The organism is Paenibacillus cookii (genome assembly GCF_018333375.1).
In the GTDB taxonomy this organism is placed as follows: domain Bacteria; phylum Bacillota; class Bacilli; order Paenibacillales; family Paenibacillaceae; genus Paenibacillus_AQ; species Paenibacillus_AQ cookii.
Window position 1 is genome coordinate 57,672 of sequence record NZ_BORW01000006.1, and the last position, 57,671, is coordinate 115,342.

The window sequence follows — 57,671 nt, forward strand, 5'->3', positions numbered from 1 at the left end:
TCGGCTCGGGGAGTGAAGGTCAATGCGATCCAAGAGGACCAGACCCCTTTCAAGCCCGTATATAATCCGAGCCATCCGGACGCGGATGCAGAGGGGTATGTGTACATGCCTAACGTGGACCTCACCAAGGAAATGGTGGACCTGATTTCGGCGTCGCACGCGTACAACGCGAACGTAACGGCGTTAAACGCTTCGAAAGCGATGATTATGAAAGCTTTAGAAATCGGCCGGTAGTTCCATAGAACCATAAATGCATTAAGGAGGGACATTGATGATACAGAACACCATGTTCAACACGCTCAACGTACAACCGCTTAAACTTCAGGAAACCACACCGGGCGGAAAAGATACGCCGGCGGAATCGCTTAGCAAGTTCGGTACATATCTGGAAAATGCCATCAGCCAAATCGCAGACCAGGAAAAAACGTCCAAGGACATGAGCACGAAGTTCATGCTCGGGCAAGTGGACGTGGACCAAGTCATGATTTCCTCGGAAAAAGCGCTGCTGAGCCTGCAGCTTGCGTCCCAAGTCCGCAATAAGGTCATCGAGGCCTATCAGGAAATCATGCGTACGCAAATCTAATCGTAAATGGCTAAGATTCGGGTAGGGTGGGTGACGTTGTGAATGAAAGAATCGCCCAATATAAGGACAGAGTCGTCCAATATTGGAATCAGTTCAGCAAGAAACAGAAAACCATTTTTATTTCAACACTCGCATTAATCGTCATTGCCATCGTGGTATTGACCATTCAGCTTTCCAAAACGGAATACGAGGTCGCCTTCAAGGATTTGAACGCCAGCGATTCCGCAGGCATCATGAATTATCTGGACACGAACAACATTCCGTACAAGCTCGGTCCCGACGGAAAAACGATCTCGGTGCCTAGCGCGCAGGCTGCCCGCATCAAGGTGGATGTCGGCTCCCAAGGCATCATACAAAACGGTTCGATCGGATTCCGCGCTTTCGACAATTCCTCTTCGATCGGAACGACGGACAGCGAGTTTAACGTAAAGTATAACAACGCTTTGAACGGCGAGGTCGAACAGCTTCTCAAGCAAATGAACGGCATTTCCAACGCGAAGGTGCTCGTCACTCTGCCAAAGGAAAGCGTCTTTGCAGGAATGGACGACCAGGAAAAAGGCAACGCATCCGTCGTGTTGACCTTCAAACCGGGTTACCATCCGAACCAGGCGACGATCGACGGATATTTCAACCTCGTCAAAACGGCGGTGCCGAATCTTCCGATCGAAAACATCACGATGATGGAAGGCGAAAGCAACACGGAGCTTCTTCCGTCCGCCAGAGGCGGGCAAGGAACGCTGAGCAGCTCGGTGGAAGAAAACTTCGCGCTGCAAAAGAAATTCGAAAACGAGGTGCGCCAAAACGTCAAGCAGTTCCTGGGCCAATTTATGGGTCCGAACAAAGTCGACGTGCTGGTCGTGTCGAAGCTGAATTTCGACAAGGTTCAGAGCAAGGAAAACCTGGTCACGCCGGTCGATGCCGAAAACATGAAGGGCATTGAAATCAGCGTGCAGGAAATATCGAAAAACTATACGGGCAAAAGCAGCCCCGAGGGCGGCGTGGCCGGAACCGGCCAAACGCAGGTGCCGTCCTATCCGGGAGACGCGTCCTCAGGCGACGTCACTTCCGAAGATTTGTCCAAAACGATCAATTACGAAGTGAACCGGATTACGAAGGATATCGTCTCGAGTCCTTATACCGTTAAAGATTTAACCATTAATGTAGCCGTTGAACCGCCTACCGGACAAAAAACGGTGGATCAGCAAACGAAAGATGCCATTCAAAACATTTTGGTGAACATCGTCAGGGCATCCCTTGCGGATTCGGGCTCTACATATACAGACGCAGATCTGGCCAAAAAAGTTTCGGTTTATTCGCAACCTTTTGGCGAGGAACAGACCCCGGCGAAAGGCTTGCATCTTTCCAAAGGAGTTCTGTGGGGCATCGGTCTCGCCGCGCTTGCTCTGCTTGCGGGAGGCGCGTTCCTGATTTTCCGCCGCCGCAAACAGAACGAAGAACTGGAAGAGGATCTTCCGCTGCCGGCTCCGACAGAGTTTCCGTCCATCAGCTTGGAAAGCGTGACGAACGAAAGCCAGGTGCGGAAGCAGCTTGAAACGCTGGCAAAGAAAAAGCCGGAGGAATTTGTCAATCTGCTGCGTACATGGCTCGCTGACGAATAGAGGTGAAATGACTTGGTAAAACCAAACAGCCAGGGGCTCAGCGGGAGGCAAAAAGCGGCGATCCTGCTGATTACGCTCGGGCCGGAAGTCTCGGCTCAAATCTTCAAGCATTTAAGGGATGAAGAGATCGAGCAGCTAACTTTGGAAATTGCAAACGTACGGAAAGTGGACAGCGTGGAAAAAGACATGATCCTGTCGGAGTTCCACCAAATCTGTCTCGCTCAGGAATATATATCCCAAGGCGGCATCAACTACGCCAAGGAAATTTTGGAGAAGGCGCTCGGCCCGCAAAAAGCGATCGAGGTCATCAATCGCCTGACGGCGACGCTGCAGGTGAGACCTTTCGATTTTGCGCGCAAAGCGGATCCGAACCAGATTTTGAACTTCATTCAAAACGAAAACGCGCAGACGATCGCGCTGGTCCTGTCCTATCTGCAGTTCGAACAGGCGGCTGCCATCCTGTCGTCCCTGCCGCAAGAAAAGCAGGCCGACGTGGCAAGGCGAATCGCCGTCATGGACAGCACGTCTCCGGAAGTCATTGCGCAAGTGGAGCGGGTTTTGGAACAGAAGCTCTCGGCTACGGTCACGCAGGATTATACGAACGCCGGCGGCATCGAGTCGATCGTCCAAATTTTGAACGGCGTCGACCGCGGCACGGAACGGACCATCCTCGACTCCCTGGAAATCCAGGATCCGGAGCTGGCCGAAGAAATCAAAAAACGGATGTTCGTGTTCGAGGATATCGTCAACGTGGACAACCGTTCCATTCAGCGGATCATCCGCGACGTCGAAAACTCGGACCTGCAGCTTGCCCTCAAGGTGGCGAGCGAAGAGGTGCGCGACGTCATTTTCCGCAACATGTCCAAACGGATGGCGGAGACCTTCAAGGAAGAAATGGAATACATGGGTCCGGTGCGGCTGCGTGACGTCGAAGAAGCGCAGACCCGCATCGTAAGCACGATCCGCAGACTGGAAGAAGCCGGTGAGATCATCATAGCTCGCGGCGGAGGAGATGACATTATTGTCTAATCTAATCAAATCTTCCCAATACGTTCCGGTCGAAGCGCTGAAAAAGCTGGACCTCGGGCATCGTTACGTTCCGCAATCGGAAGCTTCTCCGATGGAAGAAAAAGCGTCCGAAGAGATCAGGAAAATCGAAGCGGACGAAGAAGCGAAGCGGCTCAGCAAGGAGATGCTCGAGGATGCCCGCGAGTTCGCCGAACGGCAGCTGCGCGAGGCTTCGGAGGAAGCGGAGCGCATGCTGGCGGAAGCAAGCGGGCAGATCGACAGCTGGTGGCAGGAGCGCAGGCTTCAGGACGAACATTTGGTCGAAGCGCTCAAATCCGAAGGTTACGACACAGGGTACCGGGAAGGCTCGGAGAAGGCGATGGCGGATCTTCGGGACCAAATCGGCCGGATGATGGACGAAGCGCAGACGGTGCTGAAGCAAGCTTATTTAATGAAAGAACAGATCATTCAGGAGGCCGAGCCGTTTCTGGTCGAACTCAGCTGCGCCATCGCCGAGAAAGTGATCGACAAACAGCTGACGCTCGAACCGGACTACGTGATCGAACTGATCAAAAACAATTTATCGCGCAAGCGGGAGCAGGGCGTCATCACGCTTTGCGTGGCGCCGAAACATTTCGCTTTCGTTCAGGCTGCAAGGGAAGAGCTTGCGGCCGCGATCGACTCCCAGGCGGAGCTTCAAATTTTGCCGGATTCGACGGTTCACGACCAGGGCTGCGTCATTCGCTCGTCCTTCGGCAGCATCGACGCGAGAATCGATACGCAGCTGACCGAAATCAAAAAGGAACTGATTCGGATCGCGCTGGATGACGAGGAGCGGAGCAACCAAGATGAAGATGCTTAGCAGCGAACGATACAAGGAACATCTGCGGAATTTGGACCCGGTCAGAATCAACGGCAAAGTCACCCAGGTGATCGGGCTGATGGTGGAATCCGAAGGACCGGACGCCAGCGTCGGCGATGTCTGCTACATTTATCCGACGAAAAGCTCTAAACCGCTGCAGGCCGAGGTCGTCGGCTTCCGGGACAACAAGGTGCTGCTGATGCCGCTGGGGGAGCTCCATTCGATCGGTCCGGGCTGCGACGTCGTGGGAACGGGCAAGCCGCTTAGCGTTCAGGTCGGCTCCGAGCTGCTTGGCAAAGTTCTTGACGGGCTCGGGCAACCGCTCGACGGATCGCTGATCCCGACCCGGATGCCGTACAGTTCGACGTACAACGAGCCGTCCAATCCTTTGACCCGCCCAAGGGTCAAGGAACCGATCAGCATCGGAGTGAGGGCCATCGACGGACTGCTGACGATCGGCAAAGGGCAGAGGGTCGGCATTTTCGCCGGCTCCGGCGTCGGCAAAAGCACGCTGATGGGCATGATTGCCCGCAACACGGACGCGGACGTCAACGTGATCGCCTTAATCGGGGAACGGGGACGCGAGGTTTTGGACTTTATCGAAAGGGACCTGGGGCCGGAGGGGCTGCAGCGTTCTGTTGTCGTCGTCGCGACGTCGGATCAGCCGGCGCTTGTCAGGATCAAAGGCGCCCTGATCGCGACGACCATCGCGGAATATTTTCGCGACCGGGGGATGAACGTCATGCTGATGATGGACTCGGTAACCCGCTATGCCATGGCGCAGCGCGAGGTGGGCCTGGCCGTCGGCGAACCGCCGGCCATGAGAGGCTACACGCCTTCCGTCTTTGCCAGTTTGCCGAAACTGCTCGAACGGGCCGGAACAGGACCGACGGGTTCAATTACGGCCTTTTATACCGTCCTGGTCGACGGCGACGACATGAACGAACCGATTGCCGATGCGGTCCGGGGGATTTTGGACGGCCATATCGTGCTGAACCGCAACATCGCCAATAAGGGGCATTTTCCCGCCATCGACGTGCTTGCGAGCATCAGCCGGGTGATGAAGGATATCGCGCCGAAAGAGCAGATCGAAGCGGCGGACAATTTAAAAAGGCTGATGGCCGTTTACAAAGACTCGGAGGATTTGATCAACATCGGCGCCTACCAACGAGGCTCCAACGAGCAAATCGACGAGTCGATCGATTATATCCAGCAGATATGGGACTTCACCAAGCAGAAGGTGGACGAGAAAGTAACGCTGGAGCAGGTGCAGGAGCGTTTGATTTCCGAATTTTCAAGGAGATGACCTTAAGGGATGAAATTTCAGTATGCGTTCCAGAAAATCGTGGATTTGAAAACCAATGAGAAAACACAAGCCGAATGGATGCTATCCAGCGCGATCGGAAGATTGCAGGAAGAAAAGAAATCTCTTGAAGAGCTGCTTGAAAGCAGGGAACGGATGGCGAAACAACTCCAGGAGGCTGCCGAACGGCGGGCGCCGGTAGCGAAAATACGCGAGTTTCAAATGTATGCCGATCATTTGCAGCAATGCATCGCCAAAAAATATTCCGACGTCGAGCGGGCGGACAGCAATGTCCAAATGAAAAAACATCAGCTGACCCGCAAAATGCTGGACGAACAGGTCTGGCTCAAAGCACGGGATAAGGCTAAAAGTTCCTTTCAGCAAACCATGCTCCTGAGGGAACAGAACGAACTGGATGAAATGGCAACAGTCAGGTTCGCCATGAGAGCGAGATAGATGGAACGAATCGAAACGATGCTGTGGCCTCGGGGGTGGATTGATTGTGGCAGATAAAGATTTTGATATAGAGAAAGAGTCTGCGGGAGGGTTTGAAAAGTTTCTGTTTTTCATGATCCCGATCATTTTTACGGTCGTGCTGATCGGCGTGCTGCTCACGCTATTTAACGTCGATGTTCGAAACAGCGTGCTGAGCGTTGCGGATAAAATTCCGGTCGTCAAAAACTGGGTTCCCGATCCCGTCAAAGACCCTGAAAAAACGAAGCTTCAAAACGCGAAAGATCAGGTCAAAAGCGCAAACGCGACGATCGACGAGCTCAAAAACAAGCTGGCGGCCAAAGAAGCGGATCTGCAAAAGGCCAAGGAAGAAAAAGCCGAGCAGGAACAGAAAGTGAAAAGCCTGCAGGACCAGCTGGAATCGGCGCAAAACGCGGAAACCGCAGCGCAGGGCGCAAATCCGGAAAACGCCGATCCCTATGAAAAGCAAATCAAGGATTTGGCCAAAATGTACGCCGACATGAGCCCGAGCAAAGCCGCGCCGATCATGCAGAACATGACGACCGAAGAAATGGTATTGCTCCTCAGCAGCATGAAAACCGACAGCCGGACAGCAATCCTGGCCAAGATGGACCCGAAGATTGCGGCGGATGTATCGATGAAACTGAAGGATGCCGTTTCTTCGAGCGATTTGGCGATCGCGGCGCTGCAATCCCGGATCAGCAAGGATGCGGCGGAGGAAAAAACCGGCTCGTCGAGCGGACTCGACAAAACGCAAATCAGCCAAACCTTTGCGAGCATGCCTGCCAAAAGCGCGGCGGAGCTCCTCCTTGCGACCTATAAAATATCGCCAGACAAAGTATTGAAAATTTTGAACGAGGTGGCTGACTCGACCCGTTCCGGAATCCTGGACGCGATGAACGCCAAGGATCCCAAAACGGCGGCCGTCATCTTGAACAAATTGATGATCAAGTAAGATCAGCCCTTTTCGGTTCGTGAAAGGAGGTGAAATCATATGAGTCTCGTTTTTCAAAACGTGGCCGCCGGAAACTCCCCAAGCGGAAAAACAGCGGCTGCCGGCGGCAAGCAGGCGGCGGGAACGGGGGCCGTCGCGGGCGTATTCAATCAATCGCTGGCGCAAATGATGTCGGGGGATGCCTCGCAGCCAAGCGCCGCGATCGTAAATGCAGGCACGCTGCTCGAAGGCCTCCTCCAACTGGCGGGGATGGGCGCAACCGGCGAAGAAGCCGGAGGCGATGAGCAAGGCGTCCTGGACCTGCTGCAAAGCCTGACCGCCGACATGGACAAGCTGGACGAGGCGGTTGCGGCCGATCCCGAGCTGCTTGCGGCGCTTCAGGGCTGGCTGCAGCAAGTTCAAAACCTGCTGAACCAGGCCAATTCGGCGGGGAATGCGGCGCAGGCGGAAAACGCGGATGCGCTGACGGGCCCTCTTTCCGAAAGTCCGGCGACGATTCGATTTGTCGTGCAGGACGGGATGGAACAGCTCGCCTCCCTGCTGCAAAAACGGCAAGGGGCGCCAGGCAAGACGCAGCATCAGGCGCTTCAGCTTCTCCAGTCGTTCCAGGAGCTGATCAACAACGGGCAGGCGGCGCCATCGAAGCCGCTAGAGACACAGACGTTTGCGGCCCAGAGCAAAAATGCCGTGTTCGAACCCCGTATCAGCGTTTTGTCTAAAGGCGTACAGCCCGCAGGCACCGAGCAGACGGCTGCCGGGGACCGCCACGAGCAGCCTGACGACCCGTTTGCTACCCAGCATACGGTAACGGCCGGCCAGCTGGCATTGCGACACGGCATCAACGCTTCGGCGAAAGCCGCGGCACCGGTACCGGTCGAGAAATTTTCGGAAGAGATGAGCGGATTTGTCGTCAAAAATCTGGAATTCGTGAAGCAGCAAGGAATTTCGGAGGCAAGAATCACGCTTTATCCGGAGCGCCTGGGCCAAGTGGACGTCAAGCTGACGATGCAAAACGGCCAGCTGATCGCGCAATTTTCGACCGAGCATGCGGCCACAAAGGACCTGCTGGAACAACAGATGAGCCAGCTTCGTTCGACGCTGCAAACGCAAGGCGTGCAGGTTGAAAAGCTGGTCGTAACCCAGAACCCGTCGCCGCAATCGCAAATGTATCAGGACGGCGGACGCCAGCCGGGAGCAGGTCAGCAGCAGTCCAACCGCCGCTCCAAGGAGAAGGAGACGCCTACCGACGACGCGATCACAGTCGCGGAACTGGGGGAAGAGCTTAGCGAGTGGCTGGCAGCCCGGGAACAAGCGGACGGCGGCAACATGTTTACGGCAAAAGCTTAGCCAGACGGAGGTGAAAACAAATGGCTTCGGAAATTTTTTCTACACCGAATGTATGGCCTAATTATTCGGCCGAAAACGTCGCAAGAGCGAGCAACAAAAAGCAGGAGCTGGGAAAGGACCAGTTTTTGAGCATTTTGATCAAGCAGCTGCAAAACCAGGATCCGATGCAGCCGATGGAGGACAAAGAGTTCATCGCGCAGATGGCCCAGTTTACTTCGGTAGAGCAGCTGATCAACATTTCCAAACAGCTGAATGCGATGAGCCAGTCCCTGGGCAACGTCTCCGGCCTGATCGGCAAGGAGATCAGCTGGATCGACGACGCGAACAAGGACCAGGGCGGCGAAAGCAAAAGCGAGATGAAATCGGGCGTCGTGGACTCCATCATCGTGAAAGACGGCGTTCAGTACGCGTCCGTTGGTTCGCTGGCGATTCCGTTGGACAAGGTCATTGAAATCAAAGAAGCGTCCAAAACCGAAGAACATCCGGCGCCGGATCAAACGCCTCCTGGAGATGATCCGAAAGGTGCGGAGCCTGCTGGCGCTGATTCGAATACCGACGCACCCGGAAGCGGTGAATCGGCATGAATGAACGCATAACCATCGGGCAGCTGTATCCTTCCAAGATGTATCCCGCAGTCAAGAACGCCGCTCAGCGAAGCTTGCAGCGGGAAACGCCAGCAACCTCGTTTGACCGGTTATTCCGACATGAGCTGCTGAAATTCAGCAACCATGCGGCCAAGCGGCTGGAGCAAAGAGGCATTGAACTGCAGGGGGACCAGTTGGCCAAAATTCAAGATGCCGTTGACAAAGCGGCGGCGAAAGGAAGCAAGGAATCGCTCATCTTGCTGCAAGACATGGCGCTGATCGTCAATGTGGCAAACCGGACGGTCGTGACGGCGATCGACGGAAATTCGATGAAGGACAACGTGTTTACGCAGATCGACAGCGCGATCGTTATATCTTAATCTGGCTGGCCCGACAGGAAGCCAGTGGACCGCTGACCGACAGACGCGGTCCTTACACGACGAGGGAGGAATAAAACTATGATGAGATCCATGTATTCCGGCGTATCAGGCATGCGGGGGTTCCAGACCAAGCTTGACGTCATCGGCAACAACATCGCAAACGTGAATACGATCGGCTTCAAATCCGGACGGGTCATGTTTAAAGATGTCATAAGCCAGACCGTGGCAGGTATTACGGCCCCGGAAGACTCTGTTCATGGCGGCGTGAATGCCAAGCAAATCGGCCTTGGCGTATCCGTTGGTTCCATCGATACGATGCATCTGGGCGGCAGTGCCATGATGACGAATAATCCAACGGACCTGCGCATCGATGGGGACGGATTTTTTCTTGTGAAGCTGGATCCGGCGCAGGACCCGCCTTTTTTGACCCGGGCTGGCGATTTCCATATTGATGCTTTGCAGCAGCTCGTTACTTCGGATGGCCTGTTTGTATGCGATACCGACGGAGCGCCGATCAAGCTGCAAAGCAACACGGTCTCTTTTTCAATCTCTCAGGATGGAACGATCATCCAGAAGCTCGATGACGGGACGACGGACAACGGAACGAAGATCGGCGTAGGCAAAGTGCCCAACCCGGAAGGCCTGGAGAAAATCGGCGGGAACCTGTTCCGGATGACGCTCAACGCCAAGGAAGACGGACTGGTCGACTTCCCGGCCGACGCCAATGACGCCACGAAGGGCACGGGCGCGGTCATCGCCGGGCAGCTTGAGATGTCCAACGTGGACCTGACGAGCGAGTTCACGGAAATGATCGTGGCTCAGCGTGGCTTCCAGGCCAACTCGCGGATTATTACAACGTCCGACGAGGTTCTTCAAGAGGTCGTCAATCTGAAACGTTAGTAAATGATCGTAGCGGGAGAGGGACCGCCTCTCCCGAATTTCCATAGGAGGCTCTGCTATGATTTCTGTTACCCGGTTAAACGGCTCACCAATATGGCTGAACGCTTTGCTTATCGAAACAGTGGAAGAAACGCCAGACACCTATATTACGTTGGTCACAGGCAAACGCATGATCGTTTTGGAAAAAGCAGCTGAGGTCATTTCCTTGGTGAAACAATACAATCAGGAAATCGGCGTTCACAATGCCACAATCAAAGTGCAACAAATGGAGGAAAACTCATGAAAAAAATGCTGCCCTGGCTGATTACTATACTTCTGGCGATAACACTGATCGTGGTTGCTGCTGTTTTGCTAGCGCCTCAATTCGGAAAAGACTCCACTTCGAATGCTGCGGCTCCGGCGGCCGAGGGGAAAAAATTATCAGCGGATGAACTCGTGGAAATGACGTCTGAAATCAAAGATATCAAAACCAATCTTGCAGATCAGGATTATATCGTATTGATGAATTTTGCGTTCCAATTGAACGATAAGAAATCCAAAGAAGCATTCGACAAGATCAAGGAGTTTAAAATCAAACCGATTATTATCAAAACCCTTGCAGACACCAAGCCGGAAGAATTAAAGGGCTCGGAAGGCAAGGACCAATTAAGCGCAAAATTGATCAATCTGATCAATAAGACCCTGACTGAAGGGAAATTGAATCAGATCGAAATCACAGAGTACCTGGTAACGCCGATCTAAACGAAGGATTCTCCCTAACATGCTGTAGAGAACCCAAGACAATCCTTTAAGGGGGTGAGATGATTGGTTGACGTATTATCGCAAAATGAGATCGACGCCCTGCTTGCCGCGCTTTCGTCCGGCGAAATGGATGCGGAGGAGCTGAAAAAAGAGGATACCCAGAAAAAAGTCCGGTCTTATGACTTCAAACGGGCGGTCCGCTTTTCCAAAGACCATATCCGGAGCCTCACGCGCATCCATGAGAACTTTGCCCGTTACCTGACGACGTATTTCTCGGCACAGCTGCGCACTTTCGTGCAAATCAGCGTCGTACAGGTCGAGCAGCTTCCTTATGACGAATTTATCCGGTCGATTCCCAAAATGACGATTTTGAACATTTTTGAAGCCGAGCCGTTGGAAGGAAGAATGGTGCTCGAGGTTCACCCCAACGTTGCGTACGCGATGCTGGATCGTTTGCTGGGCGGAGTAGGCAATGCGCCCACGAAGATCAATACCTTGACGGAGATTGAGACAACCATCATGGAGAAGATTTTCAGCCGGGCTTTCGACAGCCTCGCCGAGGCCTGGAAGACCGTGCTGGATATCTCGCCCCGGATGGAAGCGATGGAAACGAATCCGCAATTCATGCAAATCGTGTCTCCGAACGAAACGATCGCGCTCATATCGCTGAGCACCAAAATCGGGGATACGACGGGAATGATCAACCTCTGCATACCGCATGTCGTGCTTGAGCCGATCATGTCCAAGCTTTCGGCGCACCAATGGTTCGTCTCGGAGAAAAAATCAAGCATCCCTGAAGAAGCCGAATCGCTCAAGTACCGGATCAGTCAGGCGAAGCTGAATATCGTGGCCGAACTCGGCACGAGCCATATTTCCGTATCCGAATTCCTGAGCCTCAGCGTCGGGGATGTCATCAGCCTCAACAAAGCGGTGGGCACCGGCCTGTCGATCCGGGTAGGAGACCGCCTGAAATTCATCGGAAGCCCGGGAACGCTGAAGGATCGGGTAGCGGTTCAAATCGACGAAATTGTCAGCGAAGGAGTTGAGGAATTTGACGAGTAACGAATATTTGTCGCAAGAAGAGATAGACGCTTTGCTTAAGCAGTCCGAATCGGATTATTCCAAAGGAGCGGGCACGATGACGGTGGACGATTATTTGACGCCGCTGGAACAGGACGCGCTCGGCGAGATCGGAAACATTACGTTCGGCAGCGCCGCGACGGCTCTTTCCACGCTTCTCGGCAAAAAAGTGGATATCACGACGCCGAAAGTGTCCATCATCACGCGCGAGCAGTTTGAATCCGAATTTCCCAAACCGCATGTCGCCGTTCACGTGACGTATGTCGACGGATTCGAAGGGATCAATTCGCTGGTCATCAAAACGCGCGACGCCCAGGTCATTGCCGACCTGATGCTTGGCGGCGAAGGGAACCCCGAAGATCAAGAGCTGAACGAAATACATATCAGCGCGGTTCAGGAAGCGATGAACCAGATGATGGGCTCGTCCGCAACCTCGATGTCCACGATTTTCAACCGTTTCGTGAACATCTCGCCGCCGGGGATCGATATTTTGGACGTGGCCAGCGGGGATGGCGTCAGCAGCCTTCCCGCGGACGAGACGCTCATCAAAATTTCGTTCCGGCTGACGATCGGGGACTTGATCGATTCGACCATCATGCAGCTTCTGCCGGTGCAATTCGCCAAGGATATGGTCAACATTTTGATTCACGGCGCCGATTCCGTCGAGCAGCTGATTGAGGAAACGGCCGCAGCGGCCCAGGCTCCCGAAAAGCCGGCTCCGAGCCCGCAGCCGACGCCGGCCCAGCCGCCGCAGCAGCAATCGGTGCCGCAGCAGCCGCAGGCCCCAAGCCAGCAGCCAACGGGCTATCCGGGAGAATATCCGGCCGCAGGCCAGCCGATGCCCGGCTATGAGCAGAACCCGCAGATGCCGCCGTACGGAATGCCTCAGCATTACGGCACGCCGTATAACCGGAACGTGAACGTGCAGCCCGTGCAGTTTTCGAATTTGCAATCCCCGGCCTATGGTCCGGTCGATCAAAATAATTTGAACTTATTGATGGACATTCCTCTGAAGGTCACCGTAGAATTAGGAAGGACCCAGAAGCAAATTAAGGATATCTTGGAAATGTCCCAAGGTTCCATCATCGAACTGGACAAGCTTGCGGGCGAGCCGGTGGATATTCTCGTAAACAACAAGCTGATCGCCAAAGGCGAAGTCGTTGTCATCGATGAGAACTTTGGCGTACGCGTCACAGACATTCTCAGCCAATGGGACCGAATACAAAAATTACAATAGCAAAATTTAGGGAGGATTTTTAATCAATGGCAAACCGTATTCTTATCGTGGATGATGCAGCATTTATGAGAATGATGATCCGTGATATTTTGACTAAAAATGGTTTCGAGGTCGTCGGAGAAGCGCAGGACGGGGCGCAAGCGATCGAAAAATTCAAGGAACTCCGCCCGGACCTGATTACGATGGATATCACCATGCCTGAGATGGACGGCATCGCCGCCCTGAAGGAAATCAAGAAGCTGGATCCGAGCGCGAAGGTCATCATGTGTTCCGCCATGGGCCAACAGGCGATGGTCATCGACGCGATCCAGGCCGGGGCCAAGGACTTCATCGTGAAGCCGTTCCAAACGGACCGCGTCATCGAAGCGATCAATAAAACGTTGGGCGTTTAATCTTCCATGTTCAGCGCCGATATGCAAACGCCCCAAAACCCGGGAAATTATGCGCTTAATCTGGTGTACGTCATCGTTGTTCTCGCGGTCATCGTCGCACTCATCGTGCTGTTGATCCGTTTTCTCGGAAGAAAAAACAAAACATGGTTCACCAGCCGAGCGGTTCGGACCTTGGGAGCCGTCGGACTTGGACCGAACAAATCCCTTCAGATCATTGAAATCGGCAGCAACCTGTATCTGGTCGGCGTAGGCGAGGACATTCGCCTGGTCGACAAGATTACGGATCCGGAAGAAGTGAAGCTGATCATGGAGGCCTTCGAGCAGGAAGCGGGCGCCCGGTCGGGCGCGTTTTCCCCGGTGCTTGAAAAGCTGGCCTCCAGGTTCCGCAAGCAAGGGACGTTGTCGGAAGAGATTACACTCGAGGATTCATCCTCTTTTCACGAAGTCTTCGACGAGAAGCTGCGAAAAATGTCCAGCCGAAAAGAAAAGATGGAGGAGCTTCTTCGCGAAGACAATACTACAGATCGGTTGAGGGATCCATGAAAAAGAAGGTTTTGCTAGCTTTCATCGTTTTATCGGTTATCAGTTTGCTGGCCTTGACGGCGGCATTTGCCGATCCCATTCCCAACATCGATATCCAGGTAGGCGATTCAGGAGGAAAACCGAGCACCAGCTCATTGTCGGTTTTGCTTCTGATCACTGTCATCAGCATCGCGCCGGCGCTGCTGGTGCTGATGACAAGCTTTACCCGGATCGTGGTTGTGCTGGGGTTCGTGAGAACGTCGCTTGGCACGCAGCAAATGCCGCCCAATCAGGTGCTTGTCGGCCTGGCGCTGTTTTTGACGCTGTTTGTGATGACACCAACGTTTTCATCGATCAACGACGTTGCCCTGCAGCCGTATCTGAAAGGCGAAATTACCCAAACGCAGGCGCTGGAAAAAGCGGCGGAGCCGATGAAAAAGTTTATGTTTTCGCAAACGAGGGAAAAAGATTTGCTGTTGTTCATGAAATACACCAAAACGGAAAAACCCAAAACGTACAAGGATATCCCGCTCACCGTCATGGTGCCCGCCTTTGCGATCAGCGAGCTGAAAACGGCGTTTCAAATGGGATTCATGATATTCATTCCGTTTTTGATCATCGATATCGTCGTGTCAAGCACCTTAATGGCCATGGGGATGATGATGCTCCCGCCGGTCATGATTTCGCTGCCGTTCAAAATATTGCTGTTCGTGCTGGTGGACGGATGGTACCTGGTCGTCAAGTCGCTGCTGTTGAGTTTTAATACATGATGGATGAGAAAGGCGAAGGAGGCCGGCCATGAATTCTGATTTTATTATCGGCCTTGCGGGACAAGCGGTATATACCGTGCTGAAGGTAAGCGCGCCGATGCTGCTGCTGGGGCTGATCGTCGGCCTGATCGTGAGCATATTCCAGGCGACGACCCAAATCCAGGAGCAGACCCTCGCGTTCATTCCTAAAATCGTGGCGGTGCTGCTGGCGCTCCTGCTGTTCGGGCCTTGGATTTTAACGACGCTTGTCGATTTCACCTATAACATCTTCGACAACTTATATAAGTATATCGGTTAGGCGGTAGCGATCGATGAACATGCTGCTGAATAGCTTGCCGGTTTTCATGCTTATTTTTTGTCGAATCACCTCTTTTTTTGTTGTAGCGCCTGTGCTGTCTTCCAGGGGAGTCCCTAACGTTTTCAAAATTGGCATGTCCTTTTTCCTGTCCGTTCTCGTATTTCTCACGTACGGCGTCCATCATGAGCTGCCGGCCGACCTGACTTACGTGCTGCTCATCATCCGCGAAATCCTTATCGGCTTGGTGCTGGGGTTCGTCGCGTATCTGCTGTTCGTCGTCATTCAGACCGCCGGCGCGTTTATCGACATACAGATCGGATTCGGCATCGCCAACGTCATCGACCCGATGACCGGGGCATCGGCACCGGTTCTCGGAAACTTTAAATACATGTTCGCCCTTTTATTGTTTCTTGCGATGAACGGGCATCATTACTTGATCGACGGGATCATACGGAGTTACGACTGGGTTCCGCTGTCCAACGATTTTTTTATGAAGCTTTACAACGGAAGCATATCCGACTTTTTGGTTAAAACCTTCGGCCAATCGTTTGTGCTGGCCTTTCAGATGTCGGCGCCGATCGTTACCGCGTTGTTTTTGACGGACGTGGGACTCGGTTTTTTGGCCCGGACCGCTCCGCAGTTTAACGTATTCGTGATCGGGATGCAGCTTAAAGTGATTGTCGGCTTGATTGTGCTGCTGCTGATCGTGCCCAGCTTTTCGTATTTGTTCGGCGATTTGTTCGGGATCATGTTCGAATCGATGCAAAATCTGCTGGGGCTGATGGGGCGCAAGCCGGCCTAAGCAGGAATAAAGGAGCGACTGGAGTGTCCTACAGATATCGGCTCGATTTGCAGTTGTTCGCCGGCGAAAAAACCGAAAAAGCAACGCCTAAAAAACGCCAGGATACCCGTAAAAAGGGCCAAGTCGCCAAAAGCCAGGAAATTTCCGGCTCGGTGGTGCTGCTTGCCTCCTTTTTAAGCTTGTTGATGTTCGGCGGATTTTATAAGGAACGGCTGGTAGGGCTGTTCAAGGACGTGTTTTTGCACCGTCTCCAAACCGGCATTTCGATCGGAAACGTGATGAACCTGGCGATGGAGTACTCCATTCAGATTCTCATCTTGATGGCGCCGATGTTTATCATCACGATCGTGCTGGCTCTCGTCGCCAATGTGGCCCAAGTCGGATTCATGTTGACGGGCGAGATGCTCAAACCCAAATTCAGCAAGCTGGATCCGATCAAAGGGTTTAAAAATATTTTTTCGGTCAGGTCGCTTGTGGAATGCTTGAAATCGATTTTTAAAGTTACCGTGATCGGGCTGCTCGTTTACCAGACATTGTCCGGCGCCTTGCCGAAGATCGGCAGGTTGTCGGAGACGAACATCGAGCAAACCTTTCATTTTGTCGCCAGCCTGACGATGAATCTGGGGCTGAAAATCGGCGCCGTCTTGTTTGCGATGTCGATACTGGACTATTTGTATCAACGTTACGAATTCGAAAAAAGCATCCGCATGTCCAAGCAGGACATCAAGGACGAATACAAAAAAATGGAGGGAGACCCGCTGATCAAAGGGAAGATCAGGGAGCGTCAGCGCCGGATGGCGATGCAGCGCATGATGCAGGAGGTCCCCAAGGCGGATGTCGTCATTACCAACCCGACGCATTTCGCCGTCGCCCTGAAATACGAGGGTTCCAAAATGGAAGCTCCGCAAATCATCGCCAAAGGCCAGGATTACGTGGCTTTGCGGATGAAGGAAATAGCCAAAGAACACGGCGTCATAACCATGGAAAACAAACCTCTCGCCCGGGCCCTGTTCCACAGAGCGGAGATCGGGGATTCCATTCCCGCCGATTTGTTTCAGGCCGTGGCTGAAGTTTTGGCATATGTATACAAACTTAAAGGCAAGGTTAAATAATCTCAGGGATCGGAGGCAGTGAAGCCATTGAAAGCAAAGGAAATTACGGTATTACTAGGTGTCATCGGCATCGTTCTCATGATGATTCTTCCGATCCCGACATGGCTTTTGGACGTTCTGCTCGTCATCAACATCTCGCTTGCCCTGCTCATTTTGCTGGTAGCGATGAACACGAAGGAAGCGTTGCAATTTTCGATATTTCCTTCCCTTTTGCTGATCACGACGTTGTTCAGGCTTGCGCTGAACATCTCGACGACGAAACTGATCCTGTCCGAAGGGTTTGCCGGAACCGTGGTATCCACGTTCGGCAGCTGGATCGCCAATGGACAAATCGCCGTCGGGTTCATCGTTTTCCTGATCCTCGTCGTCGTTCAATTTATCGTCATTACGAAAGGTTCGGAACGGGTTGCCGAGGTGGCCGCGCGTTTTACGCTTGATGCGATGCCCGGCAAGCAGATGAGCATCGATGCCGATCTGAACGCGGGGCTCATCAACGAGCAGCAGGCGCGGGAGCGCCGTCAAAAAGTCGAACGCGAAGCCGACTACTACGGAGCGATGGACGGTGCCACCAAATTCGTCAAGGGCGATGCCATCGCCAGCATTATCATTCTCATCATCAACCTGGTCGGCGGTTTCATCATCGGGATGTCGATAAACGGAATGGATTTCAAAGATGCTTTGTCTACCTATTCGGTATTGACCATCGGCGACGGCCTGGTCTCCCAAATTCCGGCGCTGCTCATTTCGACGGCATCCGGTTTGATCGTGACCCGTTCCTCATCGGAGGGCAATCTTGCCAGCGATCTGACGCAGCAGCTGATGTCTTATCCGAAACTGCTGTACATCGTAGGCGGCACGGTTGCCATGCTCGGCTTTTTCACGCCTATACATATCATTACGACATTGCCGCTGGCGGCCATCCTGCTGTATGCAGCCTACCGGATGCAGAAAAACATGGAGCGCAAGCAAATCGAAGTGGAGCAGCAGGAGGAGGAGCAGCAAATCGAAGAGGTCCGAAGCCCCGAAAGTGTCATCAATTTGCTGCAGGTCGACCCGATCGAATTCGAATTCGGTTACGGCCTGATCCCGCTTGCGGACGTCCAGCAGGGCGGCGACCTGCTCGACCGGATCATCATGATCCGCAGGCAGTGCGCTTTGGAGTTAGGACTTGTCGTGCCGGTCATCCGCATTCGCGACAATATTCAACTAAAACCGAATGAATATGTCATCAAAATTAAAGGGAATAGCGTCGGCGGCGGTGAACTATTACTTAATCACTATTTGGCCATGAGTCCCGGGTATGAAGACGAAAGCATATCGGGTATTGAGACGCAGGAACCGGCTTTCGGCCTTCCGGCCCTTTGGATCGACGAGGCGACGAAAGAAAGGGCGGAATTGTCGGGTTATACCGTGGTGGATCCGCCTTCCGTCGTGGCCACGCATTTGACCGAGCTCATCAAGAAACATGCGCATGAGCTGCTTGGACGCCAGGAAACCAAAACGCTGGTCGACAATTTGCGCGAAAACTATCCGGTGCTGGTCGACGAGCTGATTCCGAACGTGCTGGCGATCGGGGATGTCCAGAAGGTGCTGGCGAAGCTGCTTCGCGAAAAAGTTTCCATCCGCGATCTCGTCACCATTTTCGAAACATTGGCCGATTACGGGCAATACACCAAAGACCCGGACGTGCTTACGGAATACGTAAGGCAAGCCCTCTCCAGGCAGATTACCCAGCAGTTCTCCCAGGAAGGGGAGACGCTCAAGGTCATTACGGTCGGTCCGACGCTGGAGAAAAAAATCGCCGAAAGCGTGCAGCAATCCGATCAGGGGAGCTATTTGGCGCTGGATCCGGTATCGACCCAGACGGTATTCCAAAAGCTCAGCGAGCAGGTCAACCGCCTGCTGCAATCCGGGCAGCAGCCCATTCTCCTGACGTCGCCCACGATCCGCATGTATTTGCGGCAAGTGATCGAGCGGACCATGCAGGATATTCCGGTACTATCTTACAGCGAGCTGGAGCCAAATGTTGAAATTCAAAGTGTCGGAGTGGTGAATTTATGAGAGTGAAGCGTTATCTGGTCGATACGATGCCCGAAGCGATGCTCCAGATCCGCCATGACCTCGGCAGCGACGCCGTGATCCTGAGCACGAAGGAAACGAAAATCGGCGGCTTTCTAGGCATGTTCAAACAAAAGAAAATCGAAGTCGTCGCGGCCGTCGAAGAGGAGGCGCAGAAACCTTCCAAAGCCCAGCCTTCCCCGGCCGCACCTTCCCTCGCCGTTCCGAAACAAGCGGTGCCCAAAGCTTACCAAAAAACGGCGGAAATGACTTCGGGCGCAGGGACGTCGCAGAGCCAAACGGCTGCGTTGAAAGCAACGGATGCGGGGCATCCGGAGACGTTCGCGGAACAAGCCGCGGCAAACGAAAGCATCGCGCCGCCTGCGGCTAATCCCGCGGAAACGGGCAAAGACGGGCGCTCGCAGGCCGTTGGCATCATGCCATCGCCGCAGCCGGAAGCGCCGCCCATTGCTCCGCCCCGCATGCAGCCTGCCCTGATGCCGGAACGCGCCTTGGATGAAAAGGGAAGATCCTCGGCCGAAGACAAGCTTTTGGAGGAGCTGCGCGAAATGAAGGCCTGGATGGCCAAAATCTCGCGCCAGTCCGCCATGCAGCGCACGCTTCCGGACGTGCTGGAAAAACTCCAGGACCGGTTGTTCCGGCAGGATATCGAAGCCTCGCTTATCCAGGAATGGATCGGCGAAGCTTTTGAGCATTGGGAGGAGAAGGGCCGGAGCTTAAGCGACGCGGACATGGAGTCGTTTATCCGCGACCGCATCAAGGGGTTTTTGGCGGAACGTTTCGGCGGAGGCATCGCACCCAGAACCAAAATGGTCTATGTCGCCGGCCCGACGGGGGTCGGGAAAACGACGACGATCGCCAAACTCGCTGCCGAACAACTCTTCCGCTACCATCGCAAGGTCGGATTCATTACGTCCGATACGTACCGCATTTCCGCGGTCGAGCAGCTGCGGACCTATGCATCGATCCTGAACGTTCCGCTGGAGGTGGTGCAGTCTCCGGGGGACATGCAGCGGGCCATGGAGCGTCTGGACTACTGCGATCTTATTCTGATGGATACGGCCGGGCGCAACTACCGCAACGAGCTGCTCGTTTCCGAACTGCAAAGCCTCCTGCCACCGGTGGAACGCAGCGAGACGTACCTTGTCCTCAGCTTGACTTCCAAAAGCCAAGACATGAAAAAGATCGCCGAGCATTTCAGCAAATACGGCTTGGACAAGGTGATTTTCACCAAATTGGACGAGACCGGAAGCTACGGCCCCATCTTGAATTTGCTGAAGGAATTTCCTTTCCGCCTATCCTACATGACCAACGGACAAAACGTTCCGGATGACCTGCTCCTGCCGGGGGAAAAGCTGCTTAGCGATCTGCTGTTGGGAGAAGAAGGCGCATGACGGATCAGGCACAAACGCTAAGAAATTTGGTCATGATGCGCGAACGCGAACGCGCTGCCCTGGGGAGCGGCGAGCAGCCGCGGCAGGGAGCCAGGCTGATCACCGTGACAAGCGGAAAAGGAGGCGTCGGAAAGTCCAACTTTACGCTTAATTTCGCCTTGGCGCTGCAGTCCATGGGCAAGCGGGTGCTGGTGTTCGACGCCGATATCGGTATGGCTAACATCGACGTGCTGATGGGGATGTCCGCCAAATATAACCTGTATCATTTGCTGCGGCGCGAGAAACGGATCGACGAAATCATCGAACGAGGTCCGGGCTCCCTGTCGCTGATTGCGGGGGGTTCAGGTTTGAGCGATTTGTTCTCCTTGTCGCAAAGCGATCTGAATTACTTCATGCAGCAGATCGAAACGGTTGCGGACGGGATGGATTTCGTCATTTTCGATACCGGCGCCGGTTTGTCCCAGGAAAACTTCAACTTTATCCAATCGGCGGACGAATGCATCGTCGTAACGACGCCGGAGCCGACATCGATCACGGATGCCTACGCGCTGATCAAGGTAGTCAGCTCCAGGGAGCGCGGCACGATGTTCAAGCTGATCGTCAACCGTGCAAGCGATGAAAAAGAAGCCGCTCAGACGGCGGACAAAATCAGGGTAGCGGCGCAAAAGTTTTTGAACGTGGACGTTCCGCTGCTTGGATACATAAGCGATGACTCCCATGTCGTGCAGGCAGTAAAAAAGCAAGTTCCTTTTTCCATGGCTTTTCCGGGCTGCGCAGCGGCGCGCGAAATACAGCGGATCGCCAGGCTGTATGCGTCAGTCCCTGCTTCCCCGGAACCGGGCGCCTTGACAGGAATCAAAGGATTTATGCAAAAGTGGCTTCGTCGAACAAAATGATTCTTCTGTAAAAAGGAACAAGGGGTGGAAATGGCATGGCGCCATATAAAGTCCTAGTTGTTGATGACTCGGCATTTATGCGTAAAATTTTTTCGGATCTGATCGAAAAGGATCCCGCGTTTCAGGTCGTGGACACGGCCGTAAACGGGCGTGAAGCCGTGGAGAAAGCCGTCGGGCTGAAGCCGGACATCGTGACGATGGATGTGGAAATGCCCGAAATGAACGGCCTCGAAGCCTTGAAGCTGATCATGGCCAAGCAACCGATGCCCGTCATCATGCTGTCGGGCATCAATGAAGAAGGCATGAAGGAAACGATTAAGGCGCTCGAATCCGGAGCGTTTGATTTTATACGCAAACCTTCCCTGACGTATTCCCAGGACATCGGGCAGGTCGGGGATGCGCTTCTGGTGCAGTTGAAGGCGGCCATGGCCGCCAAGGAAAGAAGGGCTGCCTTTGAAGCCGAGGAGGGGAAGCGGCGCCTGCAGAAGGAAACGCTGCGGCCGTACACCCCTCCGGGAGGAGCCGTCGTCGAGTCGAAAAAGGCTGCATCCGAGCCGCTCAAGCGGCCGCTTCCTCCTCCTGCCGTGAAACAAGAGACCCCGCTTGAAAAAACCGGGCGGAGGATGAAGGAGCCGAAAAAAGCCAAGCCCGAAGCGCCGCCTCCCGTCATAGTGGCCGAGACCGCGGCAGCGCGGGAATATAACGCGGCTTCGGCCCCGCTCGAGGAACGCCGCGAAAAGCGTAACGAAAAGCGTCACGAACAGCGCAACGAAAAACGCAGCGGAGTGCGGCATGCCTTTAACGACATCGTCGCCATCGGATGTTCCACCGGCGGCCCGAGAGCTCTGAAAGAGGTGCTGGAGCATATCCCGGCCGATCTACCCGCTCCGGTCGTCATCGTCCAGCACATGCCGCCTAATTTTACCCGCTCCCTTGCGCAGCGGTTGAATTCCTTCAGCCCGCTCGAGGTCATGGAGGCGGAGGACGGCATGAAGCTGCAAGCGGGTTCGGCCTACATTGCTCCCGGCGGGAAGCATTTGAGAATCGTCAGGGACGCCGACGGCAGCTTGATAACGTCGTTGTCCGACGACAAGCCGCTGAACGGCCACAAGCCGTCTGTGGACGTTCTTTTCGAATCGCTGCTGCCACTGGATTCCTTGGAGCGCCATGTGGTGCTGATGACGGGAATGGGCAGCGACGGGGCGAAAATGATGAAACGGCTCTATGATGCGGGCGTCAAAAGCACGTTTGCCGAAAGCGAAGAAACGTGCGTCGTCTACGGCATGCCGCGTTCGGCCTTCGAGCTTGATTGCGTGAGCCACGTGTTGCCCCTGCAGGACATTGCGGCCGGCGTGGTCCGTGCCGTAGGCCACGGGAAGTGAACTTATAAAGGAGGTGTCTCGCAATGGACATGAACCAATACTTATCCATGTTTATTGATGAGTCCAATGATCATCTGCAATCACTGAACGAAAATATGCTGCTTCTCGAAAGCAGCCCAAGCGATCTCTCGATCGTGCAAGTGATTTTCCGTTCGGCGCACACCTTGAAAGGGATGGCCGCGACGATGGGATTCGAGGATCTCGCCGCGCTGACCCACCAGATGGAAAACGTGCTCGATCTGGTCCGCAACGAAAAGCTGGCCATGCAGGATTTTATTTTCGATACGCTGTTCAAAGGCTTGGACGCTTTGGAATCGATGGTGCAGGACATTACCGAAGGCGGGGACGGAAAAGCCGACGTATCCGCGATCGTGTCCGCGCTGCAGGCGATCGTCAGAGGGGAAGATCCGTCCGCCAAGCCGCAAGGGGCAAACGCGCAGGGCGAAGCCCGCGCCTCCGACGTCAATACGGCCCTTAAGCTGGACGAATTCCAGTATGCCGTGCTGAACCAATCCATCGAAGCGGGGCACCGCGTGCTTTACATCGACGTCCATATCCGCGAGAACTGCCAGCTGAAAGCGGTCAGGGCTTACATGGTGTTCGAATTGCTGGAGAGATCGGGCGAGGTCGTCAAGTCCTTTCCGTCCACCCAGGACATCGAGCAGGAAAAGTTTGATTTCAGCTTCTCCCTTTATTACATAACGACCAAAGATCCCGCCGAGCTTCAGCGGCAAATTATCGGCATTTCGGAGATCGAAAAAGCCGACGTGACGGAGCTTGACGCGGAAACGTTGCAGCAAATGAGCGAGATCGGCGCCGCTTCGCAGGAAGTTGCAGCCGCCGTCGCTGCGCCCCCGGCCGCCGAGAAGGGGCAGGAAGCTCCCCCGGCCAAACCGGAGCAGGCTCCCGAGAAGGCGGCCCCGGCAGCCAAAACCCCGGCCAAAACGGGAGGCGCCGTGCCGACCCGTACCATCCGCGTCGACATCGAGCGGCTGGATGTGCTTATGAATTTATTCAGCGAATTATTGATAGACCGCGTTCGCCTGGAACAGCTTTCCAGCGAGATCCAGAACCATGCGCTGACGGAAACGGTAGAGCATATGACCCGCGTCAGCTCCGATCTGCAGGATATCGTCATGAAGCTGCGCATGGTCCCGGTCGACACGGTCTTCAACCGCTTCCCGCGCATGGTTCGCGATTTGGCCAAATCGCTCGACAAAAAGGTCGATTTGATCATCACAGGCGCCGACACGGAGCTTGACCGGACGGTCATCGACGAGATCGGCGATCCGCTGGTGCATCTGCTGCGCAATGCCGTCGACCACGGAATTGAGCCGGTGGCCGACCGGATCAGCGCGGGCAAGCCGGAAACGGGCACCGTGCACCTGCGGGCTTTTCACAGCGGCAACCATGTTTTTATCGAAATCGAAGAAGACGGACGCGGCATTTATCGCGACAAGGTGCTGAAGACGGCCCTCAAGAAAGGCGTCGTGACGGAGGAGCAGGCGGCGGGCATGTCCGATGAGGAAGTGCATCAGCTTTTGTTCGCTCCGGGCTTCAGCACGGCCGAAAAAATTTCGGACGTTTCCGGACGCGGGGTCGGGCTTGACGTCGTCAAGGCCAAAATAACGTCGCTCGGCGGACAGGTCACGATCTATTCCACGCCGGGCAAAGGCACCAATTTCTCGGTACAGCTCCCGCTGACCTTGTCGATCATCGCGGCGATGCTGGTGAAAATGGGTTCGGAGAAATACGCGATCCCGCTGTCGTCGATCGTCGAAACCGGCATCGTCAAAAAAGGGCAGATCCGCGCCGTGCACGGCAATAAAATGGTAGAGTTCCGCGGATCGCTCATTCCGTTAATATCGCTAAGCCGCATTTTCAATATCAAAGATTTTGACGAAACCGAAGAGGAAGAAACGGAAATCATCGTGATCCATAAAGGGGAGCGCTTGGCCGCGCTGGCCATCGACCAATTTATCGGGCAAAACGAAATCGTCCTGAAAAGCCTCGGCAAATATTTGCCGCCGATCAAAGGCATTTCGGGCGCCACGATCCTGGGCGACGGGCAGGTCGCGCTCATTCTCGATCCGAACGTGTTCATCAAGTAATTCCCGGCAACGTATAAAAGGAGGTTTTTTTCATGGGAGAAGAAATCAAGGTCATCGTCTTTAAACTCGGCAGCGAAGAATACGGCATCGAAGTGGACAAGGTCCAAACGATCGAGCGCATGCTTCCGATCACCCGGGTTCCCAAAACGTACGCGTTTGTCAGAGGCGTCATCAATCTTCGCGGCGTGGTCATCCCGGTCATCGATCTTCGCGGGCGTTTCGGCCTGGAAGAAACCGAATATACCGACCAGACCCGGATCATCATCGTGGCCGTAAACGAGATGGAGGTCGGCTTTATCGTCGATTCCGCCAACGACGTCATCGATCTGCACAAGGACAAGATCGAAACCCCGCCTGAGGTCGTCGGCGGCATCAAAGCGAAATATTTGGACGGCGTGGCCAAAATCGGCGACGACCGCCTGCTCATCATGCTGAATCTGTCCGAAGTGCTGAACAAAAACGAAATCATCCAATTGGAAAGTTTAGAGGAATAGTCCCGTGGAGGTCTTTAAGCATTTCAAGGAGTTTAAAATGGATGTCCTGCGGGAGGTCGGGAACATCGGCGCGGGGAACGCCGCCACCGCTTTGTCCCGCCTCCTGAACAAACCCGTCGATATGGCCGTGCCCAAGGTGCAGCTGCTTCCTTTCGAAGAAATTTCGGAGAAGGTCGGAGGGGCCGAGCAGGTCGTCGTCGCCATTTTCCTCCGCGTCGAAGGGGAGGCACCGGGGAATCTGTTTTTCATATTAAGCCCCGAGGCCGCCAAAAGCCTGCTGAATCGGCTGGTCGGCTTACCTCCCGAAACGGACGGCATGTTTAACGAGATGGAGCAGTCCGCTCTCTGCGAAATCGGCAACATTTTGGCAGGCTCTTATTTGTCGTCGCTGGCGGATTTCACGAAACTCAGCATGTACCCTACCGTTCCGGCGCTGGCGATGGATATGGCGGGCGCCATCCTCAGCTTCGGCCTGCTGCAGTTCGGGCATATGGGGGACGATGCCCTGTTGATCGATACGACGTTCCTGGAAGGCGACCACGAGGTGGAGGGCCAGTTTTTCCTGATTCCCGATCCGGATTCATTCGCCAAGATCTTTAAATCCCTGGGAGTACCAATGGATCATGATTGAAGAGCAAAGCATTGTGAAAGTAGGCATGGCCGACCTGAACGTGGTGCAGCAATCGGGAATCATCCGGACGGTCGGCCTGGGCTCATGCGTCGGCCTTACGATGTATGATCCCGAGCTCAAATTGGCGGGCATGGCGCACGTGATGCTGCCCTCTTCGGACATCGCCCGAGAGGGGCAGCTGAACGTCGCGAAATACGCGGACACGGCGCTGCCCGCGCTGTTGGCCAAGCTCCGGGAGCTTGGCGCTTCTCCTTCGCGGATCGTCGCCAAAATGGCCGGGGGGTCGCAGATGTTCGCATTTGCGGGCGCCGGGGACACCATGAGGATCGGACCGAGGAACGTGGAGTCCTGCAAAGCCAAATTGGCGGAGCTTCGCATTCCGCTTATAGCAGAAGACACTGGCGGCAATTACGGGCGCACCATCGAAATGGACGCCGGCACGGGCATATTGCTTATCCGCAGTGTACAAACAGGTGTAAAGGAAATGTAGCCATGAAAGGAAATCTGCGATTTAATCTGGTATTCGGCGTTATAGGATTGGTTTTGACCCTGTTGTTTTCCCTGATGAACAATAATTTGTTCATGACAAGCTTGATTCGCGCGGTGGTGTCGTTTGCCGCATGGTTTGCGCTTGCGTTCGTGCTCCGGTGGGCATGGACGATCGCCAGCGCCCCGCAGGCTGAATCGGAGTTCAATGACTGGAAGGCTGAAGACGCGCAGACCGGTACGCGTTTGGACTTGACGACTCCCGACGAGAGTGACGAGCTGAATGAGCTGTTGAAGCCAAAAACCGACCCGCCCCAAGGAGGGGATGCCGGTTTTACTCCACTCAATCCGCCAAAATTGGTCTCGAAAAAGGATCCTGAAGAATTGGCCAAGGCAGTTCGTCACCTGACAGAAAATTAAGGAGGGTGAGGGTAGTTGAGCGAGCGAAAAACTTCACATCTGAACCATGCCGGACTTTGGGAAGAGTGGAAAGAAAGAGGGAACCTGGAAGCTAAAAAAAGGTTGATCGAAAACTATCTGCATATCGTGGATTACGTGTCCAGCAGGCTGGCGATCGGGCTCCCGAAAAACGTTTCCAAGGATGATCTGGCCAGCAACGGCGTGATGGGCCTCATCGACGCGGTCGACAAGTTCGATTACAAGCGCGGGCTTCAGTTCGAAACGTACGCATCCTTCCGCGTCAGGGGGGCGATTCTCGATTCGCTCCGCCAGGGCGACTGGGTTCCCCGTTCCGTCCGCGAAAAGGCGAAAAAAATCGAAGATGCGTACCAGCAGCTGGAACAGAAGCATCTCCGGTCCGTAACGGATGCTGAAATGAGCGATTACCTGAACGTCTCGGAAAAAGAGTTCCAACATATGCTTCAGGAAGTGGCGGTGATGTCACTTTGCTCACTTGAGGATCCGATCAGGGAGGAAGAATCCGAAACGAGATTATCCGTCATGGTGGACGACAAAGCCAAAAACCCTGATTACAAGGTCAACGAATTTTTTTTGAAGGAATCGCTCATCAAAGGGTTGGAAAAGCTTACCGAAAAAGAGCGAACCGTTGTATCATTGTTGTATTACGAAGATTTGTCCCTCAGCGAGATTGCCGAGGTGATGTCGCTTTCGCCTTCGAGAATTTCTCAACTGCATTCCAAAGCCATTTTAAGGCTGCGCGGAACGCTGGAAAAACATCGGGAATTGCTGATGCAAAACGATTAACCGCTGTAGAAATGGAAGGGAGGAAAAGGATTGACAGCTCAATTAGGGTTGGACAGCTATCTAAACGTCACGTTTTCCGATGACAAAAGCGTCGCCTACATCCAATTCTCGAAACGTGATGAAAACTTCAAATGCACCGAAGACGATTTGATGCTGTTTTTGCGCAGCCACCAGGTTCAGTTCGGGATTGAAAAAGGGGTCATCAGCCGGATCGCGAGCCATCCCGAAGAGTATATGTTCAACCGCACGCCCGTGGCGATGGGGGAGCAGCCGGTCAGCGGCAAGGACGGATATATCGATTATGCGTTCAAGCTTAAGGACGAGCATCAGCTTCGGCCGCTGGAAACCGAGGACGGCAAGGTGGATTTCAAAGAGCTGCTGAGCCTGAACAACGTCATCAAAGGACAGCTCATTGCCAGGAGGATCCCGCCGGAGCCGGGAAAACCCGGCACTGCGGTCACCGGGGAACCGATCCCGTTCAAGCCCGGGAAGGAAGCCTATTTTAAAGTAGGCAAAAACGTGGTTCTCGATCCTGAAGGAACTTCGATGTATGCAGCCATCGACGGACTCGTCACGACGACGGACAAAGGCAAGATCAACGTGTTCCCGGTGTATGAGGTCAACGGCGACGTGGACTACAGCGTAGGCAACATCGATTTTGTCGGCACCGTCGTCGTTCGGGGCAACGTGCTGACGGGGTTTCGGGTAAAAGCCGCCGGCGATATCCGCGTCGTGGGCGGGGTCGAAGGCGCCGAGCTGGAGGCGGAAGGATCGATCGAAATTACGAGCGGAATTATCGGATACAACAAAGGCTGCGTCCGGGCGGGCAAAAACGTCAAAAGCTCGTTCATCCAGGACGGCAACGTCATTGCGGGCGAAGACGTCATCGTCTCCCAAAGCATCATGCATTCGAATATCCGGGCCGGCAAAAACATCATCTGCAACGGAACGAAAGGCCTGATCGTCGGCGGAAGCATCCAGGCGGGGGAACGGGTAACCGCCCGGACCATCGGCAACAGCATGTCGACGACAACCTCGATCGAAGTCGGGGTGCAGCCCGAGCTCCGAAACGAACTTGCGGAACTTCGCCAGCGTTCGAGGCAGCTCATGGAAGCGCTCGACAAGGCGGACAAGGCGCTCCACCTTCTTAACCAGCTGGCATCGACGGGACAGTTGTCTTCGGACAAAATGGCGCTCCGGGTGAAGCTAAGCGCGACCAAAAAGTCGACGCAGCGGGAGCAGGAGGAAGTCAAGGGGCGGATTTTGGAGATCGAAAAAACGCTGGAAGAAACCGTCAGAGCCCGGGTGGATATCGTCAAAAGAATTTACGGCGGTTCCAAAATCGTGATCGGAAGGTATACGAGATTTATCAAGGACCCAGTCGAAAGGGTATCCTTTTATTTCCACGAGGGCGACATCACGATGGTCCCTTACCTATGACGGAGATGACGGCTTGCGGGATGCATAACAAATAGCGATTGTTGCAGGCAGGTGAATGTTCGTGAGTATGAAATCGGTAGAGATGCAAATTGCCATCCCCCGAACGACGGAAGCGGGCAGAATACAAAACGATATTCATCATCGGACCTCGCAGGAGCAAGAATTTTTGGCGGGGCAGCAGCAAAAGGAAGCCCAGGAGCTCCGGCAGAAAAGCGCGGGAGTGGACGAAACGGCGAATGCCGCGGTGCGGGACGAAGGCAAGCGCCACCCTTCGCGCCAGAAAGATCCTTCACGCCGGGCGTCCAAGCCGGAGGAGACGGGTGGGCACAAGGATGCGGAACATCCTTATAAAGGGCACCGCCTGGATGTGTCCCTTTGAACGAAGAAATCGGACCCGGCGGCGGGGCCGTGGCGAAAAACGTATTTAAAGGAGAAAAAAAGCTTTGGAACCGTGGATGATTGTCGTTATTTTAGGCGCTGCCGCCATTGTCTATGCTCTCATGCTGCCTAAACGGCAAGTCGGGAAATCGGCGGACAAGGAGCAAATGGTCCGGGAAGTGGAAGCAACCCTGGAGCAGTACATGGCGGATATCGAAAGAGAAAACGAAGAGCTGGTGGAATTGATCGGCCAAATGAAGCAGGACATCGCCTCCAAGCAGCTTGCGCACCAGGAACAGCTGAACGAGATGAGGCAGCGGTTGCTGCAGCTCGAGCAGCAAAACGCGTCGCATGAAGCGCGCCTCTCCGACATCGAGCAAAGTGACCGCCAAGCGGCGTCGGCGCTGCTTGCTGAACGGGAGGGGGCGGCCGCCGCGGAGACGCGGATCCCCGGGGACCAATCCGTGCAGGAGACGGCTACCGAAGAAGAGACGAAGGAGCCGTCCATCCGGGAACGTTACCCCGAGCTGTTCGAGCTTCACGCCCAAGGCAAATCGATCGAAGCCATCGCGAAGTTCACGGGCATGCAAAAAGGCGAAGTGACGCTGATACTGCAGCTGGCGAAACGGGAGGGATCGCTGTGATCAAAAATCGTTCCTTTATGATCGGACTCGGCAGCGGGCTGCTGGCCGGCGCTCTTCTTTTGCAGCTTATGAACGCAGGAACCGGGGCGAACGTCGTGCCGCAGGCTTCGGAGGTTGTCAAACCGACAAAAGAGCAGTTGCAGGAACAAGCCGAAGCGTTGGGGCTCAAATTGGTTGAAGCGGACGACAAGCGGATGACCGAAGAAGAATGGAAGCGGCAGATGATGGACAAAAGCGCGAAACCGCAAGGAAGTCCCGCAAAAGCGCCCGAAGCCGGCAAAAAGGCCGAAGCGCCCAAGACGCCCGAAAAACCGGCAGCCCCGGATTCGAAGGCATCCGGCCAGCCTGCCGCCAATGCAGCCGCAGACGGCATAAACAAGCCGAAAACGCCCGAGGCTCCGCTTATTTCCGTCAAAATCGCCAGCGGAAGCAATTTAACCGATGTCGCCGACAAGCTGAAAAAATCAGGGGTGATTTCGGATGCGGCCGCGTTCGTCGAAACGGGCAGGGGACTGAAAATGAGCACGAAAATCCGCTCAGGCACGTACGAATTTGCTAAAGGCGAGGATTTTGACAGCATCATCGCCAAAATTACGACAAAACCGCCACGCTGACGTGTAAGGCGCAGCCTGACGGTTTTTTGCTGTATCCGGGGGCTAGCGAGCTTGCCGCACCTAACGGTAACCTGCTTTGAAAGGTCGTTCAAGCGGGGGCTCATAATACGCTAACGGCGCGGCTTTGCAGCACGATTCCCTCCGCGGCGAAAATCCCGCGAATAGGCGTTGCATCGGGCATTCACTTATGGTATATTAATTGACGGTGTTAAAACACACGCTGTCGGATTTCGTAAAGGGTGCTTTCCTGATGGAAAGTCTTGACGGAAAATGAAAACAGCGGAGGACACAAAAAAACCAAATTTAGGAGGTGTGTGAAGATGGCAGTTATTTCCATGAAACAGCTTCTTGAAGCTGGCGTTCACTTCGGTCACCAAACTCGTCGTTGGAACCCGAAAATGGATAAATATATCTTCACCGAAAGAAACGGTATTTACATTATCGACCTGCAGAAAACTGTGAAAAAGGTCGAGGAAGCTTTTAACTTCGTTAAGAGCGTCGCTGAAGAGAACGGAACGATTCTGTTCGTCGGCACGAAAAAACAAGCTCAAGACTCCGTGAAAGAAGAAGCGGAACGTTGCGGCATGTACTACATCAACCAACGTTGGCTCGGCGGAACTTTGACTAACTTCGAAACGATCCAAAAACGTATCAACCGTTTGAAAGAGCTCGAGAAGTGGGAAGAAGACGGTACTTTTGCCGTTCTGCCTAAAAAAGAAGTCATCATTCTCCGCAAAGAGAAAGATCGTCTTGAAAAATTCCTGGGCGGGATCAAGAACATGAAAGGCCTTCCTAGCGCCCTGTTCATCATCGATCCTCGCAAAGAGCGCATCGCTGTTGCCGAAGCCCGCAAATTGGGTATCCCAATCGTTGGCATCGTCGACACGAACTGCGATCCGGACGAAATCGACTACGTCATTCCTGGTAATGACGACGCGATCCGTGCCGTTAAACTGTTGACTGGCAAAATGGCCGACGCCGTGGTGGAAGCTCATCAAGGCGAAGAAACAACTGCCTAAGATCAGCAGAAGCAAGCAATTGACATGAATTAAATGAAAAGGGTGGTTGGTAGGTGTATAACCTCTCACTGCCCTTTTTTTAAGATATAAGGAAGATGGCTTCGGAGAATACTCTTCTTATATCGCCCAAAAAACAACGAATTAACTTTTGGAGGGAAAAATCCTATGGCAGTAAGTGCTAGTGCGGTAAAAGAGCTTCGTGAAAAAACAGGCGCAGGTATGCTGGATTGCAAAAAAGCGCTGGAAGAAGCAAACGGTGACATTACGAAAGCGGTCGAACTCCTTCGCGAAAAAGGCCTCGCAGCGGCAGCGAACAAAGCGGGCCGCGTAGCGACGGAAGGCGTCGTTGAATCTTACATCCACGGCGGCGGCCGTATCGGCGTCCTCGTCGAAATCAACTGCGAAACCGACTTCGTCGGCAAAACGGATCAATTCAAAGAGTTTGCGCGCGACATCGCTATGCACATCGCGGCTTCCAGCCCGCGTTACGTAGCTCGCGAAGAAGTGCCGGCCGAAGAGATCGAAAAGGAAAAAGAGATCCTGAAAGCCCAAGCCCTGAATGAAGGCAAACCAGAAAAAATCGTTGAAAAAATGGTTGAAGGCCGCATCGGCAAATACTTCGAAGAGTTCTGCCTGTTGGAACAGCCGTTCATTAAAGATCCGGACAAAACCGTCGCTACGCTGCTGAAAGAAAAAATCAGCACGATCGGCGAAAACATCTCGATCCGCCGCTTCGTTCGTTACGAGCTGGGTGAAGGCATGGAGAAAAAAGTGGATAACTTCGTTGAAGAAGTTATGGCGCAAGTTAAAAACTAAGCAAGTAACATGCGCGGTTGACGCGCCTTTGATGAATATTGCGGGATGAAGAGCGGAACACGCCAGTGTTCCCTCTTTTTTCAGAGATCAGAAAAACAACAGCTTTGCGTGGAATGCCGCCTGATCTCGTAAGAAAAACATCCGCTGTCAGGCCGCTACAGCCGGCATCGGAAGTTTTTCTTTTGAGTATGAGCATGACATCAGTTCTGGTAGCTCCGCCCCGCGGAGCGGGAAGCAAAGTCGGTTTTCTAAACGGGCACCAGACAGGTGCTGTCTTAAAGTGGAGGGTAAACATTTTGAAAGAGCCAATTTTTAAACGAGTTGTCTTGAAAGTCAGCGGGGAATCCCTCGCGGGCCAAAACGGATATGGTATCGATGCGGCGACGATCGCATCCATCGCTGAACAAGTGAAGGAAGTTGTGGAGCTGGGCGTTCAAGTCGCGATCGTTTGCGGCGGCGGGAACATTTGGCGCGGAATCGCCGGCAGTTCCAGCGGCATCGACCGTGCAACGGCGGACTACATGGGCATGCTGGCCACGGTGATGAACTCGCTGGCGCTGCAGGACGCCTTGGAACAGATCGACGTTCCGACGCGCGTGCAAACTTCGATCGCCATGCAGCAGATCGCCGAGCCGTACATTCGCCGCAGAGCGATCCGCCATCTGGAAAAAGGACGCGTCGTCATTTTTGCGGCGGGCACAGGCAACCCGTTCTTCTCGACGGATACGACAGCCGCGCTTCGTGCAGCTGAAATTGAAGCCGAGGTCATTCTGATGGCCAAAAACAAAGTGGACGGCGTCTATTCCGCTGATCCTTTCAAAGACAGCACGGCAGAGAAGTATGAGCAGCTGACGTATTTGGACGTACTGAACAAAAACTTGGGCGTGATGGATTCCACGGCATCTTCCCTCTGCATGGACAACAACATTCCGCTTATCGTATTTGCGATTACCGAGCAAGGAAACATTAAACGGGTCGTTCAAGGCGAAAAAATCGGAACGATCGTTAAAGGGAGTGTAGATTAATGCCTCAAACAGTAAAAAAACATGCGGAAGACCGCATGGAAAAGGCGATCTCCGCTTTGAAAAGAGATTTGGCGACGCTGCGCGCGGGACGCGCCGCTCCGGCCCTTCTGGACCGGGTACAGGTTGAATACTACGGAACGATGACTCCGCTGAACCAGTTGGCCAACATCAACACGCCGGATTCCCGGACGTTGTTGATCCAGCCGTGGGATAAGTCCTCGCTGGCCGACATCGAAAGAGCCATCCTGAAATCCGATCTCGGGCTGACGCCTGCGAACGACGGGAACACGATTCGTTTGGTCATTCCTCCGCTGACGGAAGAACGCCGCATGGAACTGGTGAAAATGACCAAAAAATTCGGCGAAGAAGCGAAGGTGGCCATCCGCAATATCCGCCGCGATGCGAACGACGACATCAAAAAAATGGAAAAAACCGATATATCTGAAGATGAATCCCGCCGTCACCAGGATGACATCCAGAAAACGACGGATAAATTTATCGCGGAAGTCGACAAAGTGCTCGTAGCTAAAGAAAAAGAGATCATGGAAGTATAAGAGACTTTCGGCCCCTCCTTTTATGGTGGGGTTTATGTCTTTTTTTGCAGAAACCCGCATGGAGGAACTAGAATGATCAAACGAGTTCGATCGTGGTGGACACGGGAATCCAAAGTACAGTCGTCGGAACGATCAATAGACAATGTTCCTGAACATGTCGCCATCATCATGGACGGTAACGGACGCTGGGCGAAACGCCAAGGGCTTCCGCGTATCATCGGGCATCAAAACGGGATGAAAGCCGTCAAACGGACGACGATTGCAGCGGATAAGCTGGGGATCAAATATTTGACGCTGTATGCCTTTTCGACGGAAAATTGGAAACGTCCGAAGGACGAGGTTGATTTTCTGATGCGCTTGCCGCAGGAATTCCTGGCACTCGAGCTGGATGAATTGGTGGAAAAAAACGTGCAGGTCCGGATGATGGGCGACCGCGAAGGACTGCCGTCCTACACCATCAGCGCCATGGAAGAAGCCGTCCGCCGCACCGAAGGCAATGACGGGCTGGTGCTGAACTTCGCGCTCAATTACGGCAGCCGGAAGGAAATTACCGACTGCATGCGCGAATTGGCGCGGAAAATCGAAGCTGGTGCGCTGAATCCGGAAGACATTACGCCGGAATTGGTGGATCGGCATTTGCTTTCCAGCGGGCTGCCCGATCCGGATTTAATCATCCGTACCAGCGGGGAGATGCGGATCAGCAACTTTATGCTCTGGCAAATGGCATATAGCGAAATGTGGTTCACCGATATCTATTGGCCTGATTTCAATGAACATTATTTATACGAAGCTGTTGCCGAGTATTCGCGCAGAACGCGGAGATACGGCGGCTTGACTTAAGCCATATGGAGGGTGGATTATCGTTGAAACAACGACTGATTACCGGAATCATTGCTGGAGTTGTCTTTTTGGGATTATGCCTGATCGGGGGGCTGCCGTACCATCTGATCGTGCTGGCGATGGCCATGATCGGATATTATGAATTCGTGCGCATGACCAAGGTTTCTCCTTTTGGCGGTACGGCATGGCTGGGATATCTGGGCGTGCTTTTGTTCGTTTTTCCGTGGAAACCGCTTGGCATCGATTTTCCGCTGTCATGGGATCACTTCATTTGGCTGCTTTTGTTCCTGTTCATGCTGGTCACGGTCATAACGAAAAATAAAATCGCAATACAACAGGCGGCCATGCTGTTTCTGGGCGCGGTATACATCGGGGTCGGATTTTCCTATATCGCCGGCTCCCGGGGCGCGCCGGACGGGCATGGACTGTTTTGGACGTTCCTGCTGCTCGTTTCGATTTGGGCGAGCGATGCAGGAGCTTATTTCGTCGGGAAATGGATCGGCAAAAACAAGCTTTGGCCGGCCATCAGCCCGAACAAAACGATTGAAGGAGCTCTCGGCGGCGTCGTCATTTCCATGATCGCGGCTGCGGCGTTTTCCCTCTTTTCCGGGGGGATCCTGACGTTCGGACGCGCCGTGGCGATCGGACTGGCCTGCGCCGTGACGGGACAACTGGGCGATCTGATTCAATCCGCTTATAAGCGCGTATACGGCATCAAAGATTCCGGCACTCTGCTGCCGGGGCACGGAGGCATTTTGGACCGCTGCGACAGCTGGATTATCGTCTTTCCGTTCGTACATATCGTGATGCTGATGCCTTATTAAAACGAGAGAAGGTTTCGATATGAAAAAAATTAGCGTGCTCGGCTCCACGGGCTCGATTGGAACGCAGACGCTGGATGTGGCGGCAAAGCATTCGGAGCATTTTCAAATCGAAGGTTTGGCCGCGGGAGGGAACATCGCCCTTCTGCTGGAGCAGGCGCGGCGATTCAAACCGCGGAAAGTTTCGGTGGCTACGCGCGAGCTTGCCGAACAAATCAAAGCCGAGGTTCCGGCCGGCACGGAAGTGTTTTACGGGGACCACGGGCTGATCGAAATCGCCGCCGGGACCGATGCCGATATCGTGGTCACGGCCGTCATGGGGAGCCTGGGGCTCCCTTCGACGCTTGCGGCGATCGAAGCCGGAAAAACGATCGGGCTGGCCAATAAGGAAACGCTGGTGACGGCCGGCCATATCGTGACGGCGCGCGCACGGGAAAAAGGCGTGAAGCTGCTCCCGATCGACAGCGAGCATTCCGCCATTTTCCAATGCTTGAACGGGGAAAACCTCAAGGATTTGGCATCCATTACGCTGACGGCTTCCGGCGGTTCTTTCCGGGACCGGACGCGCGATGAGCTGAAACACGTGACGGTGGAGGATGCGCTTAAGCATCCGAATTGGTCGATGGGGGCCAAAATTACGATCGATTCGGCGACGATGGTCAACAAAGGGCTGGAAGTGATCGAGGCGCACTGGCTGTTTGGCTTGCCCTACGAGCAAATCAACGTGCTTCTGCATCCCGAAAGCATCATCCATTCCTTTGTGGAGTTTCGCGATACCAGCATCATTGCCCAGCTCGGCAATCCGGACATGAGGGTTCCGATCCAGTATGCCCTTACGTACCCGGAGCGGTGGGAATCGCCGTCGCGCCCGCTCTCGCTGGCCGAGGTCGGCAAACTTCAATTCCGCGAAATGGACTTTGAACGCTTCCCTTGTTTAAGACTGGCATATGAATGTGGTAAAATGGGTGGTACAGCCACAACCGCATTTAATGCCGCCAACGAGGTGGCGGTTGCGCGGTTTTTGCGCAAAGAGATTTCATTTTTGCAAATTGAGGATATCATCGAAAGAGTGCTTGATCGGCATCACAACATTCCAGAACCAGAGCTTGCGGAAATCGAAGCGTGCGACAAGCGTACCCGGGAGGCTGCAGCCAAGCTCTGACATTTGGGGAACGCGGGCAAAAACCGCAAGAATCCACTCTTCTCCCTTATCTAAAAAATGGCTCAAAAGTGATTCTCTTGTGCGGGTCCGGAGAATAATGATAATCTATATAGACTGAATCGAGACGAGCCTTAGCGGCGAGGCTGCAGGGCAGAAAGGCCGGAACGGCCGGTTACGGACCATCATTCATTCTATGGGGGGCGGCATGGCTTGCCGGTCCGCGGATTATGAAGCTTCGGTCTCAGACAATAAAGGGGGATGCGACGAATTGGAAATGGTGCAGGTAGTTTTTTTGACGGTGCTCATGTTTTTCGTCATTGTCACCGTGCACGAGTGGGGGCATTATTATTTCGCCAAACGTGCAGGCATACTGGTTCGGGAGTTTGCGATCGGTTTCGGTCCGAAACTGTTTTCTTATAAACGGGGGGAAACCCAATTTACGCTTCGTTTGCTTCCGTTCGGCGGATATGCCCGGATGGCGGGCGAAGATCCGGAGCTCGTGGAGATCCACCCGGGACAAACGGTTGCCGTGCGGGTCAAGGACGGGGAAGTGAAAAAGATTTATCTGGATCAGCTGGATAACCGCAAAAACGTCATCCGCGGCGAAGTGGAGTTCATCGACTTGACCGACAGCCTGAAAATCCGCCTGAACGTGGATGGAGAAATCCAGCAATTTCCGGTCCATCCGCAGACGATGCTCGTCGCCAAGTCCCAGGAAACGCAAATCGCCCCAAGGGACCGGCAGTTCGCGAGCAAAACGGTCGGGCAGCGGGCGATGTCCATCTTTGCCGGACCGCTGATGAACTTTATCCTGGCTTTTATCTTGTTCGGAGTCCATCTTCAAATGGCGGGCATTCCGGTCGAAAATCCGACGTACATCGTGATCGGGGACGTTTCGAAGGGAATGCCGGCGGATGAAGCCCATTTGAAAAAAGGCGACATCGTCGAAACGATCGACGGCGTCAGCATCGGCACGGATTATGAGAAGATGATCGATATGACGGCCAAGTCCGAGGGCAAGCCGATGAAGTGGACCATCCGCCGCGGCGACGAGGTGTTCAATGTGACGCTGACCCCTCGGGCGATGGAAGGGCAAGAGGGCGGAAAAATCGGCATCACGCCCGCACTCCCTACGCGCAAGGCCGGCATCGGAGAGACCTTTACCGGAGCAGGTTCCGCCATGGTTAATGGGACCAAAATCATTTTCCAGGGTTTCGGCAAGTTGATCAAACAGTTCAATATGAACGATATCAGCGGACCGGTAGGGACCTTTGAGATAACGGGCCAGATTGCCAAGCAAGGAATCGCCCAGCTCACGCAATGGGCTGCGATATTGAGTTTGTATCTGGGGATTTTCAACCTGCTGCCGATTCCGGCCATGGACGGAAGCCGTCTCGTGTTTCTTGGCGTGGAAGCCGTCCGCGGGAAGCCGATCGATCCGAGCCGGGAAGGCATGGTGCATTTCGTCGGATTTGCGATGCTGTTCCTGTTAATGATTGTTGTAACTTATAATGACATCTTGCGTTTAATCAACGGATAATTGACGATACATTGGGAGGAAGTCCATTTTTATGTCAAACGATAAACAATTTGTGACCGAGATAACGCCGCAGGGGGAAGACTTCTCGCGCTGGTACATCGACGTGATTAAAAAAGCGGATCTTATGGATTACTCGCCTGTGCGCGGATGCATCGTGTTCCGCCCGGACGGTTACGAAATTTGGGAGCATATCCAACAAGAGATGGACCGGCGTTTCAAAGAAACGGGCCACCGCAACGCCTATTTCCCGCTGTTCATTCCGGAGAGCTTTTTCCAAAAAGAAAAAGAGCATGTCGAGGGTTTTAACCCGGAACTGCCTTGGGTAACCGAAGCCGGCGGCGACAAGCTCGAGGAGCGGCTGGCGATCCGCCCGACCTCCGAAACGATGTTTGGCCACATGTATTCGAAATGGATTCAATCCTATCGCGACCTGCCCGTGCTGATCAACCAGTGGGCCAACGTGGTCAGATGGGAAAAACGCACGCTGCCTTTCTTGCGCACGAGCGAGTTTTTGTGGCAGGAAGGCCATACCGCCCATGAGACGGAAGAAGAAGCGCGCGAGGAAACGATGAAAATGCTCGAAGTATACCGCAGCTTCGTGGAGGAATTTTTGGCGATTCCGGTCATCACCGGCCAAAAAACGCCGTCCGAGAAATTTGCGGGCGCGGTCGATACGTTCTCCATCGAAGCGATGATGAAGGACGGACGCGCCGTGCAGGCGGGAACGTCGCATTATCTTGGAACGAACTTCGCGGTTGCTTTCGATATTCAATATTTGAGCCGCGAAAACAAACAGGAATACGTGCACACCACCTCTTGGGGGACGAGCACGCGCCTGATCGGTTCGATGATCATGGTGCACGGGGATGACCGGGGACTTGCGCTGCCGCCGAAAGTGGCTCCGACCCAGGTCATCATGATTCCGATCGGCCCGCCGAAGACGTGGGAAGCCGTCGTGGGACGCACGGACGAGCTGTTCGCCGAGTTGAAGAAAGCCGGCATTCGCGTGCGCGTCGATGACCGCAACGACGTTCGCCCGGGCTGGAAATTCAACGAGTATGAAATGCGCGGGGTGCCGGTGCGGCTCGAAATCGGTCCGCGCGACATGGAAAACGGCGTCTGCGTGCTTGTGTCGCGGATTAGCGGCGAGAAAAAAGTGGTTCAGCAGGCCAACCTCGTGGAAGAGGTTCAAGCGATGCTGGATCAGGTGCAGCGCGAAATGTTCGAACGAGCCAAGCAGTTCATGGACGACCATTTTTATTCCGTGAACACGCTGGATGAAATGAAGGCGAGCATGGAAGAAAAACGCGGGTTTACGCTGGCCGGCTGGTGCGGATCGGAAGCATGCGAAAGCAAGGTGAAGGAAGAAACCGGCGCGACAAGCCGGAACATTCCTTTTAACCCTTCCGAAGAAAAGCATGCCTGCCTCGTTTGCGGACAACCGGCCAAACATACGGTCGTTTTTGCCAGAGCTTATTAAGCCGGTGTCATGTGCTTTGCCGCCCGAGCCGGCGGCGGAGCGGTTGTTTCAGGAATAGACGTTGAGGAGCTTCTGCCCAGAAATCGGTCCGGTGTTCGCGAACCCGGTTGATATGACTGGATTCAGAAGCTTTTCATTTTTAGCAGTGGAGCAAGGGGGAAGAGAGCATTGGACAAGACTGGCGAAAAAAGAAAACGGTTCGAGCTTCTGATGAAGCAGGGCGAAATCCCCCCCGGATTGGTCGACCCTTATTTTTTGGACGGTTATATCGAGCAGGTCGAAACGAGCCGAAGCAATAAGGAATGGATCATCACGATCGTCAAGGAAACGCTTGTGCCTGCGGAGGTATACCGCAACTTTTGCCTGAAGCTTAGGGAAAAAATGCAGCATATCGCCAAAATCACGTTTATCTTCAAATACGGTCCTGCAGTTGGTCACGGGGAAATCGTCGATACGTATTGGAATCTGTTCTTGGAATGGGTTCACAGGGAAATTCCGTCGGTCAACGGATGGATGGCGAGAGCCGGGCATGAGCTGGACGGGGACATGCTCCTCGTAACGATGTCGGATTCCACTTCGCTTGAACTGGCGCGCAAAAAACAGATCGACCAGGCCATCATCCGTTTTTATCAGCAATATTTTGCGCTCCCGCTCAGGGTAAAGGTTCAGGTCGGGGAAACGAACCGGGAGGCGTACGAAGAATTCGAGCAGAAAAAGCGGGCCGAAGAGCTTGAAGTCATTCAGAAGATGATCACGAGCATGGAAGCCGAAGCGCGCGAGATCGAAGACGACGGAGAAGAAGTCCGCCTGCAGGTCGGTTACGACATCAAGGAGCAGCCTGTGCCGATCCAGGAGATTCAGGACGAGGAGAAGAAGATTACGATCCAGGGAACCATCTTCGGCCTGGACAGCAAGGAGCTCCGCAACGGCAGCACGCTGTTTATGTTCAACCTGACGGACTTTACCGATTCGCTGCAGATGAAAATGTTTGCGAAAACCAAAGAGGACTTGAAGGTTTTGAGCCTGTTGGCCAACGGCAAATGGGTGAAAGCGCGCGGACGGGTGGAATACGACCGGTTCATGCAGGTGCCCGAGCTGGTGATGATCCCTTCCGATTTGGTCGAGGTCCAAGCACCACCTGCACGGAAGGATACCGCTTCCGAAAAACGCGTAGAGTTTCACCTGCATTCGACCATGAGCACGATGGATGCCGTGACGCCCGTCGACCAATATATCAAAACGGCGGCCAAATGGGGGCATAAGGCGATCGCGATTACCGACCATGGCGGCGTGCAAAGCTTTCCGGACGCGGCCAAGGCGGCGAAAAAGAACGGCATCAAAATGATTTACGGCGTCGAAGCCAACGTGGTCAACGATTCCGTTCCCGTCGTCATGCAGCCGAAACCGATCGAGCTGAAGTCCGCGACGTACGTCGTATTCGATATCGAGACCACCGGTTTGTCGATCACGAACAGCAAGATTACCGAGCTTGCCGCGGTCAAAATGCATGAAGGCAAAGAAATCGGCCGGTACGCGACGTTCGTCAACCCGCACGAAAAAATTCCGTACCATATCCAGCAGCTCACGAACATTACGGATGAAATGGTTAAAGATGCGCCCGACCTGGAGCCCGTCCTGAAGGAATTCGTCGAATTCGTCGGCGACGCGGTCCTGGTTGCGCATAATGCCCGATTCGACGTGGGTTTCATCCAGGCTTCGTTAAAAGAATACGGCATGCCGCCGCTGGACAATCCGGCGCTCGATACGCTGGAGCTTGCCCGCTTGCTGCATCCGGGAATGAAAAACCACCGGTTGAACACGCTCGCGGATAAATACAAGGTACTCCTCGAAAGCCATCACCGGGCGATTGACGATACGGTGGCGCTGGCCGGCATTTTGAACGGATTGTTGGCCGATGCGGAAAAAATCAAAGGACTGACGATGCTCGACCGGCTGAACGATTACGTCGGCAAGGATCTGTCCAATACCCGTCCGTTCCACTGCGGCATTTATGCGCTGAACCCGACCGGCAAAAAAAATCTGTTTAAGCTGATTTCGTTGTCGCATACCGAATATTTCATGCGGGTTCCATGCATTCCGAGATCCAAGCTCGTCGAGCTGCGGGAAGGGCTGCTTGTCATCTCCGGCTGCGAAAAAGGCGAATTTTTCGAGACGGTGCTGAACAAGACGGTCGAAGAAGCGATGGAAGTGGCGGAATTTTACGACGTGCTGGAAATTCAGCCGCTGACGATGTACATGCACCTGGTCGACAAAGGGCTGGTCGGAAGTCCGGCCGAGCTGAAGGCGGCGATCAAGACGATTTGCGATATCGGCGAAAAACTGAACAAACCGGTTATCGCCACAGGCAACGTGCATTATCTCGATCCGCGCGACAAGCTGTTCCGCGACATTACGATCCACGGCATCACGGGGTTCAGTCCGCTGAAGGATATCCGCAAGCCGGACGCGCACCTGCGCACGACGGATGAAATGCTGGAAGAATTCGAGTTTCTGGGCAAAGACAAGGCCTTTGAGGTCGTCGTAAAAAACACCAACGAATTGGCCGACCGGTTCGAAGAAATCGAGCTGTTCCCGGACAAGCTCTTTACGCCGATCATCGAAGGCGCGGACGAGGAGATCCGGAATACCTGCTACGAAACGGCCCGGTCGATTTACGGGGACGACCTGCCGGAAGTCGTCGTGGCCCGGCTGGAGAAAGAGCTCGAGCCGATCATCAAATACGGCTTTTCCGCCAACTACTTGATCTCCGAACGGCTCGTGAAAAAATCGAACCGAGACGGATATCTGGTCGGCTCGCGGGGTTCCGTCGGTTCCTCCGTCGTCGCCACGTTCCTCGGCATTTCGGAGGTAAATCCGCTCCCTGCCCATTATATTTGCCGGAACGAAGCCTGCAAATACAGCGAATGGTTCCTGGACGGCAGCGTGCCGAGCGGCTTCGACCTTCCGGACAAGGAATGCCCGAAATGCGGGCAGATGCTGAAGGGCGAAGGGCAGGACATTCCGTTCGAAACCTTCCTTGGCTTCAAAGGCGACAAGGTTCCCGATATCGACTTGAACTTTTCCGGCGAATACCAGCCGCATGCGCATAACTACACGAAGGAAATTTTCGGCGAAAAATGCGTGTTTCGGGCAGGAACGATCGGTACCGTCGCGGAGAAAACGGCGTTCGGCTACGCGAAAAAATACGAGGAAGACCATCATAAAAGCTGGCGCGGCGCCGAGCTGAGCCGCCTTGCGGCCGGCTGTACCGGCGTGAAGCGCAGCACCGGCCAGCACCCCGGCGGGATCGTCGTCGTTCCGGATTACATGGAAGTTGAGGATATAACTCCGGTCCAATATCCGGCGGACGATACGAGCGCGGAATGGAAAACGACCCACTTCGATTACCACGCTTTTGACGCGAACCTGCTGAAGCTCGATATTCTGGGGCACGACGATCCGACCATGATGAGGATGCTGCAGGATTTGACGGGGGTCGATCCGACCACCATCCCGATGAATGATCCGAAGGTCATGAGCATGTTCAACTCGACCGAAGCGCTCGGCGTCACGCCGGAACAGATCCGGACGCCGGTGGCCACGTACGGCGTGCCTGAAATGGGTACGAAGTTCGTCCGCCAGATGCTGATCGAATCGAAGCCTTCGTCGTTTGCGGACTTGCTGCAAATTTCGGGTCTGTCCCACGGGACGGGCGTATGGCTCGGAAACGCCCAGGAGCTGATCAAAAACGGCACCTGCAACATCAAAACGGTAATCGGCTGCCGCGACGATATCATGCTCTACTTGATCTACAAAGCCGGCATGGACGCCAGCCTCGCCTTTAAAATTACGGAAAGCGTCCGTAAGGGCAAAGGGTTGACGCCGGAATGGATCGAGGAAATGAAACGGTGCAAAGTGCCGCAATGGTACATCGATTCATGCCTCAAAATCCAGTACATGTTCCCGAAGGCACACGCGGCCGCATATGTTATTTCAGCGGTCCGGACCGCGTATTTCAAACTGTATTATCCGATCGAATATTACGCCACGTATTTTTCGGTCCGTGCCGAGGATTTCGACATCGAGCTTTGCTGCCAAGGTTACGAGGCGATTTACCGCCAAATCGAAGAAATCGAGCAAAAAGGCTTCCAGGCTACGACCAAAGAGAAAAGCATGCTTCCGGTGCTTGAAATGGCGCTCGAGATGACCGCGCGCGGATTCACCTTCAAAAACCTGGATCTGTACCGCTCGGAAGCCACGCGGTTTATCGTGGACGGAGATTCCTTGATCCCGCCGTTTTCGGCGATGCAGGGGATCGGGGAAAACGCGGCGCGAAACATCGCCGCCGCCCGCGAGCAGGGCGAGTTTCTGTCGATCGAAGACTTCCAGCAGAAGTCGAAGGCAAGTAAATCCATTATCGAGCTGCTGACCCAGATGGGCTGCTTCCGCGGCCTGCCGGAAAGCAACCAGCTCTCGTTGTTCTAAAGCCTCAAACCGATATATCCGTTTTTTTATCCGCCCTTGACAAGACTTGACGAGGACGCGCACCCCTTGCTGCGACTGGAAGCAGTCAAGGAGCGATACTTGTCAGTGTTGCCAGACTATGTTATAATTTTTTTGGCAATCATGGAGATAAAACCGTTGTTTAAAGAGTGGGGCGACCCACTCTTTACTCTTTGGTATATAGGATATTGAAAGTCTTGGAGGTAATAATCTTTGAGCACACCGAAGATCAAGGGAATTGTAGAAGAAATGGTCCAGCCTTACCTGGATGAGCATAACTTTGAGCTTGTTGACGTGGAATACGTGAAGGAAGGCAGCAATTACTTCCTGCGCGTCTATGTCGACAAGGAAGGCGGCATTGACATCGATGACTGCGGCATGATCAGCGAATACCTGAGCCAGAAGCTGGATGAGAACGATCCGATTCCCACCGCGTATTTTCTGGAGGTATCCTCCCCTGGCGCCGAGCGTCCGCTGAAAAAAAGCGAAGACGTGGCTAAAGCCGTCGGCAAAGATGTTTTTGTGACCGTGTACGAGGCGGTGGACGGCCAGAAGGAATTCGAAGGCCGGCTTCTTTCGTTCGAGAACGACGAGCTTGTCATCTCCGCGGGAAAGAAGCAGCACACCATCCCGTACGCAAAAGTTGCCAGCGCCAGACTGGCCATTATTTTTTAAAGTCCAGGAATGGACACCGCTTACTCGAACGCGGATTCCTGGGTTTTACGTCGCGAAACGCAAACTTCACCTGTCATAGACGGCGTAGCCGTTTACGCTTGGGTGCATGTAATGAAAGGGGGAACTGATTTCCAATGAGTATGGATTTTATCGAAGCAATGAATGAACTGGAAAGAGAAAAGGGAATCAGCAAGGATATTCTGTTTGAAGCGATTGAAGCCGCGCTGATCTCCAGCTACAAACGCAATTTTAACACCGCGCAGAACGTGCGCGTGGATATGAACCGCAATTCGGGCGTCATCAAGGTGTATGCCCGCAAGCTCGTCGTGGAAGAGGTGCTGGATCCGCGCACCGAAATTTCCCTGCCGGCGGCTAGGGAGATCAACCCGCATTTCCAAATCGACGATATCGCGGAAATCGAGGTTACGCCTCGCGATTTCGGCCGCATCGCCGCGCAAACGGCGAAGCAGGTCGTCACCCAGCGCATCCGCGAAGCGGAGCGCGGCTTGATTTACAACGCGTTTGTGGATAAAGAAGAGGATATCGTGACCGGTACGGTGCAGCGCCAGGATCTCCGCAACTTCTATGTGGATTTGGGCAAAATCGAAGCGGTGCTTCCGCTCAGCGAGTTGATGCCGAACGAAAAGTTCAAGCACGGCGACCGGATCAAGGCATACATCACCAAAGTGGAAAACACGACCAAGGGGCCGCAAATCATGTTGTCCCGTACGCATCCGGGTCTCCTCAAGCGCTTGTTCGAGCTCGAAGTGCCCGAAATTTTCGACGGCGTGGTCGAAATCCGCTCCGTGGCCCGGGAAGCCGGCTTCCGTTCCAAGATCGCGGTCTACTCCCGCAACCCGGAAGTTGATCCGGTCGGCTCCTGCGTCGGGCCTAAAGGCCTCCGCGTGCAGACCATTGTCAATGAGCTGCGCGGGGAGAAAATCGACATCGTTCGCTATTCCGAACAGGTTGAGGAATATGTGGCTAACGCGCTTAGCCCATCGAAGGTTCTGGAAGTGATCGTGTTCGAGGAAGAGAAGATGGCACGCGTCATCGTGCCTGACTACCAGCTTTCCCTGGCGATCGGCATCAAGGGCCAAAACGCCCGTTTGGCCGCCAAGCTGACAGGCTGGAAAATCGACATCAAGAGCGAAAGTCAGGCGGAACAGGAATTCGGCAGACCGAAAACTTCTTCGGTGGAAATGCATCAGGATTCCGTCTCCGTCGATTGACCGCAGAACGACATTGACGGGGGGCTGCGCCATGATCAAGCAAAGAAAAGTGCCGCTGCGCAAATGCGTGGCGTGCCAGGAAATGATGCCGAAAAAAGAACTGATCCGCATTGTGAAGACTCCCGACGACGAGGTGCTGATCGACCTGACCGGCAAGAAGTCGGGGCGAGGGGCCTACCTTTGCGGTAAAGTTTCCTGCTTCAAGCTGGCACAAAAAAACAAGTCGCTGGACCGTGCCCTGAAGCACCACGTCAAGCCGGAAATATACGAGCAGCTTGCCGAAGATTTCATTTCGGTGGAGGACGAGTTTCTGGCGGTCAAGGAAAGCACGGCCGATGAATAAATTTTTCTCCCGACTCGGTCTTGCCATGCGTGCGGGGAAGATGCTGACAGGCGACGAGATTGTGCTGAAAGCGATACGTTCTTCGGAAGCAAAGCTAGTTATCCTTGCGGGAGACGCCTCAGCAAATACACAGAAAAAGTTCCGCGACAAATGCGGAACGTACAACATCCCTCTGGTGATCGGATTTGACCGCGAAAGTTTGGGCGCAAGCATCGGGAAACCCGAAAGAGTTGTGCTCGCAATTACGGATCAAGGATTCGCAGAAATGATCTCCAAAAGCTTGGAGATAATGTCGGAGGTGGAGTATATTGAGTAAACAAGACAGTAAAGACAAACTGCGTGTATACGAATATGCAAAATCATTAAATATGAGCAGCAAAGAAATTATAACCATTTTAAAGCGGCTGAACATTCCCGTTAACAACCATATGAGCGTGATGGAGAATGATTCGGTCGCAAAAGTGGAACAATTTTTTCGAGATATCAAATCGAATGCCGCTGCGAAAAGAGAAAGCGGGGAAACTCTTACGACAGTTAATACTTCTTCCATAAAAAACGACAATCGGGCAGAGAAAAATCAGGGGGGCCGGCCGGCAGGCCAGGGCCAATCCCAAAAACAACAGGAAAAGCAGGTAAGTATGAATAATAAATCAAATCAAACCACTCAAAACGGTTCCCAGCGAACCCAAGGCGGGCAGGATTCCCGTCAAGGCCACTCGAATCAGGGAGGCCAGAATAACGGCAGAACGCAAGGACAACATAACGGAGGCGGACGCAGCCAGGGTACAGGCAACCGCAGTCAAGGTTCTTCCCAAGCCGGCCGCAATCAAAGCGCAGGCCAGGGAGGCAACCGGAGCCAAGGCGGCGGCCAGCAATCCGGCGGCCAACGCCAGAACCAAAACCAAAACCGTCCGCAGCAAACGAACCCGCGCCCAACCCAAGAGCGTGGAAATACGGATGACAACTTCTCGAAAAACGACAACCGCGGAGCGGGCCGTACCCAGAATCGCGGCAAAGGCGGAAACAAACGGTTTGAAGACGGAAAATCCGGCTTTAACCGGGGCAACAACCGCGGCGGAAAGAACAACAAGGGAAGATATCAGAACCAGCCGCCGCGCGAGAAAATCGACAACACGCCGAAAAAAATCATCGTCCGCGGCACGATGACGGTTGGGGAAACGGCCAAACTGCTTCATAAGGACGCGTCCGAGGTCATCAAAAAGCTGATGCTTATGGGCGTCATGGCGGCCATTAACCAAGAACTCGACATCGACACGATTCTACTGCTCGCCGGCGAGTTCGGCGTAGAGGTTGAAGTGAAGATCGTCGTCGAGGATGACCGTTTCGAGACGATTGAGGAGAATGACGATCCTGCGGATCTGAGAACCCGTCCGCCGGTCGTGACGATCATGGGTCACGTTGACCACGGTAAAACGACGTTGCTCGACGCCATCCGTTCCACGAACGTTACCGGCGGCGAAGCAGGGGGCATCACGCAGCATATCGGTGCCTACCAGGTGGAGATCAACAACAAAAAAATCACGTTCCTGGATACCCCGGGCCACGAAGCCTTTACGGCCATGCGGGCACGCGGCGCCCAAATCACGGATATCACGATTATCGTGGTGGCAGCCGACGACGGCGTCATGCCGCAAACCGTCGAAGCCATCAACCACGCCAAAGCGGCCGAACTGCCGATTATCGTAGCCGTGAACAAAATCGACAAACCGTCGGCAAACCCGGACAAAGTGAAACAAGAGCTGACCGAATACGGTCTTGTGCCGGAAGAATGGGGCGGAGACACGATTTTCGTCAACGTTTCGGCGAAGCAAAAAATCGGCCTGGAAGATCTTCTCGAAATGATCCTCCTGGTAGCCGAAGTCAACGAATACAAAGCGAATCCGGACAAACGCGCGCGCGGTGCCGTCATCGAGGCCGAGCTGGATAAAGGCCGCGGTCCCGTAGCCCGCATCTTGGTTCAGCACGGCACGCTGAAGATCGGGGACGCTTTCGTAGCGGGCAACTGCTTCGGACGCGTTCGGGCGATGGTGAACGACAAAGGCCGCCGTCTGAAGGAAGCCGGTCCATCCACGCCGGTCGAAATTACCGGCCTGACCGAAGTTCCGCAAGCCGGCGATCCGTTCATGGTCTTCGAGGACGAGCGGAAAGCACGCTCCATCGCCGAAAAACGCGCGATCACCCAGCGCCAGTCGGATCTCGGCAGCAACGTGCGCGTGACGCTCGACGATTTGTTCCAGCACATTAAAGACGGCGAAATCAAAGACCTGAACGTCATCATCAAGGGCGACGTGCAGGGTTCGGTCGAGGCTCTGAAAGGCTCCTTGGCCAAAATCGAAGTGGAAGGCGTACGCGTGAAAATCATTCACAGCGGCGTGGGCGCCATAACCGAATCGGACATTATTCTGGCGGCAGCCTCGAACGCGATCGTGATCGGCTTCAACGTTCGTCCGGATCCTCAAGCGGGCGCGACGGCAGAGCAGGAGAAGGTCGACATTCGTCTGCACCGCGTCATCTACAACGTCATCGAAGAAATCGAGCAAGCCATGAAGGGCATGCTTGATCCGGAATATAAAGAAGTGGTCGTCGGCCATGCCGAGGTCCGCAACCTGTTTAAAATCAGCAAAGTCGGCACGATCGCCGGCTGCATGGTTACCCAGGGCAAAATCGTACGCAACGCGGAAGTGCGCCTGATCCGCGAAGGCATCGTCGTTCACGAAGGCAAGATCGATACGCTCAAGCGCTTCAAGGACGATGCCAAGGAAGTAAATCAGGGGTATGAATGCGGAATTACCCTTCAGGGCTATAATGACCTTAAAGAAGGAGACGTCATCGAAGCATTCGTCATGGAGGCTGTCGAGCGCAAGTAGGTAAAGAGGTGAACAGCTATGGCCAAAATACGTGTAGGACGGGTTGGAGAACAGATCAAAAAGGAACTGAGCCAGCTCATCCAAAGTGAATTGAAAGACCCCCGCATCGGTTTCCTGACCGTGACCGGCGTGGACGTAACCAATGATTTATCCCAAGCGAAGGTTTACCTCAGCGTGCTGGGAGACGAAGAGCAGAAAGAAAACTCGCTGAAAGCTCTGGAGAAAGCCAACGGTTTTCTCCGCTCCGAGCTCGGCAAGCGGATTCGCCTTCGTCACATTCCCGAGCTTATTTTCAAGTTCGATGAATCCATTGCTTACGGCAGCCATATCGAAAAGCTGCTGGGAGAGATCAGCAAAAACGATTCGAACTAATACAGTTTAAAGGAGAAGGCTATGCAGACCTATGAACAGTCGCTTGAGCAGGCAAAGCGGTTTCTGCTGGAGCATGATGATTATTTAGTAGTGTCGCATATTCAGCCAGATGGAGATGCAGTCAGTTCCACCGTAGCCGTGGGCTGGCTTCTCTCATGTCTGGGCAAAAAATTCACTCTGATCAATGAGGGCCCGATCCCGGAGCGGATGCGTTTCTTGCTGCTGGCAGACCAAATCGTGAACATGGAGGAGCAGCCGCTTGACCGTACCTTCAAGCATGTCGTTTGCGTGGACTGCGCCGATTTTGCCAGGGTGGGACAGACGGCCCGATATTTTGAAGAAGATGCTTTGATCCTGAACATTGACCACCATCCGACCAACAACGGTTACGGGAGCGCGGCTCTCGTGAAACCGGATGCTGCCGCGACTGCCGAGATATTGCATGACCTCATCGACGCTTTCGGATTCAAGTGGACGACCGATATCGCATCCGCCATCTATACCGGACTTTTGACGGATACGGGCGGATTTCGTTACTCCAATACGTCGCCGCGGGTGATGAGCATTGCTTCGGAACTGCTCGGCTACGGCGTAAACGGGCCCGAATTATGCGAAACCTTGTTGGAATCGATGACGCTGCCGCAAATGAAAGTGCTTGTGAAGGCGCTCAGCACGATGGAGATGACGCCCGACGGGAAAATTTGCTGGGTTTACGTTACTCCGGAACATATGAAGGAAGCGGGAGCGGCAAACGAAGATTTGGAAGGGATCGTCAACTATCCGCGGAACATCCAGGGGGTCGAAGTCGGCATTTTATTTAAAGTGATCCATGACCAGGCCGTGAAAGTCAGTCTTCGTTCGGCAGGAAAAGTCGACGTTGCCGCGCTGGCCCAAAGCTTCGGGGGCGGAGGCCATGTTCGCGCCGCAGGCTGCAGGCTAGAAGCTTCCCTGGAGAGCTCCATTGAACAGGTAATAGAACGGGTGAAATCATTGTTATGAATCTTGAAGGCATATTGGCCGTTCACAAGCCGGCAGGGATGACTTCCCATGATGTCGTAGCGAAGACGCGGCGCATTTTGAAGATGAAGCGGATCGGCCATACCGGCACGCTCGATCCGGAAGTGACGGGCGTACTCCCGCTCTGCCTCGGCAGGGCGACAAGAGTGGTCGAATACATGCAGGAGCTTCCGAAGGAATACGAAGCGACGTTAAGGCTGGGACTGGCCACAGACAGCGAAGACCTGACCGGCAACGTGACGGAAAAGGTCGACCGGGTCACGGTCACGCCGGAGGAGGCGGAGAACGTGCTGCGGTCGTTTCGGGGCACCATCTCCCAGGTTCCGCCCATGTATTCCGCCGTTAAAGTCGACGGCAAAAGGCTTTACGAACTGGCGCGCGAAGGCAAAACGGTGGAGCGCAAAAGCCGGGAAGTGACCATTTACGAAATTGAAATGAAAGGCCATGAATGGCAGGGGCCGTATCTCGATATTTCCTTCAGGGCGCTTTGCTCCAAAGGAACGTATATCCGTACGCTTTGCGTGGATATCGGCAAGGCGCTTGGTTTGCCTGCGACGATGGTTCGGCTGACGAGAACGATGTCCGCGGGAATTCCAGCCTCGGCATGCTTGACGCTGGAAGAGGTGGAGCGCCTGATGCAGGAGGGAAGTCTGCAGGAACATCTGATTCAGATCGACCATGCCGTCAGACATTTGCCGGCGCACACCGTAGCGGACGACAAGGCTGCCGCGGCGCTGCAGGGCCAGAGGCTCTCCGGCAGGGCCGTTTCCCCGGAAGTGCGGACTTCCGGCTGCATTCGTCTGTACGACAGCGCAGGCGTTTTTCTCGGGATCTTTGAAAAGCAGGAAGAATCAGGCGCCATTGCCCCGGTAAAGGTGTTTTTGCCGGAGGCATAAGCGGCTGTAACGGATATTTCTAATCGAATTGCAGGTGAGAACGCTGTGAAGACTATACATTTAACCTATCCCTTGTCCGCCGGCATCCTCCGGGAGCATGCGGGCCCGCAAATCGTGGCGATCGGACAGTTCGACGGCGTGCACCAGGGGCATGCAAGCGTGATCGGTTCCGCCGTCCGGCTGGCACGGCAGGAGGGCGTTCCGAGCGCGGTCATGACTTTTCATCCCCATCCAAAGGACGTCATGAAAAAAGGCAACTACGAGGGCAGTTTGACGCCGCTGCCGGAAAAGCAGGAACTGCTCGCAGGGCTGGGCGTGGATGTCTTGTACGTCGTGGAGTTCAGCGAAGCCTTCTCCAAGCTGAGCCCGCAGGAATTCGCCGTGGGCATGTTGTTGTCGCTCGGGGTGCGGACGGCGATCGTCGGCTTCGATTTCCGGTTCGGCCACAAAGGAGCGGGGGACGCGAAAATGCTGCGCGAGCTCGGGCAAGGAAAAATGAGCGTCGAGATCATTCCGCCTTTCGAGCAAGGAGGCGGGAAGGTGAGCAGCTCGGAGATCCGTAAAGCGCTGCACGGCGGAGATCTGGAACAAGCGAACCGGCTGCTCGGGAGGCCGTACCGGCTGCGGGGCGTCGTCATCGACGGGGACAAGCGGGGCCGGACGATCGGATTTCCGACGGCCAATTTGCGCCTGCTCGACCAATACGTCGTGCCGGCCAAAGGCGTGTACGCGGTCCGTTCGTTCATTGAAGGCGAGTGGATCCCCGGCGTGATGAATTTGGGAGTCAAACCGACGTTCCAAGAGAACGTTGCCGCGCCAAGCTTTGAGGTTCATCTCCTGGATTTTGACCGGGACATCTACGGCGAGCAGATGATCGTAGATCTGGTGTCCTATATCCGGCCGGAACGGAAATTCCCTTCCATCCAGGAGCTGATCGCTCAAATCCGGTCCGACGCCGAAACGGCCGGAAAGATTTTGAGCCTGTCCAAATAATCGGACATGGAGAACATTTACTTTTGCCGCCCATGTATGTTATACTGATAAACGTCGCTGGGAACAGCGGCAATAACCTTGGCTTGGTTACACGATCTCACCGACGGTAACGAGGCTAACGGCGATTATTTACTTAAGGAGGTGAACAGGATGGCATTGACTCAAGAACGCAAACAACAACTGATCGAAGAGCACAAAACTCATGAATCCGACACAGGATCCCCAGAGGTGCAAATTGCTATCCTTACGGAGAACATTACGAACCTGACTGATCACTTGCGCACGCACAAGAAAGATCATCATTCCCGCCGCGGACTGCTGAAAATGGTCGGTCAACGCCGTAAGCTGTTGGCATACTTGAAAAACAAAGATGTTAAACGTTACAGCGCGCTGATTGAAAAACTCGGATTGCGTCGTTAATATCCGTATGGTCTACTTAAAGCAGCCTGGTTGTTCACCGTTGTCCTTTTCGGAGTGACAGCGGAGCAACCGGGTTGCTTTTTATGCAGGCCTTATATGAATTGACCCAAACCTGGGAATAATGTGTATTGAAAAGGAGGGATTTCATGGAAAGTCGTGTCGAAATGCAGTTGGGCGGAAGACCCCTCGTTTTGGAAACCGGTCGACTCGCCAAACAGGCCAATGCAGCAGTGATGGTCCGTTATGGGGAAACCGCCGTGCTTTGTACTGTGACTGCTTCCAGTGAACCTAAAGATTTGGATTTTTTTCCGCTGACCGTAAACTATGAGGAAAGATTGTATGCCGTCGGCAAAATTCCGGGAGGTTTTATCAAACGCGAAGGGCGTCCGAGCGAAAAGGCGATTCTTGCCAGCCGTCTTACGGACCGTCCGATCCGTCCGCTGTTCCCTGAAGGATTCCGTAATGATGTACAAGTCCTTAATCTCGTCATGAGCGTCGATCAGGACTGCTCTCCGGAAATCGCCGCGATGATCGGTACCTCGGCCGCGCTGAGCATTTCCGACGTTCCGTTTAACGGACCGATCGGCGGAGTTATCGTTGGCCGCGTGGACGGGGAGTTCATTATCAACCCGACGATCGCCCAGCAGGAAATCAGCGATATTTACGTGGTCGTGTCGGGCACCAAAGACGCCATTATGATGGTGGAAGCCGAAGCCAACGAAGTGCCTGAAGAAGTCATGCTCGAAGCGATCATGTTCGGTCATGAGGAAATCAAAAAAATCGTCGAGGTCATCGAGGAACTGGTGGCCAAGGCCGGCAAGCCGAAGATGGAAGTCAAACTGCACACGGTGGACGCCGAAGTCAACAAGCAGGTCCGCGAATATGCGGCAGCCCGTTTGGTCGAAGCCGTTCGCATTGCCGAGAAGCATGCCCGCCAAGATGCGATTGACGCCATTAACGATGAAACGGTGGCTTACTTTGAACAGCAATACATAGAGACGCCTGAGCTTTTGAGCGACGTCAAAGAAGTGTTGCACGATATCGTCAAGGAAGAAGTCAGACGCCTGATCACGCATGATAAGGTTCGTCCTGACGGCCGCAAGCTGGATGAAATCCGTCCGATTGAATGCGATACGGGCATTTTGCCTCGCACGCACGGAACGGGCCTGTTTACCCGGGGTCAAACGCAGGCGCTTAGCGTATGTACGCTTGGTGCGCTCGGCGACGTGCAAATCCTGGACGGCATCGACCTGCAGGAATCGAAACGTTTTATGCACCATTACAACTTCCCGCCGTTCAGCGTAGGCGAAGCCCGCCCGCTCCGCGCTCCGGGACGCCGTGAAATCGGCCATGGCGCGCTTGGCGAAAGAGCGCTGTCGAAGGTCATTCCTTCCGAAACCGAGTTTCCGTACACGATCCGTCTTGTGTCCGAGGTGCTGGAATCCAACGGCTCCACTTCCCAGGCAAGCATTTGCGCAAGCACGCTGGCCATGATGGACGCGGGCGTGCCGATTAAAGCGCCGGTTGCCGGGGTGGCCATGGGTCTGATCAAAGACGGGGAACATGTCTCCATTTTGACCGATATCCAGGGCATGGAAGACCATCTGGGCGATATGGACTTCAAAGTGGCCGGAACCGCGGAAGGCGTTACAGCCATCCAAATGGACATTAAAATCGACGGCATCGACCGCCAGATTTTGCAGGACGCTTTGAAGCAAGCAAGAGAAGGCCGGATGTTCATCCTGAGCAAAATGATGGAAGCGATCCAGAAGCCAAGGGAAACGCTGTCCCCATATGCGCCTAAAATTATCGTCATGAACATCAATCCGGACAAAATCCGCGACGTCATCGGCGCAGGCGGCAAAATCATCAACAAAATCATCGAAGAAACCGGCGTGAAAATCGATATCGAGCAGGATGGCCGCGTATTCATCGCTTCGTCGAACGAAGAAATGAACCAAAAAGCGCGTTCCATCATCGAAGGCATCGTCCGCGAGGTACAGGTCGGCGAAATTTACGTCGGCACCGTCAAACGGATCGAGAAATTCGGGGCATTCGTGGAAATTTTGCCGAACAAGGAAGGTCTCGTTCACATTTCCCAATTGTCCACCGAACGCGTAGCGAAGGTTGAAGACGTCGTGGCGATCGGGGATTCGATTACCGTGAAAGTGACGGAGATCGACCAGCAGGGCCGGATTAACCTGTCCCGCAAGGCAGTTTTGACTGCGGAATCCAAGCCGCAAAAAGCTTAACAATCTAAAAGAGACCTGGAAGGTCTTGCGAAAGAGGCAGAACGTAACCACTTCTGGCTCTTTTTTTTTCCGGGATGGAAGGGCCCGGGTCTTCTTTTCCTCCATTCATAATCCGCTGGACTTGCTCATATGATGGGACAAAGCGGGTAAGGGAGATGAGCGGGGGAATGAATGGAAGAAAGGGCGCGGTATTGATGGCCTGTTTTGCCGTCGTCGTAGGGGTCGCGCAGACCGGCGTCGTCGGCGAATATATCAGGGAAGCCAGGCATCAGGCGGCGGAGGTTCGTGCGACGGGGGTCCCGGCGGCAGATCAGGCGCAGGATCCGCTCTACAAAGAGCTTCTGGAAAAGCGGGAGCAGACGAGGATCCAGCCCGTCGACGCGGTTGTGGACCGTGTATGGAAGGCGATTCCCGGTTATAATGGAATAGAAATCGATGTGGATGCAACCTATAAGCAGGCAAAGGCGGCGGGGGCGTCCAAGCCGTTTACATACGTGTATCGCCAAATCCCTCCGAAGGTCAGCCTGGACGATTTGGGGGCGGAGCCGATTTACCGGGGAAATCCGAACAAGCCGATGGTCGCGCTTATGATCAATGTGGCTTGGGGGAATGAATTTATCGTGCCGATGCTGGATATTTTAGACGAGGAGAAGGTAAAGGCTACCTTCTTTTTTGATGGAAGCTGGCTGAAAAAAAATCCCGAGCTGGCCAAGGAAATCCAAAAACGCGGACACGAGCTTGAAAACCATGCGTACACCCATCCGAACATGAGCCAGCTGAGCGAATACCGGGCCACGATGGAGATCAGCAAAACGCAAAAGCTCCTGAAGGAAACCCTGGGCGTCGACAATAAATGGTTTGCCCCGCCGTCGGGGGATTTTAATCAGCAAACGGTGCGTATCGCCGCAGGCCTCGGCCTGAAGACCGTCCTATGGACGCTCGATACGGTCGACTGGAGAAATCCTTCCCCGGAATCGGTCGTAAGCAAAATATCGAAGAAAGCGGAGGCAGGATCCCTTATTTTGATGCATCCGACGTCTTCGTCGTCCAAGGCGCTCCGGGGGATGATCCGGGGCATCAAAGCCAAGGGGCTGATCCCGGGAACGGTGAGCCAGACGCTTTCGCCCGAACGCATTGTTCCGCAAAGCGGTTGAGCGGGGCGTTGTTTTTTGGTAGGATAGGGGATGCGTTGAAGGCAGTGATTGATATTATTTTAGGAGGGCCTAGCCGCGTGAAAAAAATAAAGCTTACCAACGGCCTCAGAGTAGTCATGGAGAAAATCCCGACCTGTCGGTCGGTTTCTTTCGGGATCTGGGTAAAAACGGGTTCGCGTCATGAAACACCCGATAATAACGGCGTATCGCATTTTATCGAGCATATGCTCTTTAAAGGGACGGAGCGTTTCGACGCCAAAGACATAGCGGAGCAATTCGATGCCATCGGCGGCAACGTTAACGCGTTTACGTCGAAGGAGTATACATGTTATTACGCCAAAGTGCTGGATGAGCATTTGCCGATCGCCGTGGACGTCCTTTCGGACATGTTTTTCCGGTCGGTTTTGGATGAAGGCGAACTGGCCAAGGAGAAAAACGTCATTCTTGAGGAAATTTCGATGTACGAAGACACGCCGGACGATCTGGTGCATGATTTGATGGCAAAAGCCGTTTACGGGGAACATCCGCTGGCTTATCCGATTTTGGGCACGAAGCAGCAGCTTGACCCGATGGGACCGGCGGAGCTGCGGGCGTACATGGAGGAGCATTACACGGTCGAAAATACGGTCATCAGCGTGGCCGGCAACATCGATGACGGCGTCGTGGAGCTGCTGGAGCGCCATTTTGGCCATTTCGGGAACAAACGCCGGGTGAAGGAAATTGCGTCACCGGGGTTCCACAGCGATGTTTTGTTCCATAAAAAGAAAACCGAGCAGAACCACATCTGCCTGTCGCTGCCGGGATGTTCGATCCATGACCCGCTGCAGTACGCGATGATTTTGCTGAACAATACGATCGGCGGGGGCATGAGCTCGAGGCTGTTCCAGGAAATCCGCGAAAAGCGGGGCCTGGCTTATTCCGTTTATT

The 57,671-nt window shown here is 54.2% G+C and carries 59 protein-coding genes (2 of these 59 cut by a window edge); all 59 read left to right on the plus strand.

The window, feature by feature from the left end; genetic code table 11:
• On the plus strand, nucleotides 1-234 hold the 3' portion of the coding sequence (flgC, locus tag KI367_RS08145) for a flagellar basal body rod protein FlgC (RefSeq protein ID WP_036706895.1). It extends 219 nt beyond the left edge of the window; only the last 234 of its 453 coding nucleotides appear in the window; its start codon lies off the left edge, out of view; the stop codon is at nucleotides 232-234.
• A 37-nt stretch (nucleotides 235-271) separates the two neighbouring features.
• Nucleotides 272-583, plus strand: coding sequence for a flagellar hook-basal body complex protein FliE (gene fliE / locus KI367_RS08150; protein WP_036706897.1), 312 nt, complete (start codon nucleotides 272-274; stop codon nucleotides 581-583).
• Nucleotides 584-621: 38 nt separating this feature from the next.
• Nucleotides 622-2,202 (plus strand): flagellar basal-body MS-ring/collar protein FliF, encoded by a 1,581-nt coding sequence (gene fliF / locus KI367_RS08155; RefSeq protein WP_036706898.1) that lies wholly within the window; start codon nucleotides 622-624, stop codon nucleotides 2,200-2,202.
• Nucleotides 2,203-2,214: 12 nt separating this feature from the next.
• Complete coding sequence (gene fliG, locus KI367_RS08160; RefSeq protein WP_036706899.1) at nucleotides 2,215-3,231, plus strand: flagellar motor switch protein FliG; 1,017 nt, start codon at nucleotides 2,215-2,217, stop codon at nucleotides 3,229-3,231.
• Nucleotides 3,224-4,072, plus strand: coding sequence for a FliH/SctL family protein (locus tag KI367_RS08165; RefSeq protein WP_036706905.1), 849 nt, complete (start codon nucleotides 3,224-3,226; stop codon nucleotides 4,070-4,072). The genes fliG and KI367_RS08165 overlap by 8 nt, the downstream gene beginning before the upstream one ends.
• Nucleotides 4,059-5,378 carry a flagellar protein export ATPase FliI gene (fliI, locus tag KI367_RS08170; RefSeq protein ID WP_212948921.1) on the plus strand — a complete coding sequence of 440 codons (1,320 nt, stop codon included), beginning with the start codon at nucleotides 4,059-4,061 and terminating at the stop codon, nucleotides 5,376-5,378. Before KI367_RS08165 ends, fliI begins: the two co-directional genes overlap by 14 nt.
• A 9-nt stretch (nucleotides 5,379-5,387) precedes the next feature.
• Complete coding sequence (fliJ, locus tag KI367_RS08175) at nucleotides 5,388-5,831, plus strand: flagellar export protein FliJ (protein ID WP_036706910.1); 444 nt, start codon at nucleotides 5,388-5,390, stop codon at nucleotides 5,829-5,831.
• A 46-nt stretch (nucleotides 5,832-5,877) separates the two neighbouring features.
• The gene (locus tag KI367_RS08180; RefSeq protein ID WP_036706911.1) at nucleotides 5,878-6,804 is read left to right on the plus strand and encodes a MotE family protein; all 927 of its coding nucleotides are present in this window, start codon (nucleotides 5,878-5,880) and stop codon (nucleotides 6,802-6,804) included.
• A gap of 39 nt (nucleotides 6,805-6,843) precedes the next feature.
• Entirely contained in the window at nucleotides 6,844-8,151 is a 1,308-nt protein-coding gene (locus KI367_RS08185) for a flagellar hook-length control protein FliK (RefSeq protein ID WP_212948923.1), read from the plus strand.
• 20 nt (nucleotides 8,152-8,171) lie between these two features.
• Nucleotides 8,172-8,735 (plus strand): flagellar hook capping FlgD N-terminal domain-containing protein, encoded by a 564-nt coding sequence (locus KI367_RS08190; protein ID WP_036706915.1) that lies wholly within the window; start codon nucleotides 8,172-8,174, stop codon nucleotides 8,733-8,735.
• A complete protein-coding gene (locus KI367_RS08195) occupies nucleotides 8,732-9,115 on the plus strand; it encodes a TIGR02530 family flagellar biosynthesis protein (RefSeq protein WP_036706920.1) in 384 nt (127 codons plus the stop codon). Before KI367_RS08190 ends, KI367_RS08195 begins: the two co-directional genes overlap by 4 nt.
• A 78-nt stretch (nucleotides 9,116-9,193) precedes the next feature.
• Entirely contained in the window at nucleotides 9,194-10,015 is an 822-nt protein-coding gene (locus tag KI367_RS08200) for a flagellar hook-basal body complex protein (RefSeq protein WP_212948925.1), read from the plus strand.
• A gap of 58 nt (nucleotides 10,016-10,073) precedes the next feature.
• On the plus strand, nucleotides 10,074-10,298 hold the full coding sequence (locus tag KI367_RS08205; protein ID WP_036706922.1) for a flagellar FlbD family protein: 225 nt from the start codon (nucleotides 10,074-10,076) through the stop codon (nucleotides 10,296-10,298).
• Nucleotides 10,295-10,756: a flagellar basal body-associated FliL family protein gene (locus KI367_RS08210; protein ID WP_212948927.1), complete on the plus strand. Its 462-nt coding sequence runs from the start codon at nucleotides 10,295-10,297 to the stop codon at nucleotides 10,754-10,756. The genes KI367_RS08205 and KI367_RS08210 overlap by 4 nt, the downstream gene beginning before the upstream one ends.
• Before the next feature lie 63 nt (nucleotides 10,757-10,819).
• Nucleotides 10,820-11,818, plus strand: a complete 999-nt coding sequence (gene fliM / locus KI367_RS08215; RefSeq protein ID WP_036706926.1) for a flagellar motor switch protein FliM — start codon at nucleotides 10,820-10,822, stop codon at nucleotides 11,816-11,818.
• Complete coding sequence (fliY, locus tag KI367_RS08220; protein ID WP_036706928.1) at nucleotides 11,808-13,073, plus strand: flagellar motor switch phosphatase FliY; 1,266 nt, start codon at nucleotides 11,808-11,810, stop codon at nucleotides 13,071-13,073. Before fliM ends, fliY begins: the two co-directional genes overlap by 11 nt.
• A 26-nt stretch (nucleotides 13,074-13,099) precedes the next feature.
• On the plus strand, nucleotides 13,100-13,465 hold the full coding sequence (locus KI367_RS08225; protein ID WP_212948929.1) for a response regulator: 366 nt from the start codon (nucleotides 13,100-13,102) through the stop codon (nucleotides 13,463-13,465).
• Between the two features lie 6 nt (nucleotides 13,466-13,471).
• Entirely contained in the window at nucleotides 13,472-14,008 is a 537-nt protein-coding gene (locus KI367_RS08230; RefSeq protein WP_156124495.1) for a flagellar biosynthetic protein FliO, read from the plus strand.
• Complete coding sequence (gene fliP / locus KI367_RS08235) at nucleotides 14,005-14,757, plus strand: flagellar type III secretion system pore protein FliP (protein WP_036706929.1); 753 nt, start codon at nucleotides 14,005-14,007, stop codon at nucleotides 14,755-14,757. Before KI367_RS08230 ends, fliP begins: the two co-directional genes overlap by 4 nt.
• A 28-nt stretch (nucleotides 14,758-14,785) precedes the next feature.
• Entirely contained in the window at nucleotides 14,786-15,055 is a 270-nt protein-coding gene (gene fliQ, locus KI367_RS08240) for a flagellar biosynthesis protein FliQ (protein ID WP_212948930.1), read from the plus strand.
• Between the two features lie 13 nt (nucleotides 15,056-15,068).
• The gene (gene fliR, locus KI367_RS08245) at nucleotides 15,069-15,857 is read left to right on the plus strand and encodes a flagellar biosynthetic protein FliR (protein ID WP_212948932.1); all 789 of its coding nucleotides are present in this window, start codon (nucleotides 15,069-15,071) and stop codon (nucleotides 15,855-15,857) included.
• A gap of 23 nt (nucleotides 15,858-15,880) precedes the next feature.
• Nucleotides 15,881-16,969: a flagellar biosynthesis protein FlhB gene (gene flhB, locus KI367_RS08250; protein ID WP_212948934.1), complete on the plus strand. Its 1,089-nt coding sequence runs from the start codon at nucleotides 15,881-15,883 to the stop codon at nucleotides 16,967-16,969.
• A gap of 27 nt (nucleotides 16,970-16,996) precedes the next feature.
• Entirely contained in the window at nucleotides 16,997-19,030 is a 2,034-nt protein-coding gene (gene flhA / locus KI367_RS08255) for a flagellar biosynthesis protein FlhA (protein ID WP_036706939.1), read from the plus strand.
• Nucleotides 19,027-20,442 carry a flagellar biosynthesis GTPase FlhF gene (gene flhF / locus KI367_RS08260; RefSeq protein ID WP_212948935.1) on the plus strand — a complete coding sequence of 472 codons (1,416 nt, stop codon included), beginning with the start codon at nucleotides 19,027-19,029 and terminating at the stop codon, nucleotides 20,440-20,442. Before flhA ends, flhF begins: the two co-directional genes overlap by 4 nt.
• The gene (locus KI367_RS08265) at nucleotides 20,439-21,338 is read left to right on the plus strand and encodes a MinD/ParA family protein (RefSeq protein ID WP_212948937.1); all 900 of its coding nucleotides are present in this window, start codon (nucleotides 20,439-20,441) and stop codon (nucleotides 21,336-21,338) included. The genes flhF and KI367_RS08265 overlap by 4 nt, the downstream gene beginning before the upstream one ends.
• A gap of 35 nt (nucleotides 21,339-21,373) precedes the next feature.
• Nucleotides 21,374-22,720 (plus strand): protein-glutamate methylesterase/protein-glutamine glutaminase, encoded by a 1,347-nt coding sequence (locus KI367_RS08270; RefSeq protein WP_036706944.1) that lies wholly within the window; start codon nucleotides 21,374-21,376, stop codon nucleotides 22,718-22,720.
• Nucleotides 22,721-22,743: 23 nt separating this feature from the next.
• Nucleotides 22,744-24,831 carry a chemotaxis protein CheA gene (locus KI367_RS08275; protein WP_212948938.1) on the plus strand — a complete coding sequence of 696 codons (2,088 nt, stop codon included), beginning with the start codon at nucleotides 22,744-22,746 and terminating at the stop codon, nucleotides 24,829-24,831.
• Between the two features lie 32 nt (nucleotides 24,832-24,863).
• Complete coding sequence (locus KI367_RS08280) at nucleotides 24,864-25,325, plus strand: chemotaxis protein CheW (protein ID WP_036706945.1); 462 nt, start codon at nucleotides 24,864-24,866, stop codon at nucleotides 25,323-25,325.
• A gap of 37 nt (nucleotides 25,326-25,362) precedes the next feature.
• Nucleotides 25,363-25,956: a chemotaxis protein CheC gene (locus KI367_RS08285; RefSeq protein WP_373316215.1), complete on the plus strand. Its 594-nt coding sequence runs from the start codon at nucleotides 25,363-25,365 to the stop codon at nucleotides 25,954-25,956.
• A complete protein-coding gene (locus KI367_RS08290; RefSeq protein WP_036706946.1) occupies nucleotides 25,949-26,446 on the plus strand; it encodes a chemotaxis protein CheD in 498 nt (165 codons plus the stop codon). Before KI367_RS08285 ends, KI367_RS08290 begins: the two co-directional genes overlap by 8 nt.
• Before the next feature lie 2 nt (nucleotides 26,447-26,448).
• The gene (locus tag KI367_RS08295) at nucleotides 26,449-26,862 is read left to right on the plus strand and encodes a hypothetical protein (RefSeq protein ID WP_036706947.1); all 414 of its coding nucleotides are present in this window, start codon (nucleotides 26,449-26,451) and stop codon (nucleotides 26,860-26,862) included.
• A gap of 15 nt (nucleotides 26,863-26,877) precedes the next feature.
• Nucleotides 26,878-27,666 carry a FliA/WhiG family RNA polymerase sigma factor gene (locus KI367_RS08300; RefSeq protein ID WP_036706949.1) on the plus strand — a complete coding sequence of 263 codons (789 nt, stop codon included), beginning with the start codon at nucleotides 26,878-26,880 and terminating at the stop codon, nucleotides 27,664-27,666.
• A 30-nt stretch (nucleotides 27,667-27,696) separates the two neighbouring features.
• Complete coding sequence (locus KI367_RS08305) at nucleotides 27,697-29,106, plus strand: flagellar assembly protein A (protein ID WP_212948942.1); 1,410 nt, start codon at nucleotides 27,697-27,699, stop codon at nucleotides 29,104-29,106.
• Nucleotides 29,107-29,173: 67 nt separating this feature from the next.
• Entirely contained in the window at nucleotides 29,174-29,485 is a 312-nt protein-coding gene (locus KI367_RS08310) for a hypothetical protein (RefSeq protein ID WP_246536784.1), read from the plus strand.
• Nucleotides 29,486-29,549: 64 nt separating this feature from the next.
• Nucleotides 29,550-30,128, plus strand: coding sequence for a DUF6115 domain-containing protein (locus KI367_RS08315; protein ID WP_052146783.1), 579 nt, complete (start codon nucleotides 29,550-29,552; stop codon nucleotides 30,126-30,128).
• Nucleotides 30,125-30,742: an endolytic transglycosylase MltG gene (locus KI367_RS08320; protein WP_036706952.1), complete on the plus strand. Its 618-nt coding sequence runs from the start codon at nucleotides 30,125-30,127 to the stop codon at nucleotides 30,740-30,742. Before KI367_RS08315 ends, KI367_RS08320 begins: the two co-directional genes overlap by 4 nt.
• A 320-nt stretch (nucleotides 30,743-31,062) precedes the next feature.
• Nucleotides 31,063-31,761, plus strand: a complete 699-nt coding sequence (gene rpsB / locus KI367_RS08325) for a 30S ribosomal protein S2 (protein ID WP_036706955.1) — start codon at nucleotides 31,063-31,065, stop codon at nucleotides 31,759-31,761.
• Between the two features lie 165 nt (nucleotides 31,762-31,926).
• Nucleotides 31,927-32,577: a translation elongation factor Ts gene (gene tsf / locus KI367_RS08330; RefSeq protein ID WP_036706956.1), complete on the plus strand. Its 651-nt coding sequence runs from the start codon at nucleotides 31,927-31,929 to the stop codon at nucleotides 32,575-32,577.
• Between the two features lie 296 nt (nucleotides 32,578-32,873).
• Complete coding sequence (gene pyrH, locus KI367_RS08335) at nucleotides 32,874-33,602, plus strand: UMP kinase (RefSeq protein WP_036706960.1); 729 nt, start codon at nucleotides 32,874-32,876, stop codon at nucleotides 33,600-33,602.
• Nucleotides 33,602-34,156 (plus strand): ribosome recycling factor, encoded by a 555-nt coding sequence (gene frr / locus KI367_RS08340; RefSeq protein WP_212948945.1) that lies wholly within the window; start codon nucleotides 33,602-33,604, stop codon nucleotides 34,154-34,156. Before pyrH ends, frr begins: the two co-directional genes overlap by 1 nt.
• 72 nt (nucleotides 34,157-34,228) lie before the next feature.
• Nucleotides 34,229-34,996: an undecaprenyl pyrophosphate synthase gene (gene uppS, locus KI367_RS08345; protein WP_212948947.1), complete on the plus strand. Its 768-nt coding sequence runs from the start codon at nucleotides 34,229-34,231 to the stop codon at nucleotides 34,994-34,996.
• Nucleotides 34,997-35,019: 23 nt separating this feature from the next.
• The gene (locus KI367_RS08350; RefSeq protein WP_036706965.1) at nucleotides 35,020-35,820 is read left to right on the plus strand and encodes a phosphatidate cytidylyltransferase; all 801 of its coding nucleotides are present in this window, start codon (nucleotides 35,020-35,022) and stop codon (nucleotides 35,818-35,820) included.
• Between the two features lie 19 nt (nucleotides 35,821-35,839).
• Entirely contained in the window at nucleotides 35,840-36,979 is a 1,140-nt protein-coding gene (locus tag KI367_RS08355) for a 1-deoxy-D-xylulose-5-phosphate reductoisomerase (protein ID WP_212948949.1), read from the plus strand.
• A gap of 268 nt (nucleotides 36,980-37,247) precedes the next feature.
• On the plus strand, nucleotides 37,248-38,519 hold the full coding sequence (gene rseP / locus KI367_RS08360) for an RIP metalloprotease RseP (RefSeq protein WP_036707197.1): 1,272 nt from the start codon (nucleotides 37,248-37,250) through the stop codon (nucleotides 38,517-38,519).
• Nucleotides 38,520-38,550: 31 nt separating this feature from the next.
• Complete coding sequence (gene proS / locus KI367_RS08365) at nucleotides 38,551-39,999, plus strand: proline--tRNA ligase (protein WP_036706968.1); 1,449 nt, start codon at nucleotides 38,551-38,553, stop codon at nucleotides 39,997-39,999.
• Between the two features lie 168 nt (nucleotides 40,000-40,167).
• Nucleotides 40,168-44,484 carry a PolC-type DNA polymerase III gene (locus KI367_RS08370; RefSeq protein ID WP_212948951.1) on the plus strand — a complete coding sequence of 1,439 codons (4,317 nt, stop codon included), beginning with the start codon at nucleotides 40,168-40,170 and terminating at the stop codon, nucleotides 44,482-44,484.
• Nucleotides 44,485-44,715: 231 nt separating this feature from the next.
• Nucleotides 44,716-45,177, plus strand: coding sequence for a ribosome maturation factor RimP (gene rimP / locus KI367_RS08375; protein WP_036706972.1), 462 nt, complete (start codon nucleotides 44,716-44,718; stop codon nucleotides 45,175-45,177).
• Nucleotides 45,178-45,311: 134 nt separating this feature from the next.
• On the plus strand, nucleotides 45,312-46,409 hold the full coding sequence (gene nusA / locus KI367_RS08380) for a transcription termination factor NusA (RefSeq protein ID WP_036706975.1): 1,098 nt from the start codon (nucleotides 45,312-45,314) through the stop codon (nucleotides 46,407-46,409).
• 34 nt (nucleotides 46,410-46,443) lie between these two features.
• Nucleotides 46,444-46,752: an RNase P modulator RnpM gene (gene rnpM / locus KI367_RS08385; RefSeq protein WP_036707201.1), complete on the plus strand. Its 309-nt coding sequence runs from the start codon at nucleotides 46,444-46,446 to the stop codon at nucleotides 46,750-46,752.
• The gene (locus KI367_RS08390; RefSeq protein ID WP_036706976.1) at nucleotides 46,745-47,068 is read left to right on the plus strand and encodes a YlxQ family RNA-binding protein; all 324 of its coding nucleotides are present in this window, start codon (nucleotides 46,745-46,747) and stop codon (nucleotides 47,066-47,068) included. Before rnpM ends, KI367_RS08390 begins: the two co-directional genes overlap by 8 nt.
• On the plus strand, nucleotides 47,061-49,640 hold the full coding sequence (gene infB, locus KI367_RS08395; protein WP_212948952.1) for a translation initiation factor IF-2: 2,580 nt from the start codon (nucleotides 47,061-47,063) through the stop codon (nucleotides 49,638-49,640). Before KI367_RS08390 ends, infB begins: the two co-directional genes overlap by 8 nt.
• A gap of 18 nt (nucleotides 49,641-49,658) precedes the next feature.
• The gene (rbfA, locus tag KI367_RS08400; RefSeq protein WP_036706978.1) at nucleotides 49,659-50,012 is read left to right on the plus strand and encodes a 30S ribosome-binding factor RbfA; all 354 of its coding nucleotides are present in this window, start codon (nucleotides 49,659-49,661) and stop codon (nucleotides 50,010-50,012) included.
• Between the two features lie 21 nt (nucleotides 50,013-50,033).
• Nucleotides 50,034-51,011 (plus strand): DHH family phosphoesterase, encoded by a 978-nt coding sequence (locus KI367_RS08405; protein ID WP_212948954.1) that lies wholly within the window; start codon nucleotides 50,034-50,036, stop codon nucleotides 51,009-51,011.
• Entirely contained in the window at nucleotides 51,008-51,925 is a 918-nt protein-coding gene (truB, locus tag KI367_RS08410; RefSeq protein WP_212948956.1) for a tRNA pseudouridine(55) synthase TruB, read from the plus strand. Before KI367_RS08405 ends, truB begins: the two co-directional genes overlap by 4 nt.
• Before the next feature lie 45 nt (nucleotides 51,926-51,970).
• Entirely contained in the window at nucleotides 51,971-52,918 is a 948-nt protein-coding gene (locus KI367_RS08415; protein WP_212948958.1) for a bifunctional riboflavin kinase/FAD synthetase, read from the plus strand.
• Nucleotides 52,919-53,068: 150 nt separating this feature from the next.
• A complete protein-coding gene (rpsO, locus tag KI367_RS08420) occupies nucleotides 53,069-53,338 on the plus strand; it encodes a 30S ribosomal protein S15 (RefSeq protein ID WP_036706983.1) in 270 nt (89 codons plus the stop codon).
• A gap of 146 nt (nucleotides 53,339-53,484) precedes the next feature.
• Entirely contained in the window at nucleotides 53,485-55,590 is a 2,106-nt protein-coding gene (pnp, locus tag KI367_RS08425) for a polyribonucleotide nucleotidyltransferase (protein WP_212948960.1), read from the plus strand.
• A gap of 167 nt (nucleotides 55,591-55,757) precedes the next feature.
• Complete coding sequence (locus KI367_RS08430) at nucleotides 55,758-56,744, plus strand: polysaccharide deacetylase family protein (protein WP_212948962.1); 987 nt, start codon at nucleotides 55,758-55,760, stop codon at nucleotides 56,742-56,744.
• Between the two features lie 116 nt (nucleotides 56,745-56,860).
• On the plus strand, nucleotides 56,861-57,671 hold the 5' portion of the coding sequence (locus tag KI367_RS08435) for a M16 family metallopeptidase (protein ID WP_373316216.1). The gene runs 419 nt beyond the window's last position; the window shows 811 of its 1,230 coding nt (coding positions 1-811); it begins with the start codon at nucleotides 56,861-56,863; its stop codon lies beyond the right edge, outside the window.

Excerpts from the sequence above, each read along its gene's own strand:
- fliE (WP_036706897.1), top strand. The coding sequence starts at position 272 with ATGATACAGAACACCATGTTCAACACGCTCAACGTACAACCGCTTAAA.
- fliI (WP_212948921.1), top strand. The coding sequence starts at position 4,059 with ATGAAGATGCTTAGCAGCGAACGATACAAGGAACATCTGCGGAATTTG.
- fliJ (WP_036706910.1), top strand. The coding sequence starts at position 5,388 with ATGAAATTTCAGTATGCGTTCCAGAAAATCGTGGATTTGAAAACCAAT.
- KI367_RS08185 (WP_212948923.1), top strand. The coding sequence starts at position 6,844 with ATGAGTCTCGTTTTTCAAAACGTGGCCGCCGGAAACTCCCCAAGCGGA.
- KI367_RS08190 (WP_036706915.1), top strand. The coding sequence starts at position 8,172 with ATGGCTTCGGAAATTTTTTCTACACCGAATGTATGGCCTAATTATTCG.
- KI367_RS08195 (WP_036706920.1), top strand. The coding sequence starts at position 8,732 with ATGAATGAACGCATAACCATCGGGCAGCTGTATCCTTCCAAGATGTAT.
- KI367_RS08200 (WP_212948925.1), top strand. The coding sequence starts at position 9,194 with ATGATGAGATCCATGTATTCCGGCGTATCAGGCATGCGGGGGTTCCAG.
- KI367_RS08205 (WP_036706922.1), top strand. The coding sequence starts at position 10,074 with ATGATTTCTGTTACCCGGTTAAACGGCTCACCAATATGGCTGAACGCT.
- KI367_RS08210 (WP_212948927.1), top strand. The coding sequence starts at position 10,295 with ATGAAAAAAATGCTGCCCTGGCTGATTACTATACTTCTGGCGATAACA.
- KI367_RS08225 (WP_212948929.1), top strand. The coding sequence starts at position 13,100 with ATGGCAAACCGTATTCTTATCGTGGATGATGCAGCATTTATGAGAATG.
- KI367_RS08230 (WP_156124495.1), top strand. The coding sequence starts at position 13,472 with ATGTTCAGCGCCGATATGCAAACGCCCCAAAACCCGGGAAATTATGCG.
- fliP (WP_036706929.1), top strand. The coding sequence starts at position 14,005 with ATGAAAAAGAAGGTTTTGCTAGCTTTCATCGTTTTATCGGTTATCAGT.
- fliQ (WP_212948930.1), top strand. The coding sequence starts at position 14,786 with ATGAATTCTGATTTTATTATCGGCCTTGCGGGACAAGCGGTATATACC.
- fliR (WP_212948932.1), top strand. The coding sequence starts at position 15,069 with ATGAACATGCTGCTGAATAGCTTGCCGGTTTTCATGCTTATTTTTTGT.
- flhF (WP_212948935.1), top strand. The coding sequence starts at position 19,027 with ATGAGAGTGAAGCGTTATCTGGTCGATACGATGCCCGAAGCGATGCTC.
- KI367_RS08265 (WP_212948937.1), top strand. The coding sequence starts at position 20,439 with ATGACGGATCAGGCACAAACGCTAAGAAATTTGGTCATGATGCGCGAA.
- KI367_RS08270 (WP_036706944.1), top strand. The coding sequence starts at position 21,374 with ATGGCGCCATATAAAGTCCTAGTTGTTGATGACTCGGCATTTATGCGT.
- KI367_RS08275 (WP_212948938.1), top strand. The coding sequence starts at position 22,744 with ATGGACATGAACCAATACTTATCCATGTTTATTGATGAGTCCAATGAT.
- KI367_RS08280 (WP_036706945.1), top strand. The coding sequence starts at position 24,864 with ATGGGAGAAGAAATCAAGGTCATCGTCTTTAAACTCGGCAGCGAAGAA.
- KI367_RS08285 (WP_373316215.1), top strand. The coding sequence starts at position 25,363 with ATGGATGTCCTGCGGGAGGTCGGGAACATCGGCGCGGGGAACGCCGCC.
- KI367_RS08290 (WP_036706946.1), top strand. The coding sequence starts at position 25,949 with ATGATTGAAGAGCAAAGCATTGTGAAAGTAGGCATGGCCGACCTGAAC.
- KI367_RS08295 (WP_036706947.1), top strand. The coding sequence starts at position 26,449 with ATGAAAGGAAATCTGCGATTTAATCTGGTATTCGGCGTTATAGGATTG.
- KI367_RS08310 (WP_246536784.1), top strand. The coding sequence starts at position 29,174 with ATGAAATCGGTAGAGATGCAAATTGCCATCCCCCGAACGACGGAAGCG.
- rpsB (WP_036706955.1), top strand. The coding sequence starts at position 31,063 with ATGGCAGTTATTTCCATGAAACAGCTTCTTGAAGCTGGCGTTCACTTC.
- tsf (WP_036706956.1), top strand. The coding sequence starts at position 31,927 with ATGGCAGTAAGTGCTAGTGCGGTAAAAGAGCTTCGTGAAAAAACAGGC.
- frr (WP_212948945.1), top strand. The coding sequence starts at position 33,602 with ATGCCTCAAACAGTAAAAAAACATGCGGAAGACCGCATGGAAAAGGCG.
- uppS (WP_212948947.1), top strand. The coding sequence starts at position 34,229 with ATGATCAAACGAGTTCGATCGTGGTGGACACGGGAATCCAAAGTACAG.
- KI367_RS08355 (WP_212948949.1), top strand. The coding sequence starts at position 35,840 with ATGAAAAAAATTAGCGTGCTCGGCTCCACGGGCTCGATTGGAACGCAG.
- proS (WP_036706968.1), top strand. The coding sequence starts at position 38,551 with ATGTCAAACGATAAACAATTTGTGACCGAGATAACGCCGCAGGGGGAA.
- nusA (WP_036706975.1), top strand. The coding sequence starts at position 45,312 with ATGAGTATGGATTTTATCGAAGCAATGAATGAACTGGAAAGAGAAAAG.
- KI367_RS08390 (WP_036706976.1), top strand. The coding sequence starts at position 46,745 with ATGAATAAATTTTTCTCCCGACTCGGTCTTGCCATGCGTGCGGGGAAG.
- rbfA (WP_036706978.1), top strand. The coding sequence starts at position 49,659 with ATGGCCAAAATACGTGTAGGACGGGTTGGAGAACAGATCAAAAAGGAA.
- KI367_RS08405 (WP_212948954.1), top strand. The coding sequence starts at position 50,034 with ATGCAGACCTATGAACAGTCGCTTGAGCAGGCAAAGCGGTTTCTGCTG.
- truB (WP_212948956.1), top strand. The coding sequence starts at position 51,008 with ATGAATCTTGAAGGCATATTGGCCGTTCACAAGCCGGCAGGGATGACT.
- rpsO (WP_036706983.1), top strand. The coding sequence starts at position 53,069 with ATGGCATTGACTCAAGAACGCAAACAACAACTGATCGAAGAGCACAAA.
- pnp (WP_212948960.1), top strand. The coding sequence starts at position 53,485 with ATGGAAAGTCGTGTCGAAATGCAGTTGGGCGGAAGACCCCTCGTTTTG.
- KI367_RS08430 (WP_212948962.1), top strand. The coding sequence starts at position 55,758 with ATGAATGGAAGAAAGGGCGCGGTATTGATGGCCTGTTTTGCCGTCGTC.